This window comes from Acinetobacter sp. BZX-2 (assembly GCF_055179795.1).
In genome coordinates, this window is record NZ_CM143686.1 from 979,219 (window position 1) to 1,036,889 (window position 57,671).

Below are 57,671 nucleotides of genomic sequence, written 5' to 3' on the forward strand. Positions count from 1 at the left end.
AAAATTAATCGACGATCATCGCCAATTTAAGACACTTGCTCGAAGAGAGATTCGTTACCATAGAAGCAGTGCGGTTGAAAAATTTGATACGCTTGTAAGCTGTATTGCGAAACGGAAAATCCAATCTACAGCAATACATTTGCAACGATGGCAAGCAGATTATTTAGAACAAACGGATTGGCCTGGTTCTGTCCTTTCTCATCATAAGCACAGCGCTCACTACGATAATGAACATTTAAGTTTAGAGCAATCTTGGCACCTTTCTCCTGCATGGATGAGTGACCTAAAAGGGGAGGATGGTGCAACTCGGTCCAATGATGGTCAGTTAGAAAAACTCAGTTCAAATTTAGTTAAATATCAAAATGCTCAGGCGAAACAGTTTATTGCTCAAGGAACTATACGAGATGCTCGAGTGGGTTACTGGTTTGAATTTATTGGACATCCTGAAATAGATAAGCATGTCGAAAATGATAGACAGTTTCTGATCTTAAGGCAGCAGAGTTTTCATCAGAATAATTTGCCAAAAGACTTAACAGAAAGCATCTTTAAACTATTAGATATAAACCAATGGAGTGTTGGTGTTAAAGAAGAGAGACAAGGATGTGAACTGACTTTAATCCGCCGTCATATTCCGATTGTTCCAGAATATAACCCTCAGTTGCATAAACCAGTCGCGTATACACAACATGCACGAGTGGTTGGCCCTGCTGGTGAAAGCATTTATGTCGATGAATGGGGAAGAATCAAAGTTCGTTTTCTATTTTCTAGACCTGAAGATAATGTACATGATGGAGGACGTGGCTCTAATGAAAATGATGCTGACTCTGCATTTGTGGATGTACTTACACCTTGGGCAGGAGAAGGATTTGGAGCACGGTTTCTACCACGTATAGGTGAATTGGTTGTTATAGATTTCTTCAATGGAGATGCAGACCGTCCATTTGTATTGGGGAGAATACATGAAGCCAAGAGAGCTCCTACAAAGTTTGATATCAAAGGTAAATTGCCTGATACACGTCGTTTAAGTGGTATTCGTAGTCGTGAAATAGGTGCAACAGGGTTTAACCAATTACGCTTTGATGATACGCAAGGACAGTTGAGTGCCCAGCTCCAAAGTAGTTATGCGACGAGTCAAATTAATTTAGGGCAATTAAGTCATCCAAAAGAAACAGAAACCAGCCATGACCGTGGAACGGGTTTTGAAGTTCGCACAGATGACTATGGGGCGGTACGTGGTGGCAATGGCTTATTGCTGACCAGTTATAAGCAATCCAATGCCAGTGGCGAGCATATGGATGCAGAAGAAGCCAAAGCTCAACTCAAGACCAATCAAGCTTATAGTCAATCTTTGAGTGATATTGCAAAGAAACATGCAACAGATGAAATTGAATCTATAGAACAACTCAAAACATTTGCTGAAAATATTCAAAAAGATATTGCAAAGTTTAATAGCGCATTGTTACTGCTTTCCTCACCACAAGGGATTGGTTTAAGCACAGCAGGAGATATTCATTTATCGGCAGATCAGCATATCAATCAGATTGCAAATGGCAGTGTCAATGTCAGTACGCAAAAGAACTTTATTGCCCATGCGATCGAAAAAGTAAGTTTATTTGCGGTGAAGTTGGGGATGCGTTTGATTGCCGCGTTTGGCAAGATTGAACTGCATGCGCAAACAGGCGACATGGATATTATTGCAGACAAAGTGCTCAAGATTATCAGTAAGAAAAAATCGATTGAAATAAGTGCAGCGGAAGAAATCGTATTCAATGTCAAAGGGAACTATTTCAAGCTGAATACAGAAGGAATTGAACAAGGCACCAATGGTGAGTCAAAAGTATATACCGCAAAACATTCAATATTAGGCCCAAAAACAATAGATTACGCACTTCCGCAAGATCCTTATAACGAGATGTTTGTACTCAAAGACCCGAAAGGAAACCCTGTAGCTGGTTTTGCTTACAAAATTATCAGTGGTGATGGCACTGTTTTTAGAGGGGTGAGCAATGAAAAGGGTGAAACCATACGTTTAAGCTCAGGCTATGCAGCCAGCGATTTAAAAGTATATGCAGACGATAATGAAAATGAATAAAGGATAAAACACGATGGCACTTCCAACACCAAAAAAACAAGACTCAGAAGAGAATAAACCTGGTCGTGGTGTGCTGCTTGCAGTTGCACAGACCAATAAACCTGAGCTTTCGTTTAAAGATATTATTGTTAAACCTGTGGTGGTGAATGTTTTTTTTGATGGCACAAAAAACAACCTGTATAACATAGATGCTAGAGCCAAATATGCCAAGCAGATTGCGGAGGATAAAGGCAAGTATGAAAGTTATACCAATGCTTATTCCAATGTGGCGCATTTATTTTCACAGCGAGCGGGTGAAAGTAAAGACAATCTTTGGGTCTATATTGAAGGTATGGGTTCAACCAAGTATGAAACAGATGATACTAAAGGCTTTGCCTATGGTAGTGGTGAAACAGGGGTAAAAACCCGTGCTGAATCTGCTTTTGCAGAAATCAAAAAGAAATATGATGGCTTAAATGGAAAAGAGAATAAAACTAAACCAAGTAGTATTGTGATCAATGTATTTGGTTTTAGTCGTGGTGCAGCAACTGCACGGCATTTTGTGCATTTGGCCAAGTCTAAACCGAAATTGTTTAAAGGTTGGGGTTTTTCAAGTAAACAAGTACGCTTTCGTTTTGTGGGAATATTTGACACAGTTTCTTCATTTCAAACCATGGATACAACCACAATTGCAAAGATGGCTGTATTTGGGCCGCTTGCAGGTGCGGTTGCAACGGCGGCAAAGCCTAATTTTGATAATGATGTCAAAGAGCTGACGCTCAACTTTGCAGATTTGGATGTGGATGATAAAAAAATCACCAAAGTTTTTCATATTGCCGCAGGGGATGAATATCGTGAGTTTTTCTCCCTAACCAATATTAAGGCTGCCATGCGAGAGGGTTATGGTTATGAAGTGATCATGGATGGTGCTCACTCAGATATTGGAGGGAGTTACCCCAGTGGTTTAAGTAATAGTTACCATATTACCAGTGAGGAATTAAAAGCGTGGTTTTTAGAACAGGGCTTTTTTACACAGAACCAAATACGCAGTGTTGGGAAAAATGAATACCATGCGACCCGACAGAATATCCCCAATGATTATCATAAAATCGCCTTAAAAACCATGCGCTTGATGACCCAACAATATGGGCAGATTACGTTTAAAGATAGTCTTCTTAAGTATGAAAATGAAAATTTAACAGGCATCATTAAAAACTTAATCAATAGCCATCCAAATACGGTACTAAAGAACACAGGGTGGGGCAAGTTCTTGGATTTGCGTTTAAAAGACAAGGCTCAGATTCAAAATTTAAGAAATCAATATTTGCACTGGTCAGCTAAAAAAACTTACCAAGGCGGCATGACTGAGGATTTGGGCTATAGTATTCGTTTAAAAAATCGCTTGCCTTATCGGAAAATCCATAATGGTTAAAACAAAAAAGTTCTATTTGTTACTTCTTCTAATCAGCATATTTTCCATAGGTATGTTGGTATTGGCAACGCATATTTATCGAGTTCAATTTATGAATAAACCACAAAAAATAGAATGGGGTGTTTTAACTTCTTCAGCAGTATTTGGCCGTTATAAGGATTCAAGCAAAGATATTTATGTAGATTCATATATTGTTAAATCGCCAGTCGATGAAAATATGCGTACCGCATTTTATTTAGCAGATGGGACTTGGTTACGGACTCTAGATGGCTCTAGCGGTGCTTGGGGGCGTGGTGGAACACCATTAGGAGGGAATTCTTTTAAACAACCCTTACCTGAAGTATTGCATTTAACCTTTTTTGATAGTTTGGATAATCAGTTTTATCAACTGATTCAACCTTTACCGAAAGAAAAAATCCAACACTTATTTACTACTGTATATAAAGGAATGGGCGACGAAGATGGAGAAGATCCATCACCGAATGTTTATGATACTTTTGATATTGCTTTTGCTCCGCAAGGTTGGGTGATTTTATTTGCAGTTGGACCTGGGATTCGAGAGGAAATTGGTTCATGGCAAGCTAACAGAATTGGGGGTGATTATGCAACAACTATTGGGTTAACTAGAACTTCAGATATGGAGTATCTAAGAACTCATGATATTCGGACTCGTGATGTTAAAGATGCATTTGAAAGTTTTAAACGGCGAAATGCTGAATTGTATAAACGTTGGGCTGAAGGCAGTTTTAAAGTCAGCTCTGACTGGTACAAGATGTTGCAAACCAAATATCCATGGAATTTGGAAGTGACTGCACCTGATGGGGAGTGGTCAGGTGAATACTATGCTGAATATGTCAATACGGAGCGTTTTGATATACTGGATGATCGTTTAGATGCTGATAAAACTCGTTTAAAAGCAGCTCCGATTAAAATTGGAACATGGGTAACCTATAAACCAACAGGGATACGCTATTACATCATCATTCATTTATTTCCGATCCCAAAATGGTTGGTAGATGACTATATTCCATACTACCAAGACCCAAATTTAAATGAATACTTTAAGAACTTTCAGGCACTTTATCCAACTCGTTCATTACGAAGTAATGAAAATCCTGCTTATGAATATGAGTTTTCGAAACTAAAAATAGACCTAGATGCAGACTTTAAAATTAAAGAGATCTATTTACAAAAAGGCAAAGAAAAACGTCCATTGGATGGTGCGTATGAATATTATTTAGCCCCTGTAGATACAAGTCGTGGCAAATATTTTCCTGAACAAGGGCATGAGTACTATCTCACACAACCCAAACTCAAAGATTTAACCGATCCTGTTTTTGCAGATCGGGATGAAGTGATTTGGAAAAAATCGCCGTGACTAAAACAATAGAGAGCAATGCAAAAAGAAATTATATCTTGCTCACTTGCCTTATCGGTTTTGTGTTGCTGATTTTGGCTGTATCTCTCTATCAGGTTAAATTTATGAATAAAACACAGCGAAAAGGAATATTATGGACAATAATCAATTAGATCAAATATATAGTTTACTTAGAAGAAAGCTAGAACCAAGTAATAGGGATATGAATATCCTTTTTTATACTTTAGGTGCAATATTTGCTTCCGTCATTTTTTTTACTGATAAAAGTGATCCTTTGTCATATCAATACATTTTAGTCATGATTGGTATGGTAATTATTTTTATATTATTAGTTTATAACTCAATAAAAGCTATTCCACCATTGGAAATGTTTTTAAAAATCCCAATGACTAAATTTATTCTTACCGTATTTTTATCGGGCTATATTCTTTATTCAGCAGCTGAAGTTTCTATCATTATCAATTCAATTTTTAATGTTTCCAGTAGTAATTTTAAAATAAGCGCATCTTTTGGTACATTTTTTTATTTTTTAAACCATTTGGTTTCAATTTTTTGGTGGTATACCATATGTATCATGGGAGGATTGGTCATATCGTATATTACTGAATTTTGTGTGCGAGAAAATGATCAATTTGGAAATAAAATTAATCGCAAAATTAGCTGGAATCAAAAATGTTGGTATTTTATTGTTTTTTTTGCATTCTTTATAGGTTTATCACATTATAAAAATATCGTGGTTCAAGAAGATTCATTGAAATATAAAATTTTTCGACTTGCTTTACAATACGATTTTGAAAGCCATCATTTATGCTCAAATATCAATAAGAACTATAGTGTTTTATATCTCGGAAGTCAGCAGGACAAAGTTCTAATAAATTTTAACTATCAAGCTGATTTTACGAATTTCGAAGAATTTATGACATCTAAAAATTATGATAATTTTAGTTATAATTTAAAAAATAACCTATTTATTTTTGATGTAGATCAATGTATTTACAGTAAATATGAGAAAAAATTACCTTTGCAATAATATTTTTAGGTTGACACTTTTAAACGGTATAGCGCGAAAATAGTTATTATGTCGCACTATCACATCGCGCATATTAAAAAACTAAAAAGTATTTGATTGCCGGTGGGGTAATGACTGTACTTGGGTTGAAGTTAATTTTTGGGATGAAGTAACAGTTTTACTTCATCCGCTTGTGGAATGATGTTCTTCATCCCAAAGGGAAAAGGTTTATTTAAGGGCTAATCCTTAAAATGCACAGGAATCCACTGATAGCTTTTGCCATCAGTTGAATAAATGTGTCCAATGGCAGGAAATGGTAAATGTGGCGCTGCGATGGTCTGCCCATGCTTTGCATAATCTGCAAATTGTTTTAAGCGTGTTTGAACGGCTGCTTTAGGATCTATATCATAATCAATCGCCGTTTCAGGTCGATCAAACTGAACGGTATGTGAATGCACAATATCTCCAATAAAAATCACATCTTCATCTGAAGTTTTTAGTTTGTAGCTAAAGTGACCTGGGGTATGTCCCGGTGTACTGATGACTTCAAAACCATCAATTGTGTCACCGAGTTTAAATGTTTTAAATTGCTTCTTGGTTTGGTATGGGGCAAGTGCCGCTTTAATTTTAGGAACAGTACCCGTATATTTTGCTTGTTGATCTTTCGGGATTTTTTGTAATTGTTTTGGATCTAACCAATAATCAGCTTCGTTTTCAGAGACATAAATTGTGGCATTTGGATAATTCGAAACACCATTTTTACTCACACCACATGAATGATCAGGGTGTAAGTGCGTCAGTAAAATGGTATCGACTTGTTCAGGTTGATATCCTGCAGCTTTTAAATTCTTCATCACAGAACCTAAATGTGCTCCAAAACAATCCGCAGTTCCACTATCGACTAAAACCAAAGATTGTCCTGTATTCACCAAGAAGGCATTAACCGAGGTTTGTACACCTTTGGCTTGATCTGCATGATACTTTTTAAGGATTTTATGTACCTGATCTTGAGGCGTGTTTTGAAATAAAGTCGGGGACATAAAATTTGTGCCATCAAGCAAAGCGGTGATTTGTGTATTTCCGACTTGATGTTGATAGAACCCTGCGACTTGGGGATGTTGATCAATCGCCGTTTGGCTTGTTGTATTTTCTGCTTGTGCAATGATTGGAGCAAAGCAGAGTAGTGATATGGATAATATTAGAGCTGTAGATTTCATGTTTTTCATTGGAATTCTAATAAATTTGAAAAGAGATGTTTTGTTTTAACATGTTGATGATTTTTTTGCATTGAGTTTTAATTATTGCATTAAAGATAAATAGTTAGGGCAGATTTGTGAGTACACAACAATATATTTCAGAACCCAATAAACACATTGAAGAATATCTTGATTATTACTTTGATGGTAAAAAGAATTTTGAATATGCAGTACTTTTAAATGGCGCATGGGGTAGTGGAAAAACTTGGTTTGTAAAAAAATATTTAGAAAAAAAAGAAGACCAGGGAAAGAAGATTTGTTATGTGAGTTTAAATGGAATTGCTAAAACTTCTATGATTGATGAAGCTATTTTTAAAAGTATTCATCCAATTTTGGGAAGCAAGGGAGCAAAATTAGCAGGTCAAATTTTAAAAGGTACATTAAAAACAACAATAAAAGTTGATTTAGATGGTGATAGTAAATCAGATGGCAGTATCTCAGGCGGTATTCCCAAAATTGAATTGCCAGAATATTTAAAAATTAATGATAATTTCATATTGGTTTTTGATGATTTAGAAAGATGCGAATTGAAAAAAGAAGAGGTGCTTGGTTATATCAATTACTTTGTAGAGCAGGATAATATTAAGACGCTTATCGTATCGAATGAAGATGAAATCAAAGACAATGATGATTATGCTAGAAAAAAAGAGAAATTGATTGGTGCGACTTTTAGTTATACAGAAGACCAAAATTTAGCAATAAAAAGTATTTTTGAAGAAGTTAGTAATGGTGATTTAAAAGAACAATTAGTTGCTAATATTGATCTAATAACTCAAACATTTAATCAAGTAGGCTATAAAAATTTACGATCTTTTAAGCAGGCTGTTTTTGATTTTGAAAGATTTTATAAAAAAGAACTTTTTGAATGGAAAGGAAATTTTAATCAGGAGATTTTTGAGAAGGTCTTAAAAGCTTTTTTTATTTTATCTATGGAAAATAAGAAAGGATATTTTGAAAAAACAATACTAGAATTTAAAAAAGATGAAAAATCAGATGATGACAAAAAGATAGATAGTACATCTAAAATCTTAAAATCATTACGTGGTATTAACAGTACTGATGCTGAAAAATTTATGAATAAATATAATTGCTCATTGAATGATTTTATATTTTCACCAAAACTTTGGGACGAAATATTAAATCAAAATATTTTAGATGAACAAAAAGTAAGAAATGAATTATATGAAGTCTATTTTAGACTTAAGGAAGATCAGCCTATTTGGTATAAGTTATGGTATTACTTGAATTTGAGCGAAACTGAATTTGAAAATTTAGTAACCTATGCCCAAGAAAGTATTGAATGTTCAAAACTGAATAATATAACTGATATTTTACATACAGTTAGTATGTTGGTTTATTTTAAAGAAAAAAATCTAATTTTCTTTTCAGTCGAAAATTTATTAGTACTAGCCGTTGATCAATTTAAAAAAGTTGTAAATTTACAGGAAAATATTAAAAAATTTGATCACTTTGATATTAGTGAGGAGTCTGGTGGCTATGGACTATATGCTCGGAAACTTCCCATTTTTAAAAAGTTTATAGAGGATCTTGCTCAAGCATATGAGGATAAATATGTTGAAAAAAATATAGAAAGAGTACAAGAGTTATTGTTCCTAATGGAAAATGATAGTTATGAGTTTTATCAACAGGTAACTAGTAAATATTATGATTACCCAATCCTGAGCTCATTAGAGACTAGAGAATTTTTAGATCATCTTTTAAAAATTGATTATAGAAATGCAATGAATGCGCTGGATGGCTTAAAATCAAGATATACGGTACATTCCCAAAGTAAAATTTATTTACAGGAAGAAAAATGGTTTGAGAAACTTATTGAACTGGCTAATGAAAAGTTAACGCGGTCTTCAATGTTAGAAAGACATAAAATCCAAGATAGATTTTTACCAAAGTTGCTCGAAATAAAAGAACAGGCATATAAAGGTTAAATCGTTCTTTCATGGACGAAATTGAATGATAAAAAAGCCCCTACATCAGTAGAGGCTTTCATTCAAAAATTAAATCAAGAAACCTTATCGCCTGCTTTAGCGCCAGTTTCAGGTGAAATCACCCAAACACCTTCACCATTGCCCGCTGCAAGTACCATGCCGTTTGAAATACCAAAACGCATTTTACGTGGTGCAAGGTTAGCCACCATCACCACCAATTTGCCTTTTAAATCTTCAGGTGCATAAAACTCACGGATACCACTAAACACATTACGTGGTTCAGCTTCGCCGACATTTAAAGTGAGTTGAAGAAGTTTGTCAGAACCATCTACATGCGCTGCTTCAAGGACTTCTGCAACACGAAGATCAACTTTCATAAAATCTTCAATGCCAATCACTTCTGCTTCACCCACTTTAGGTTCAGCCTTCTTCTCAACCTTACCCTCTGCATTATTGGCTTTCTTCTTCTCAGCCTTTACAGGTTCAGCCGCAGCAGCCAAAGAGTCTTTAGAAGCATCAACCATAGCAGCAACTGCTTTCGGGTCTACACGTTGCATTAACGGTTGGAATTGAGCAATTTCATGATTGATTAAAATCGTTTTCGCTGATGCAAAATCAAAAGATTCTAACTTTAAGAAATCCTGAACTTGAGCCGCTAAAGTCGGAAGTACAGGTGCTAAGTAAACTGCCAATTGACGGAACAAGTTAATACCGACAGAACACACGTCATGTACTTGTTGTTCTTCGCCCTCAATTTTTGCTAAAGCCCAAGGCTTTTTCTCATCAATATATTGGTTGGCTTTATCTGCAAGCGCCATGATTTCACGAATTGCAGCTGAGAATTCACGTGCTTCATAGGCCTGAGCAATAGATTCGCCAGCGTCAATAAAGCTTTGAACTAATTCAGGTTCAGCACAGTTTGCACTTAATTTATTATCAAACTTGGTATTGATAAATTTTGCACAACGACTGGCAATATTCACGACTTTACCTACCAAGTCTGAATTCACTTTTTGTACGAAGTCATCTAAGTTTAAATCTGAATCTTCAACTTTATCAGACAGTTTAGAGGCGAAGTAATAACGTAAATATTCAGGATTCAAGTGCTGTAAATAGGTTTCAGCTTTGATGAACGTACCACGTGACTTCGACATTTTTTGACCATTTACAGTCAAGAAACCATTCACAAACAAGCCTGTAGGAGTGCGGTAGTTTGCACCTTCTAACATTGCAGGCCAGAACAATGCATGGAAATACACGATGTCTTTACCAATGAAGTGATAAACCTCATTTTTAGAATCTTTTTTCCAATAGTCTTCAAAGTTCAGTTCTGGGCGTTTGGCTTTGATGTAATTTTCAAAACTCGACATATAGCCGATTGGCGCATCAACCCAAACGTAGAAATATTTGTTTGGTGCATCTGGAATTTCAAAACCGAAATACGGTGCATCACGAGAAATATCCCAATCGTTTAAACCATTATCAAACCATTCATCTAGTTTGTTGGCGATGGAAACAGGTAGACGACCTTCATCACGTGTCCATTTTTGTAAATATTCTGCGAAATTCGGCAATTTAAAGAAATAGTGATCAGATGATTTTTCGACAGGTGTCGCACCACTTAAAGTAGAACGTGGATTAAGTAATTCTGTTGCATTATAAGTTGTACCGCACACTTCACATGAGTCGCCGTACTGATCTTCAGATTTACATTTTGGGCAAGTGCCTTTAATGAAACGATCTGAAAGGAACATGCTTTTTTCAGGGTCAAACAACTGTGTAACAGGGCGAATTGCAATATTGCCTGTTTCACGGTTTTTGATATAGATTTCAGAAGAACGGTTTTTATTTTCTTCACTATTGGTTGAATCGTAGTGGTCGAAATGTACACCAAAACCATCAAAGTCACGGATATGTTCTTTTTGAACATTGGCGATTTGCGCTTCTGGTGTAATGCCGTTGGCTTCTGCACGGAGCATGATCGCTGTACCGTGTGCATCATCCGCACATACATAAGTCACATCATGTCCCATCGCACGCATGGCACGAACCCAGATATCTGCTTGGATGTAGCCGAGTAAGTGACCCATATGAATTGGACCATTTGCGTATGGAAGGGCATTTGTGACTAAAATATTTCGCACGGATATAACTCTCTTTCTCAAAGTTAATGCAAGGGCAATGATTTTAGCTCAATTGCTATGAAGTTGCACAGAAGAATGAAGTTAAATGTTTTTAAAGAATTATGGTTGTTAAAATTATAGATATTCCAAGTGAGTAGACAAAAGGATTAAAAATTGAATTCTGATACTGTTACGAAAGTTACTGAGATAATTGAAAATTTAGACAAGCTGGTACATGATGAGAAGCTCAATTTTGGTTTAGATTATTTTAATACCCCTGAGCTTTTAAATCTAATTGTTGATATGGGAATTCAGCAGAATTTTGAAAGAGAAACTTTATTATTCAATATTGTTAAACATGTAAAATTTTCAGAAGTAATCGAAACAAAATTTCAAAGTTTAGTATTTGAAAATAATGGAAAAAGATTAAAAATAATAAAGGAAATATTCTTTCTGATTCAGCAAGAGTGTTATGCAGGAGCAATAGCGTTACTTTATGGACAGTTTGAAGGAATATTGACAGATTTCTTAATGAATAAAAAGTTACTAAAATTAAATAAAAATACTGGTAAGTTATTATATCAAGAGGAAAATTTTAACTATTTAGATAATAAGATGAAAATACAATCATTTCTTAAAGGTAATAAAGATAATAAAGTTATAAGTGGACTAAGTGATAAGGTATTGATTGCGCAGAATTATTATTCTAGTTTTTATGTGCTTAAGGCATACCGAATAAATGATGAAAATGATACTATCGCTCAATCTCGCAATAGTATTCTACATGGCTCTGATTTAGATAACTTTAATTTGGAACGTACTTATATTCTAGTCATATGGTTTTATGTTGTTTGTAATTGGATGTCAGATATTAAAAATCAACAAAATCAAAAAATTAGTTTTTAGTATTCTAAGATATTGAAGAGATATACTTAGAAGGCCATAATACAGGAAACAAAAATAGATTGAGATACATTTGTGATTAATGATGATTTCGACCAAGCTGTAACCCGTATTCCACAAAATCAACAGTCTAAAACACAACTTGGGAAAAGTATTCTCAATGAAGCTGAGCGTTATCTTGATGGAATTTCTGAGAGCGAACATCAATATTTAATTGAGACATTACAAACGCTTGCGCAAAATGAGCCTTATTTCAATGTCCTTGCCGATGAATTAGATCAACCTGTAGGTGCAAAAGTTGCCAATGATGCTTTGAATTTATTGTATTTTTGGCAGGAAATTCATAACTTTGACGATGTATCACAGTTTAATTTATTAGACTTGATCAATGCTGAGCATTTTCAAACAAAACTATTTAAAGCTTTTGATGCATTGGAAATAAGTGAATCTAAAATACAGCGCCGTCAAGTGATTGAAGAAGCGTTAAAACTCTATGAATTAAAACTTTTTGCAGGTTGTATCCCACTTTTATATGCGCAATTGGAAGGCTTATTGACCGATGTATTAATTCAAAATGGTTTTTTAAAACAACATGACACCAAGTTTGTAGATGTTTATAAAATCGTACCTGGTTTAAAGGGACATGAAATTAAAAGTTTGTGGCATAAGGCCAAGATTGCCAATGAATTGAATCATTATTTTCTAGAATTAGCAGCCTATAAAATGGACAGCAGTTCTACAGTCACCATGACTCGTCATAACATTTTACATGGCACCGACCTGAATCATTTTAATCAGGGACGTAGTTTTGTGCTGTTCATTTGGTTGTTTGCAGCGGTGAGTTTTATGAGCACAGTGAGATCGTAAAAGATCCATCAATATTTCAAACTTCACCCAAATTTCACATAGACCTCTCTCAAATCACATTTTAGCTTTAGACAATACAACCAAGATCGGAAAAGGAGAATATCATGCGATCTTGGGTTTTATTGCTTTCAGCAATCAGTGCAAGCTTAGCCTCAGTATTTAGTTTGGTTTTACCACTTGGCCTGTTTCTTCGCTTCTACCATGGAAATTTATTTGTTAGTGCATCGGAAAGAATGTCGAGCCGTGCGATTGAAGTGTTGTTGTATCTCACACCTTTTTTCATTTTGTTCGCTTTTTTTGTCTTTTTAATCATTTTGAATGGTTTAAAAGCTCCTAAGAAAGTATTTGAAATAAAACAATTATTCAAAGCCATTGTGATGGTGGGTTTAAGTTGGTTTAGTTTTATATTTTTAATTCAATTTTTAGATGGTGTCGTCCATAACATGGCTGAAACTCTATTTTGGGGAATGATTGCGTTGCTTCTCATGTTGCTGCCTTTGATCGTCGGTATAGTCAGTGGGAATATGGTGTATCTTATTGTCAATAAAAGATTATTTTGTGGTTTGAAATGCAGTGAATGTCGTGAATATAAGTCTTCACCACTTTAATTAAGCATGATTAAATTTAATATGGTTTATTTAGCTATATAACTGTAAATAAAAATGTTGAATCCGTATTTTGAATAAGAAGGTTAAATCGTAATTTTGAGAGAAAATTAAATGTTAAAGCTTATTGCAGAAGATTTTATTCAAGTGGATCAGATTGATCTAGTGTTACCACTGTATAAAGAACTGATTGAAAAGACCAAACTTGAACAAGGTTGTATTGCTTATGATATTTTTCATGATTTAAAAGATGAAGGGCATTTTGTTTTTATTGAAGAATGGGTTGATCGGGCTGCATTAGATGCACATGTTCAATCAGAACATTTTCAGCGACTGGTTCCACTTATTGATCAATATCAACGAAAAGAAGGGAAGTTTACGCATTTACATTGTGTAGAAACACTATTTTCAAAACAAACTTAAAGGCCTTGAAGAATCATTGCCTTAATTTTAGTGGCTTTTTCAAAGTGATTAAGTTGATGGGTTTTAATCCACCATTCTGCTGCTTCCATAAGTTGCACAGGATCATCATTTTTATTGGCAAAAAATGCGTAAAATGAAAGTCCTACAGCATCTCCTTTTTTGGCAATTTTTTCATCACAGATTTGAATGATTTTGGATCTTAAACTTTGACGCATATTTGCCCCATAAAATTAAAAATGTATGAACAGGATGTAAAAATAAACAATCATACAAAAAATTATTACATTATGTCGCTATGTAGCTCGATTGTTTCAAATTGCAGTTTTCTAACTTTAGGCAGACTTCTCTTGCTATAAATAGGTCATGAAAGTGTTGTATCCACCGTATTTAATGTGAGTAACAGGAAGTGCCTATGACAAAATTTGATGACTTAAAAAACAAAGCCTCAGAAGTTGCAGATGATTTGAAGTTGAAAGCACAAGAAGCGAAGTTAAGTGCTGAAAAAGTTGCTGATGATTTAAAGCATAAAGCTCAAGAGGCACTTCTAAAAGGAGAAAAAGCGATTAACGATTTAAAACACAAGAAAGATGATGATCAATCCAACTAAGTTGAATTCACAGCATAAAAGCCTTTCGTGCTCATCACCAAAGGCTTTTATTTTCATAACGATTTAGCTTTGATCATTAAGGATCTTTGCGAACCCATTCAATTTTACGCACCTGATTATTGATCACAGTAAATGTATAAAGAACATTATCAATATCATAGGTGTAGTCAGAGGCTGTCACAGTCAGATCACCTTCTTTCATTTCATAAGAATTCATTGAAACAGGTGATTGAGCTATACGTAGCATCATTTCAGAAGCGGTATCTCCAACATTGACCATTTGCCCAGAAGCAGTTCGAACAGCACTGGTTAATGTTCCAGCAATCGCAAAACTTGAAATGAATAAGGAGAGGAATAAAACTAAAATACGATGCATAGGTTCACCTTTTTATTGTTAGTAGAAAATTTAAATAGGTATCAAAGTAATATAACGAAAAAGTGATCAATGTTATGTAGTGGAAATATTAATAAACACGAGAGGGGAAAAGCAGTCATTTTGAGTAAGTTTATATTTTAAATAGGGGCTTAGTGATAAAAAACCAACTTAATAAGTCGGATTTATAGCAACATTCAAAAAGCTAAATAGAACTAAGCTTAACCTGAACACAAATTACAGTTAAACTATCCGTTTCGTATTGTTGATTTTGCAAATTTGGAGCAAATCTATGTCGTGGCTTTCTTCACTTAAATCGGTTTTTTCTCCTGCACAGGAGGTGAAAGAAGAAGAAATCCAAAAGGTGCTTCAAAATTATATTTTGCCTGATTCAAACAATGGATTAAAAGATCGTATTACTCAAGTGAATGTGGAAGGGCGCGTCTTACAACTGACGATCAATACTTTTCCAGAAGAAGCAGAGCATTTACAAAAAATCCATGATGATCTTGCCGATGCATTAGAAAAATGCGGTATTCAAGAATTGAATATGCATGTGATTCAACAAAAAATTCAACATGATCATAGTTGTTCAAGCGAGCAACATGGTCAATCTGGACATAGTTGTTCATCAAAACCAAAAACAGAAAAACCAAATCTCCCTCCTGTAGTCGATGCCTCATCGCAAGCCGTTCCAACAGAAGAAGATCCGAATAATCCACCGATTCAAAAAGCTGCGCCACAACAACGTGATATTCCTAAACACCCACGAATTAAAAATGTTATTCTGATTTCATCGGGTAAAGGCGGTGTCGGTAAATCGACTACAACGGTCAATATTGCCTTAGCATTGCAAAAATTGGGCTTAAAAGTTGGCGTATTAGATGCGGATATTTACGGACCAAGTATTCCCACGATGCTCGGAAATGAAGGGCAAACCCCGAAAATTGAAGGTGAAAATTTTGTTCCATTAGAAGCGTATAATATGGCGGTGCTTTCAATTGGGCATTTGATTGGTAAACAAAATACACCCGTCGCATGGCGTGGGGCGAAAGCCACAGGTGCATTGATGCAACTGTTTAATCAAGCACTTTGGCCAGACTTAGATGTCTTGGTTATCGATATGCCACCGGGTACAGGTGATATTCAATTGACCCTTGCACAACGTATTCCAGTCACAGGTGCTGTAATTGTAACTACACCGCAAAACGTTGCATTGATGGATGCAGTAAAAGGCATTGAATTGTTTAATAAAGTTCATATTCCAGTGATGGGTGTGATTGAAAATATGTCGACACATATTTGTTCAAATTGCGGTCATGAAGAGCAAATTTTTGGTACAGGGGGTGGAGACCAGCTTTCACAGCAATACGACATTCCATTGCTTGGACGTTTACCGCTGAATGTGCAAATCCGTGAGAATGCAGATGCAGGTAAACCTTCCGTGATTGCCAATGATGATGCCGCTGAAAGTTATATGGCAATTGCAGAAAAAATTGCACAAACTTTACCTAAAGTTGAAAATGATCCGCATCGAATTTTTTAATGCTGGATTGATACAAAAGCGTTTTGAATAAGTCATGCCAGTCAGTTAAGAGTAATTTAGTATTTGCTCATCTAAGAATCTCCCCTAGCCCCTCTTTGAGAAAGAGGGGGAACTATTGAGAATTTAAAGTAATTTTAGATTCTCTTGCGTAGCTGTGCTGTTCATTCCTCCTTTTTCAAAGGTGAGGAGCATGCTCCGCAAGGGGGCGGATTTAAAAAGGCTTAACTGATCAGCATTACTGTAAATAAGGGCTTTAGTTCTTTTGGGAAGAAACAGTTTCTAAATTGAAACCTATTGATGCTGTATTTTTATAAGAATAAATCACTTTTGGAGAGATTTTCCCAAGTTTAAAAAGAATGTTTGATTTTGATTGAAAATCATATTGTTAAACCTAAAAGGCTTATTCACTTAAAACTCTTTTAAAGCCCGTTCACGCCATTTTCTCACCACACTCCAGCGCCAATAAAGACGAGTCGCAATAAAAAGAAGCGATGCAAAGATCATTGCTTCAATGAATAAACCCGTTGCAAGAATTTTGGCTAAACTTAAATCAATATGTCCATGACCAAAGTTTTGAATCCAATGGATAATTTGATGGAATACACCTAAAAGCATGTCTTTATTGATCATATGGACATGATAAATTTTTGAACCAATCCAAAAAGCAAAAAATAAAATAGGAACAATTGTGAGTGGATTCATAATCCACGCTAAAATTAAGCCGATAGGTAAATTTGCTTCAAAGAGAAGAACAGTAAGCACGATCAAAACGGTGTGAAAGGGAATAGGTAATATTCCCCAAAATGCGCCAATAAACATGGCTTTAGAAATGGATTTTCGATTGACATACCAAAGCTGCGGACTTAAGGCCTTATCGCCAAAAATCTTCATAAATTTCAAATTATTGACTTTTTCAGGGGAAGGAAGCCAAGACTGAAAAAAACGCTTTGCCATAAACATAGAAAATACAAGAAAGGTATCTATTGTGCCTCAATAGCGGTTAAAACGACAGCTTTAATCAAGTTGAGCCGATGAGTACATCAGAAAAACTGCTTATAGAATAGGCAATAAAGCTGAAAGTTTTCTTAAAATATGTATGTAAAATTTATGGATATGGCAATTTTCATGGCGTATCAACTTATAAAACGAATCATTACTATTTTTTGATCAACTTTCTAAGCGTAGCTCTGATTTTAAGTCGTTTATTGAGCTATATTTAAACTCATTTTGAATATAAAAAATGCACTCAATTGTAAGGTGACCTTGCAGTTCTATGACATTTAAAATATTTCAAGTAAATGAAATATAAATAGAAAAAATATTTGTGTGACATAATGTAACACGTTCTCTTACAAATAATTTTTTGCCAATTTATGACAACTGATTTAATCTGCAATTAATCCATTGATGAGGTCATTTAATGATTTCATGGTTTTTTATTGGCTTGGTGGTGACTATTCTTTTGACACCAGGACCAACCAATACGCTTTTAGCATCTTCTGGAATACAGGTTGGAATTCGAAAATCTCTCAATCTTATTCCTGCGGAAGCGCTTGGCTACTTTATCTCCATTAGTATTTGGGGATTAATCATTGGCACTGTTGCAAAACAGTTTCCAACAGTACCGACGATTTTGAAACTATTTAGTGCAGGTTATATCCTATTCTTAGCGCTCAAGTTGTGGCGTACAGCCAGTCGTGATGAAAATTTCAATCAACCAAATATTCGTGCGCGAGAGCTTTTTATCGCAACATTATTGAATCCAAAAGCATTATTATTCGCTTCAGCGATTTTCCCGACCTATGTTTGGCAAAATGCATCTGCATATGTGTCACATATGTTGTGCTTCTTATTGCTGATCGTCCCGATTGCTTTCTTCTGGACTTTTATCGGCTCAATTATTTGTAGTAATCAAGTGAGTTGGTTAAATCAACGCAATATGCAAAGAACAGCATCTTTAGTGCTAGTAAGTTTTACAGTTCCACTGAGTTATTCAGCATTACTAAGCCTTTAATTTATCGTTAAATTCTCTATTGAGTACCTTGCCTAAGTTGAGTAAACGCTGAACTTAGGCATTTCTATGTCTGTTTAAACATTCCTTTCAAAAGCATTTTCAGTTAAAGTACAGCGCAGTATTGAAAATAGATTTTGGGATAGAAAAATGGCAATTAAGTCTGATCGTTGGATTCGTGAAATGAGCGAAAAACACGGCATGATTGAACCGTATGCAGAAAACCAAGTCCGTTATGATGCAAATGGTGAAAAACTCATTTCATATGGCGTATCTAGCTATGGGTATGATGTTCGTTGTGCACGTGAGTTCAAGGTATTTACCAATGTTCACTCTGCGATTGTTGATCCTAAAAACTTTGATGATAAAAGCTTTATCGATATTGAATCGGATGTATGTATCATCCCGCCGAACTCATTCGCTTTAGCGCGTACTGTTGAGTACTTCCGTATCCCACGTAATGTTTTAACCGTTTGTTTAGGTAAGTCAACCTATGCACGTTGTGGCATCATTGTGAATGTCACACCACTTGAACCTGAGTGGGAAGGCCACGTGACTTTGGAATTTTCTAATACGACAAACTTGCCTGCTCGTATTTATGCAGGTGAAGGTGTGGCTCAAATGTTGTTTTTTGAGTCTGATGAAGTCTGCGAAACCTCTTATAAAGATCGTGGTGGTAAGTACCAAGGTCAAACAGGTGTGACTTTGCCGAAGGCTTAAAACCTTATAGATTTTTTTAAATTTAAAAAAGAGTAAATGATCATGATCATTTACTCTTTTTTTGTTGCAGTGAAAATGCGATTTAATTTGCATAATTTTATAGTTTTTTTATTGTTTATTAAAATTATAACTATGATTTAGTTGATATTAAAATATTGTTATTCATCCGAAATATTGCTTTTTATTTTATGTATTTTTTATTTGTATGGTAAAAACTATGATTCTATATTCGTTAAAATTTACGTGATAGTTTTCATATTTGTATTATTTAAATACAGATTTTAGCGAAGAAATAAAAATAAAATTTAAGCTTGATAGGGGATAGAAGCATATTATGTTTCAGTTTAAACATTTAAGTTTTGCATTATTTGTATTTAATAGTTTTTTGATGAATTGTGTTCATGCTGTTAGTTTAGAGCCCATGACAGAACAGCAAATGTCTGAGGTCACAGGACAGGCGCTGATGAGTTTGACTTATGTGGCTCCCGCAGATACAGATAACCTTGAAGCAAAACGTGCTGGTGGTAATACAAATATCGGGTTTTATAAATTAGGTTTGGAAGCTGATTTAGAGATTAATGCAAATATCAAAAAACTCCAATTGGGTTGCGGTGGGGCAAATGGCCCAGGAGATTGTGATATTGATATTGATAATTTTAGTTTAAGCGGTGTAGTTGATGCAGTTAGTGATACAAGTGCAAATAGACAAGCACGTGTCGCTTCAGATGCTATTTTAAAAAACCCGTTTATACAGTTTGCAATTCAGAATCCTAATCAAGCCTCTACTCGGGAGATAAAGGGGATAAGATTAAGCGCAGAAAATGCTTTAGGAATGCTGACATTTGGGAAAGAAAATTCTGATACACCAAATGGCATTAATTCGATGAGCGGTTATATGCAAATTGCTGCACAAGGATGTAATGCAAGTATGGCTGCATCAAATCCTAATGGTTGTGCAGGAATTGCAACTGTTAACGGTCGTAATATGACACAAGCGGATACTGGTAAAAGCATGACTGGACGAGTAGATGTTGATTTTCTGTGGATTGGTATCCGTAATTATGTCGCGAGTAATTATAATATTACGTTAAATAGTACGACTGCTCCATTTAGTACAAATGAAACAACAGTTTATGGAAGTCGATTGAAATCGGTACCTGTGACTGGTACAGCATATATTCAACCAATGAGCTTTTTCCAAAAAGGATTGGCTATTAATATTCAGGACGTTATTGGAACCATAGATCTTAATATGACTAAGGATATTGATGGTACGATAACTGGTTTGCAGGCGGCCTTAAGTATGGATGAAAGCTTAGGTTATGTTCATAAAGTTAAAGTAGATAGTCCTTTTTCGTTATCTTTACAAAATCAAACACTTCAATGGCCTGGAATGAAAGCTGCTGCTTTAAAGGGGTGGTGGATGGCTTTTGATAATCCTGTAGAGGTTGGTAAGTTGACACCTGCCAATAATTTAGATATTCCAAACTCTGTCTTAGCAGATGCGATGGGACCTCAAGGCTGTTCGAATGGAAATGCGGCAGGTATCAATTGTGCATTATATAAACATTATAATGAAGGTGGGGCGATGGCTTATTGTTCTGGGTTCAGCTGCTTTGGTGGTAGCTTATCTATAGGTACAGTTAATCTACCAAATACGTCAGTTCCGTTTAAACTCGATCCAATCAAGCTTGCGGGGCAAAGTTTCGTGCCTAACTGTTATGGTTCTTTAAAATTTTGCTAATTTAATATTTATATAAGCAGCTTTGGCTGCTTTTATATTTAATTTTTGAAAAGTTAAGTGTGATTTTATTTTTATTATTCATATAATATTTTATTTAGTTTTTATTTAATTATTATTTAGATTTAATTAATTTTTTGTTTTTTATCGGGAATTGCTTTTTTAATTTCGGTTTTTAAATTTTTTATGGTAAAAATGACCATTATATATACGCTAAAATTTATGTGATAGATTTCATGTTATTTATTCAAATTGTTATATACATGGTTTGAATAAACATTTTTAGCAAAGGAATAAAAATAAAGCCAAAGCTTTACTAAGGATGGAAGCATATTATGTTCCAGTTAAAACATTTAAATATTGCATTGTTAGCATTTGGTAGCTTAGCAATCAATTCTTCTCATGCTGGTAACCTACAACCGATGACAGATCAGCAATTGTCAAATACCACGGGTCAGGCATTGATGAGTTTGTCTTATATTGCGCCTAGTGATACAGCTAATTTAGAAGCAAAACGTAGTGGTGGTGATACTGGTATTGGCTTTTATCGATTAGGCTTGGAAGCTGATTTATCAATTAATGCGAATATTAAAAAAATGCAGTTAGGATGTGGTGGTGTAAATGGTGCAGGGGCTTGTGACATTGATATTGATAATTTCAGTTTAAGTGGAATTGTTAGCGATACTGCAGATACGGCGGCAAATAGGCAAGCAAGGGTAGCATCTGATGCTGTGTTAACAAATCCTTTTATTGAATTTGCAATTAAAAATCCTAACTCTGCTTCTACTCGTTCTGTTGAAGGATTACGGTTAAGTGCGGAAAGTGTTTTAGGAATGTTAACATTTGGTACAGAAAACTCACAAACAGCTCAAAAAGTTGGTATACCAAATGGTATTAACAGCTTAAGTGGTTATATGGAGCTTAATTCAGCAAGTGGTACAGCTGTAACAAATCCAAGAAATATGACACAAACCATTGGAAATATGACTGGGCGTGTGGAAATGTGTATCGGTTTTGTGGCCTTCGGGACATGTGTGGGAGGGTGGGCGCCTGTAGATTATACGGCTTCCACGTATAATATTGAGCTCAGCAGTGCTCAAGCAAACTTTACAACTAATCCAGCATTGGTTAATGGTAAGCGTCAGACGGCAGTGCAGCTTACAGGTATTGCTAATATTGGTAATATTACATTCAAATGCCCAGCAGGGCAGGAAACGAGTTGTGTTACAGCTACTGCTTTGGGCTTACCTTTGAAGGAAGGTGTAAGTGGGACGATTGCTAACCTTAAAGCGAATGTGAATGTTAATCAAAATTTAGGGTTAATTCATAAAATACCAGTGAATGGTAACTCTTTTTCTTTGTCACTGCAGAGTAAAAATATTCAATGGCCTGGTGCAGCAGCTGCGAATATTGCACAACAAGGATGGTGGTTAGCATTTGGTGGTGGTGTTGATATCGGTAATATTAGTCCAAGTAATAATGTGGATATCCCTGATTCTAGTTTGAAACAAGCTTTGGGAAATCCGGGTGATACAGGTAATACAACAATTAATGGTGCATTATATAATTATCCTCCACGGTGTAGTCTTACTGGGTGTTTATTTGGAACAGTTTTAAATATACCAACAGTATATCTAGGTCCAGGAAATGGAGCTCCAGCTGGGACGCCGCAAACTTTTGTAGATTTTCCATTGAATAATCAGGTTTTGAGTGCTCAAAGTTTTGTTCCTAACTGTTATGGATCAATGAAATTCTGCTAACTCAATATTTATTTTATAAGCAGCTTCGGCTGCTTTTTTATTTTTGTGTATCTTATTTGTTTGATATCTAAAACCCAGATTTTTGTCATTTTTTGATTTAACTTTCTTTCAAAATGGAGGGGATAGTATTCCACTTCGATAGTCAATATTCCTTCTTTTAATATCAATTTGAGTATAAAAATTAAGTAAAAAGTTCAGAATTCATTTAGAGCTTACAGTAAAAATTAGTCTAAAAATATAAACACTTGTATTTAATGGTTGTTGTAACTCTATTTAATATAATTTTTTTCACAACAATAATTAAATAATAATAATCAAATATTGTTTTTTTATCTGAAAAAAGTGCAAATAAAATAAAATAGTGTTAATTTTATCACATAATTATTTAGTATTTTTTAATAAAATGGATTTTTGATCTAGTGCTTTGAGTTGATGAAGTTTTCTAAACTTTAGTTTTTGTTGAATGGTGGGACTTGACTCTTTGGTGAGATGATCAAAATAAGGAGATGTTTGTGTTTAGAATAAAATCATTAAATTTAATACTCTCGGCTATAAGTACTTTTGCCATACCTTTAACACATGCGGCATCAACGACTTTAATGAGCTTATCAGATGAACAACTTGCTGAAACGACAGGGCAGGCATTGATGAGCCTGACTTATGTTGCACCGACAGATGCTGCAAATTTGGAAAGGCAGCGTGGTGGCGATCAGAATATTGGCTTTTATAAACTGGGTATGGAAGCCGAAGTAGAACTAAATGCCAATATTAAAAAACTCCAGCTCGGTTGTGGGGGCGCAAATGGAGCAGGGGCTTGTGATATTGATATTGATAATTTAAGTTTAAGTGGTTTAGCTGATACTAATACAGGTCGTGCCTCTTCATCAGCTAAAATGACCAACCCATTCATTGAATTTGCGATTAAAAACCCCAATTCTGCTTCAACACGAGAAATCGTTGGTTTGAGATTAAGTGCTGAAAAATTACAAGGATTATTAACGACTGGGACTGAAAACTCTAGTTCTGCAAATGGAATAAATACTCTTTCTGGATATTTGAAAGTCCAATCTGGCATAGGTTCTACTTTAGCTGAACAAAGTAAAATTAAAGGTTATGCAGATACTTCTGCCCAGTATATGAGTTTAGCTACATATCCAATTTCAGGTAAACTGGTCGCTTTGGGTTTAGCAACGACTACATTTAAAACGAATGGTGGTGGTTTTAATATACCTGAAATGAATAATTTGCCATTTGAAACCTCTCAAATCGTTGTGGTTGGAAATCGTAAAACAAGTGTCAGTCTTCAGGCATCAGTAGATATCCCAACAATATATTTAGGGGATGGGGCTAATTACCCTTCAATGGGTACAGCGACAGTGAATGCAGATGGGACAACAACAGGAGTTTATACAGCAGGTTCTCCAGTCAATGCTGTAATTACGGGATGTCAAAATGTAGTTTTTTTTATTCCAGCTTGTATTGCAGCTCCGACGGGTCGTCAGTTTAGTGGAATTAAAATGTCAGGTTCTGTTGGGGGAGCTAAAGCAAATGTGAGTTTTCAGCAAGCGTTGGGTTTTATACACACTTTGCAGATTAACTCTTCCGCCTCATTGAGCTTACAGAAAGTCGCTTTGAGATGGACTGGTGCTGAAGCGCAAAATATTGCTCAACCTGGTTGGTGGTTGGCAATGCAAGACCCCGTTAATATTGGGCGTATTGAACCTCAAAATCGTTTAAGTATAGAACCGTTATTAGGACAATTTGCAACAAAGGCGGGAGATTACTTGCAAGCGAACCCTGCTACAACAAGCGATTTGGCGGCAGTTATTTCAGGAAGTGGTTTGGATGCCAATATTGGTAATGTTGATTTATCCCAAGCAGCGCCATTGCAAATGAGTCTGTCGAATTTGCAGCTAAAGGGACAGGATTTTGTCCCTAATTGTTATGGATCAATGAAATTCTGCTAACTCAATATTTGTTTTATAAGCGGCTTTGGCTGCTTTATTTCAAGAATAATCATCTTATTGAAATTAAGGTTTAGCAATTGAGATGGTTTATGTGTAGAAAAATCTCTGTGACATATTTAATGATTACTTGTTGTTTTTAATGAGGCTTAATTCGAACTAACCCTCATTTGAGGGTTAGCTAAAAAGATGCGATAAATATATGGTTAAATGACATTTCCACAAATATCTTTTGCACCTAAAGGAAATGGTTCTGTTAAATTATTACGATCAGTAATCAGTTCAAATGAAACATTTTGACCTAAAACTGAAGCATTTGTTGCAAGTGGTTTTATTAGAGCGGTAAAGTCAGCAGCAAAATTTGTTGCTGGGGTAGAGTAGGTTCCGATATAACCTTTATTTATACCATTGACTGTTAAGCCAATTTGTTTAGTATCTTGATTAATATAAAAACCAAATTTTTGGAAACCAGAAGGTGTTGTTACAAGAGGTTCTATAACTGATTGTGCACTACCATAAGCTCCTGCTGCAATATGAAATGCGGTGGAATCATTGTTATTATTTCCTTGCATGATCATGATCATAAAGGCATTTTGATTACCACTTGTTGTTCCACTCACTCCTATTGGAAATAAAATAAGCGTTTCACCTTGAGGTAAAGTGTAATTGGGTACTTTTATTTTAAATTCAAAAGCTAATATTCCTGTTGTTTGAATAAGTTTATCACCAGTTGTTTGCCAAAAGCTTTTTCTAGATTGAGCTAAAGCATTGGTAAATGTACTGTTAAAAGCGGCATAAACTATGTCATTTGTAGAGGGTGTGAAGTTGAAATCTACTTTTGAACTATTCACATTTGGGAATTTTGAGGCTCCATTAAATGCTTGTGTAATCTGTGTTTGATTTGCATCAAAATTATATGTACAAGCACTCCATCCACTCGTGCTAATCAAACCCGTTAATAATGCTATTGTTAATTTTTTCATTTTAATACCCTTATAATCGTGAAATTGGAGTTTAGGTTAAAAATTAAACCATAGCAAAAACTGGTAAATTGAACTATGAGGGTGTCTATAATTCATGATTACAACTTTTCTGCAAAAAATCATGGTAAAAATATACAAATCAAAAGTTGTACTTATAATAATTCTAACTTGAGCGTGCTTTATCTAGTCGTGATTGTAATAATTATTTTGAAGGTATGAAGTATTTTATCTATATGATTTTATTTTGATAATTTATTTTATTAACGGTTGTTTATTTGAATGTTTGATTTGGTGTAAATAATTGCCTGAGTTGTTTATAGTTTGAATTTTAAAGAGATAAATTTATTCTTTTTATTGCATGTGTTTTTGTATCTTACTAAATAGACATTACCTTTTATCTTGTTTAAAGACACTATTTGTATCATTTTTTCTAACTCAAATTTTATGATGGTAATAGCGTAAAAAGATAACAACTTTGAGATTTAAAGTATAAAAAATCATAGAAAAATCTTTAATATATTAATTTAATTCTCGTAGTTTTAGCTCAAATAATAAAATATTTTTAATGTTAATGGTTTAGTTTTTCTAATTTATTTTTTGGTTTTTCATCGGGAAAATATGAATTTAAGAATATATAGTGTTAATTTTGTCACATAATTGTTGATTTTTTCGAATAAAAAGGATTTTGTTGACTGTGATCTTTCTTAAGGTTGTAAAGTTTTTCTAAACCTGTTGTTGCTTAGGGTGGTGTTTAACTTTTATCAGCACAGTGATCAAAATAAGGAGATGTTCATGTTTAGAATAAAACCATTATATTTAACACTCTTGACTCTAAGTGCTTTTGCAATGCCTTTGACGCATGCCACGTCAACGACGTTGATGAGTCTGTCTGATGAACAGCTTTCTGAAACAACAGGTCAGGCACTTATGAGTTTGTCATATATTGCACCTACAGATACAGCAAATTTGGAAAGACAGCGTGCAGGTGGAAGCGCAAACATTGGTTTTTATAAATTAGGCCTCGAAGCTGAACTAGAGCTGAATACTAATATCAAAAAATTGCAATTAGGTTGTGGTGGTTCAAATGGTGCAGATGCTTGCGATTTGGATTTAGATAATATCTCATTCGGTTGTATAACAGGAGCATCCGGTTACTGTATTACAACGACAACGACAAATCCGAAGCAACCTACGGGTCTTGATAGTAATAACTCTATTGGTAATCAGAAAAATATGAAGGATTTTGTTTTAACAAATCCATATTTTCAATTTGCGATTAAAAATCCGAATAGCGCCTCTACTCGAGAGGTGGTTGGTGTTCGTATTGGTGCAGAAAAAGCAGAAGGTCCATTATCTATTGGGAGTTTAAATACTTTTAGTGGTTATTTTACAGGAAAATCAAACTTAACAATGCAAGGGGAGACGAATGTTTCTCCTGTGAGATCAGATACATGGAATCAGAGGGCAATATCTACACCAAGTGCTTTTTTAGGTTTGGATGATGCAACAATTTTAAACCTAGGCTTGGCTTCGGTTAAATATAGTGAAATTACTGCGAATTATTCAACTGTTAGTCGGAATGGTTTGATTGTTTCTGTGGTCGGAAATCGTGTAACTCAGGCAAAAATACAAGGTTTGAATTTGAGTGCTGTTGTGGATGATATTATGTATGGTACTTCAACGTCTCCGGCGCTAGAGCTGAATACGAGTAACTCTTGTGTAAGGATCATTGGTATTTGCTCTGGATCTTTTGGTGCTAACATCGGTAATGCACTATTACCAGTATTAAGAGGAGGGATTTCTGATTATATTAAGCAACAGTTAGCGACAGGTTTAGGAACTACAGTTTCAGGTTTAAGCACCTATCAAATGCCTTATAACTTAAGTAATGTTCATCAAATAGATGTGAATTCAAATACATTTGGTATTGCGCTATCTGCACAAAATATACAATATCCAGATTATGCTGCTGCCGTGAGTAAAGGTTGGAGTATGTATCTTCAAGATGCTTTTACACTGAATATTTCAGACAAAGTAAGTAGTTTAGTGAGTAATATCGCTTCTAGTTCAAATGCAAGAGATGGAAATATTACTTTATTGGAACAACCTTATCGTAATTGTTATGGTAATTTAAAATTTTGTTAATTCATTTAGTGTTCTTCAAAAGCAATAAAAGTTAATCATTATTGCTTTTTTATTGGTTAAAATTCGTTTATCGGAAAGTTATATCTTTTGTCCAAAAAGTTTTGTCATAATACAAAATATTGCATATGATAAAGTGTGATATAGATAACAAAACTGTATAAACAAGGATTGAGGTTTGTACAGGTTAATCTGAAAATATAGAAATAAAATAAAATATGGTGCGGAGCATCGTATAACACAGGAAGGTCACAGATGACTACACTCAATTATACGGTAACATTTCATAAAACCGTTTTGGCGAGTTTTATAGGTTTATGTATAAGCAGTTCTTGCTTCGCACTTGAAGCGATGAGTGATGAAAAACTAAGTGATACCACAGGTGAGGGTATAGCGCTATTGCCTCAGGACGCTTATATGGTATTCCGTGGTGCGGGTCCAAATGAGACCAAAGCTACACTTTTTTCAGACCGTACTAAAGATACAGGTTATATTCATTACATTCCTGTAGGTCCTCTTACACAAACAACGCAAGACACAAACAAAGATAATCTTGTGAATAGTTCAGATCACTCTGTAGGAAAAGCAGATTTATATCTTTATGGTTTGGCGCTTTCAAAATCTGATGGAAATAGCAACTCGAGAATTGCATCGAGTGAAGCTGCTGCAAAAATTTCAAGTTGGGGTACTGCTGCAAACCCGTGGTTGTTAAGAGTGGGTACGCAAAATAATGTTCCTACATTTACACCGGATGGAACAACACCAAATACGGATAAAGGTTCGGTTTCTTTTTTAGCACTTGAAGCGCCATTATATGAATATACTTATAACAGTAGTGGTACGGTAGTGACAAATCCAGATCCTCTTGGAGCAGATGCTTATCGTTTAAAACTTGGGTTATGGGCGGATGCTTTTGTTTTAGATCAAAGCAAAGGGGAAACTGATCCAGCACTATATAATCTAGGTCAAATGTATGGAGGGGCATCAGATGCAACTCGTGCAAATAGATTGCGATTACAAGCTGTTTGGAATGATTTTAGTATCAATGGTAGCCGAATCCAATTGTTTCAAACGCTTAATGGTGCGACCAATAGTAATGGTTTAAGTACGTTCTATAACAATACTTTAGGTTTGGCTGGTGTTATACGATTAAATAGTGGCGATTCTAGAGGGTTGAATATAAGTTCTCCTAATATGTCTAGAGTCTTAAGATTAAGTACGCAAGAGTGTGGTGTTGGGAATGTAAATGGTTGTACTACACCAGTGGCTCAAGGGTTATTAACCACACCTGCTTTGAATGCAACAACTGCTCCAGTCTTTGATGCTACTGAAGGTATATATATTTATAATCTGAATAGCAATTTAGTTTTGGGGTCGCTTTATCAACCACTTATTTTGGGTACCGATGGGACGAACTTTAGTTTAGAGCTTGCTCGAATCCCAAATAAAGCTGATATCTATAATAAAATTTACACGGACTATGATAATCCAACATCAACAACGTATTTAGGTTCAACGTGTAATGTTTTTCAATGTGGGACGAGTGCTTTGGCTGGATATCAAGGGCTGAATGCAACACATAGTAGTATCACCATCGGAAGTACCTTATACGATCCAGTTAAAAATTTAGTCACTGCAGATAAATCAGCATCAGCTGTGGGTGTATCATTTGGTAAAGGTGCATCAGCGGTGAACTTAGGATCAGCTGCTATCGATGGTATGCTGATTCAGCATATGAAAATAACAACCAAAGGTTTATAAATAAGGAAAAGTACAATGAAAAAAAATATGCTTTTTATTTTTATGAGTCTTGTGAGTGTGTCTACATTTGCTTTAGAGCCATTGTCAGATCAAGAGCTACAATCAGTAGAAGGTCAAGCTGGAGCTGATTTATCTTTAAAATTGTCACTTAACCAAAAAGGTGATGGAAGCTTTGATTCTACTTTATGTGCGAATGTTGAATATTGTCGATTGGCTATGTCATTAAATAAGCGTTTTGTGAGTCAAAAAGCAGGTGATGTAAATAATATTTTTTCAGATGCCAATAGTGACTCTGGGCATAAATTGTGGCTTGTATTTAAAGGGATACAAGGAACGATTAATATTCAAAAATTAGGTATAGATGGTGCCGATCTTACGTATAAAAATGATAGTGGCACACAAATTATTAAACCAGCAATTCAATTAAGCACGACAGCATCAATTCCGATCCAAGTAAGAAATTTTGGTTTTAATGCATTATCGATTGAACAGGATAGTTTTAATAGTACTTCGACAACTGAGGGTGTTGGTGCTAATGCTTCAGATTATGGTTACTTAAAAACATCAACCTACTCATCTACAAATGCATCAGTATATGATCGAAATAAAGAAACAGGTTTCACAGGGATGATGATGAATGGAAATATTGCACTGAATGGCAAAGTAATGGTGTTCAGTTGTGATGCGTCACATCCACGTTGTTAATGAAAGCATGTTTCTAAAAGCTGGATATAAGGATAGTAAAATGAATCAGGATATTAGAAAAACAAAAAGATTTCTTCTTTCAACTTTGACGTTGAGTATGTATTTTTGTCTAAATTCAGCACATGCATTACAAGCAATGACAGAGAGTGATATGCGAGCTGTAGATGGGCAGGACGGTATCACAGCGAGTATTAATTATAATAATGTAAATATTGATCAAGTTGCGTGGATCGAGCAATCTGGTTTATCTACTGGAACTGGCGAACAGCAATTAAAGGCTGCGATTAATGGTGTGAAGATTAATAGGGGGGCGTTGGCAGACCCTTCAGTGAAATTAGGTACAACAGCCACTTTGGATGTTTATAGTAATGCATCAGGGAATGTAGGATTAGGGATTTCTACGAGTACGATTTTAGGGAAACTCACCACAGACAGTATAAAAATATGTGCAAACAGTACAAAGTGTGATGGTGCAGATGCTACAGCGGCTTCATTAGGCGCTTTGTCTATAGAGGCTTATGATCCCCTTACATTTGAATTGGTAACATCTAAAGGTTTATTTTCTGGTAATGATTTAGCAAGCTTGGTTTTGGGTATTCAAAACGTCAATATAGGGCTTGCTCAAAAACAACCTTCGGGTGGTTCAGGTTCGACAATCAATACCCTTGCAATGAAAAATTTTAACTTTAATTTTAAAGCAAATGGATATGTGTATGTAGATCCAGTCAAAGGGTTGACGATTGCAACAAACTCGCCATCAGCAACGACGACTACAAAAGGATATGCAGATTTACTTCGTACTGCAAATAATAGACCAGGTTTAAATTTAGAATATGCCATCAATGATCGTGGATTAATTCAAGCGGGTGCAAGTGGGCGAATCCTAAACGGTATTGTGCAAGTGGGTTCAGGTAGCGTAGACCAAGGTCTATTGGGTAATGCAAATAGAAATGGTTCAACTACAGCAAACTCAATTGTTGGTTCAACGGGTATTAAGTTGAAAATTGCAGGTGATTTTACCAATGATCGTGATGTTGCAAATAATTTGATTACTGCAGATCAGGCAACAACTTTGGAGTTAGGTGGAGCTGGTGCTTTTGGTTATGGCTTTAGATTCCAAAATATTACACCATTGGTCACACGTAAAGGTGTCTTAGGAAGCGAAAGTGGAGCCACAAGTATTGCTCTCAATTCAGTTGACCGTGGTGGTTTGAATATGGATGGTATTTATGTCAACCTTGTTGATAGTAATACCATTAAATTACCTGAAAATACCAGTTTAACTGCAGTTAGTTTAGGTGGTACGAATAAGCTCGCAACAGCAAACGATTATATACAAACGATTGCTAGTACAGCTGCAGGCACAGCAAACCCTTATAGTACAGTGATTGCGATCAGAGATATGGATTTCGCTTCACTTTCTCGTCGAGGGCAATTTATAGCATCATCTGATGTAACGGATGCTACTAAGCTACCTTCAACAACCGCCGCAAAATGGGGGCTGGGTTTACCTATTTATAATTTAAATGCCAATTTGGCGATATATGGTAAACAGTCAAATGGATCATCTGATTTTATTATTGGCAGAAATGCAGTAACGGCAAATGGAACAACGACATATTATTCACCTACACTGACTGGGGTAACGGGTTCTGAACGTCTAGGTTTTAGTGCTTCTATTAGTACCAAAGGTGTAAGTGCTGATGGTTCTAAAACAACCTCTATTTTATTAATTGATGGTGGTGATAATAATAACTATACAGGTGGAACGATTACACCTACCGATTATTATTTTGGTTTACGTAATATTGATATGCTTTTGAATGGCTATGGTTCGATTGGCTTGGAAAATGGTCAATTGAATGTCAGTATGCCTGATTTAAAAATGATCATGTCAGCACAATTGGCTGCAGGTTATCTACCTGGTGCAAAATATAAGACTTGTCCTACTGGAACAAGTGTAGGGGGCTGTTTTGCTCCGTCAAATAACTTCTTGACCAATAATGATGTATTGGCAGGTATAAAGGTTCGTTTAAACGGAAGTATTTATTTTGCCTTGATTCCTCGTGCATTATTAACAGACCAAAATCAATTGATTGATGGTGTAAATGCCTTGAATGTCGTTGGTGTAATGAACTTAAATTCAGGTCAGGCAATGAATAATGTTATACAAATTGCTGATCCAGATGGTTCAACATTGGGGTTAGATAATTTGGCAGGTAAAGTTGGTTTTGATAACAGTATTGTTGTGAATAAAGACAATGTTGGATTTAACTATAACTTTATTTTTAACCCAGACCAAAATAAAGATGGTGTGTTTAGAGCAAAAGATGTGAATTTATACCCTGCAACTGGCGGTACGATTGGAAGCCCTCAGCGTTTAGGAGAAATTGCAGTCACAGGTGGGCGTTTAAGTTCAAGTATGGCGATTACACCGCGTGATGGTGCTTTTAATTTTAATTAATACGCGATTACATTAAAAAAAACCCGCATCAAGCGGGTTTTTTATGCCTAAACTTAAAGTTTATTTCACTAATTTAGCCAACAATTCTTCTTTGCTTAGATTCACAGACTCAGCATCTTTGCGGCCTTTATACTCGAAAGTACCTGCATCCAAACCTTTTTCACCAATCACGATACGGTGCGGAATACCTGTAAGTTCAAGATCAGAGAATTTTACGCCCGGACGTTCATTACGATCATCTAAAAGTACGTCATAACCCGCAGCTTGCAATTCAGCATACAAAGCTTCTGCTGCTTCAACAGTACGTGGAGATTTGTGAGCATTCATCGGAACAATCGCAACCTCAAAAGGCGCAATAGCAGCTGGCCAAATGATACCCTTATCATCAAAGTTTTGTTCGATTGCAGATGCAACAACACGAGTTACACCAATACCATAACAACCCATCGTCACAACCAATGGTCTACCATCTTCACCTAAAACTTTACAGTTGAGTGCTTCAGAATATTTTTGCCCCAATTGGAAAATATGACCAACTTCGATACCACGTTTAATTTGAATTGTACCTTTGCCATCTGGAGACGGATCGCCTTCAACCACATTGCGTAGGTCATATACTTCGGTAAACTGAGCATCGCGCTCCCAGTTTACGCCAACAGCGTGTTTATCCACTTCATTTGCACCTGCAACAAAGTCAGATAGAACAGACGCAGCACGATCAATGATCACGGTCAAACCTTTTTCTACGAGACCTTGAGGCCCACAGAAACCTGTGACTAAACCATTTTCTTGAATTTGTTGTTCAGTTGCAAAAATTAATGGGTTTGCAATGAGAGGATGTTTTTCAGCTTTAATTTCATTGAGTTCGTGGTCGCCACGGAGGAATAGGGCAACGACAGGTACTTTGCCATTTTCATCTGCAATACCTTGAACCAATAATGCTTTTACAGAATGCGCAGGATCAGCGTTTAAGAAAGCCGAAACGTCAGCAATGGTTTTTTGATTTGGTGTATCGACAATTTCAAGTGTTTTCGTTGGTGCAAGACGCTCGCCCACTAAAATCGCTTCAGCCATTTCTACATTGGCTGCAAAATCTGACGCTGTAGAGAATGCAATATCATCCTCGCCACTTGATGCAAGCACATGGAATTCATGCGAGCCTGAACCACCGATTGAGCCTGTATCTGCTTGAACAGGACGGAAGTTTAGACCTAAGCGAGAGAAAATACGGCAATACGTGTCATACATTACATCATAAGTTTCTTGCAGTGACGCTTGGTCAACATGAAATGAATATGCATCTTTCATGATAAATTCGCGTGAACGCATTACACCGAAACGTGGACGAATTTCATCACGGAATTTGGTTTGAATTTGATAGAAATTTATTGGAAGTTGTTTGTAACTTTGTAGCTCATTACGCGCTAAGTCGGTAATCACTTCTTCGTGTGTTGGGCCAAGCACGAAATCATTGCTATGACGATCTTTAAAGCGCAATAATTCAGGACCATATTGTACATAACGACCAGATTCTTCCCAAAGAGACGCAGGCTGTGTTACGGGCATTAATGTTTCCAAAGCACCAGCACGGTTCATTTCTTCACGAACAATGGCTTCAACTTTATTTAACACACGTACACCCATCGGCAACCAATTGTATAAACCTGATGCCAATTTACGAATCATCCCAGCACGTAACATTAGCTGATGTGAAATAACTTCAGCATCGTTTGGGGTTTCTCTTAACGTTGCAAATAAAAAGCGACTCGCGCGCATGGAAACTGTCCTAAAATTCTTAGATTTAAAGCAGAGATTATACGATAAAAAAATCAGCTGAACATTTATAATGTTGGCTTGATTTAAAATAACAATCTTAATTATTTTAAATTTACTAGAATTTTATTGTGAAAAATATATTTTTAAGAGCTTCTATTCAAATTGACTGAGCAGTGCTGAGTTTCTAAAAATAAGAAAATTGAACAATTTGAGCCAATAATATTTTCAATCTATTTGTTAGAATACCTTAAAAATATGGTTGATTAATCTTGTAATTTTAAGGTGATATTTTCATTGTTCTAACCTTTTTAAGCGGTTGATAATGTCATCATAATAGCTTTGTGTACTTTGATAATTGCTTTGTAAATTCCCAATATATTCTTTACTTCGTGCAATATTTTCGGAGTTGTATTTGATACGATCTTTTAAAATGACGGGTACAGTATTCCCTTTACGGTAGTATTCCATTTCTTGTCTTTTTAATAGGATTCGATCACTTTGTAATTGTTTAAGATTTTGATTTTGCGAATTTATTTGTTGCTTGATGTTTTGCAAAATTTCATTCTTTTTGTTGGTGGCAACAGTTGAGTTGCCGTAAGCACGTTTTAAACGTGCATCCTGTTCTAATTTACGAACTTCAGAAGCACGTGATGTAGACTGTTGTAAGTCCCGTTCGACACTATAGGCTTTATTGCGTTTAATCACCTGCATGTTACGATCCAAAGCTTCATATCCATATTTGATATGCGCTGGAGTAACCGAGGTACTAATATTTGCAACTCCATTTTTATCGTAATATCTATACCATTCTGCTTTAGGTTGTTGCTCTGCATAGATCGTTGTACATGCGCAAAGCAAAATAGCCGATAAAAATATGTGAGTCATTTTTTTTGTTTTTAAACCTAGATTTTGATAATAGATTTTTTTATCCATTTAACGCCTACCATCCCCCAAAAAACTAAATTGATTTACTTGGTTTTGAAATCAGTCTATGATCATCTTATGTGTTTACAAAAGTTTAATAAACAATAAAGTTATAAAACAAGACAGAATGTTTTTTTTAATGTGAGCTTTACAGTGTTTTGTGCATGTAATGCGATTTATGACAAGAAATGTTTATTGGTAAAGTGCGTTAATATATGTTAAAAAAAGCTGATTAATTGTAAAAATAAATCTGTTCAGCACAATTCAATCCAAGCTAGCGGAAAGGGGCATTAAATGGACGATAAATTTCAAAATCTAAAAGTCATGGTTATCGATGATTCAAAAACTATTCGTCGTACTGCTGAAACATTGTTGCAAAGAGAAGGTTGTGAGGTTGTCACTGCTGTAGATGGTTTTGAAGCACTGTCTAAAATTGCAGAAGCAAATCCTGATATCGTATTTGTAGATATTATGATGCCACGTTTAGATGGCTATCAAACCTGCGCTTTAATTAAAAATTCTCAAAATTATCAAAATATTCCAGTTATCATGCTTTCAAGTAAAGATGGTTTGTTTGATCAAGCAAAGGGACGTGTTGTTGGTTCAGACGAATATTTAACAAAACCATTTAGTAAAGACGAATTATTAAATGCTATTCGTAATCATGTAAGTGCTTAAAGTTTAATTTTGGGGAAAGTAATGGCGAGAATCTTAATTGTTGATGATTCACCAACTGAAATGTTTAGATTTAAAGAAATTCTAACAAAACATGGATTCGAGGTTATTGAAGCAACAAATGGTGCAGATGGAGTAACTTTGGCTCAAGCTGAATTACCTGATCTTGTGCTGATGGATGTTGTTATGCCTGGTGTAAATGGATTTCAAGCGACACGACAAATTGCACGCAGTGCAACTACAAAGCATATTCCAATCGTGATTGTCAGTACAAAAGACCAAGAAACTGATCGTGTATGGGGCAAACGCCAAGGTGCTTGCGATTATCTAACAAAACCTATAGATGAGAATCAGCTGATCAATACGATTAAGCAATATCTCCAAGCAGGATAATATATGGCAGCGAATGGATTTATCGAATTACTTCGATTGTCTAAGCGGGGCAATAAAAATTACGCAGACAGCGATAGTGAAGTAAATCGATGGTCAGGCATTGCGTTTGAAATGATGGGGCAATATTTTGTTGCTCCATTAGGGGAAGTTTCGGAAGTGATCTATCCGCCGAAATATACACCAGTTCCAAATGTTCAGGGCTGGGTAAAAGGTTTAGCGAATATTCGCGGACGGTTATTGTCAGTTTCCGATTTGGCTTTTTATTTATCAGGGCAAAGAAGCCAATTTTTACCTACTCAAAAAGTCTTATGTATTAGCCATAATGACCATTATGTCGGTTTGGTCGTAGATCAAGTCTTGGGGATTCAGCATTTTAATAAAAAAGGTTTTTTCTCTAAAAATAATCATTTAGAAGAAAACCTACAATCGTATTGTCAAGGGTATTTCCAACAGCACAATCAAGCATGGAATGTATTCTTATTTAGTCGTTTGTTGAATGATCCTCAATACATGAATGCATCAGAAAAATTTATAAACTAGCTTTGACGCCTAAATGAAGAGTTAAGCGAATCGGGAGAAGCTGAATGGGCTTTAAACTAAAAAAGAAAAATACAGGGGATACTGCTCAAAAAAGTAGTCCGGGCGTATTAACGAAGACGAAATCAAAAATTGATGAGTTTGCTAAGTTATTTGGAGAAAGCGATAAGTCTAAGCCTTTCATTCAAATGGCGATTGTCAGTATTGTCATTGCACTGATTGTACTCTTAATTTTGTTCTATACGGTTCCTCGAAATAACGATTTAACGCGTAGTTTGGGTGAATTAAAACTTTTATCTCAAACTTTATCGCGTCAAGCTAAAGATGCTACGGATTCTGGTTCTAAAGAATCGATTCAAGCACTTGTGGCTTCTCAGAAAAAATTCCAAGAGAATTTAGATGTTGTTAAAGACATTCATGTTTCTTCTAAAGAACTTGCGAATGCTGAAAAAATTTGGGCAAAAGTTTCTAGTGATATCGATCAGATTTCATCACAACAAAAAGTCATTAACCAACTATATGACACCAACATTGCTGTTGCAGATGCGATTCCTGGAATGCAGGCTGAGTACAACTTAATGGTTGACCAGATGGCACGTGATAACATGCCAAGTACACAGGTGGTTATTGCGAAAAACCAAGTATTTATTGCGGAACGTATTTTACGTTCGATCGGTTCAGTACTCGGTGGTTCTGATAATACGCGTGCATCAGCAGAAGACTTCAATGCCGATACGGAAACATTTGGTACTTATTTGAATGCTCAATTGAATGGTAATCCAGATTTGGGTGTAACACGTATTGATAAGCCTGAATTGCGTGAATCATTAGAAAGTATTAAGTCTGACTATAATGAAATTGTTCAGTTGGCTTCTACTTCGGTATTGAAAAACTCAGATCAAATTTTCAAAGTACGTCAAGCTGCTTCAAGTATCTTTGCTGAATCAGATAACATGCTGAACAGCTTAAACCGTCTTTCAATTAATACGGGTGTAGGTACTGTTTTACCTGCGTTGGTTTTATTGTTGGCTTTAGGTGCGTTCTTATTTGCCGTATTTAAACTCCTTGCTTTACGTAGTGTGTCAGATAAAGTTCGTGTAACGCGTTTACAGGATGAATATGACCGTAACCAGAATGCGATTTTACGTTTACTGGATGAGATTGCCGACTTAGCAGATGGTGACTTACGTTCTTATGCGACAGTATCGGAAGATTTTACGGGTGCGATTGCCGACTCGATTAACTTTGCGATTGACCAATTACGTGACCTTGTTTCTCGAATCAACGAAACTTCTCAAGAAGTTGCGCAATATACGCAAAACACGCAAGAGATTACCAACCAGCTTGCTGAAGCATCTGAGCATCAGGCGCAAGAGATTGCCGGCGCATCTACTGCGATTAACGAGATTGCACAGTCAATCGATGACGTATCTGCAAACGCTGCTGAATCAGCAGAAGTAGCACAGCGTTCGGTACAAATTGCATCAAATGGTGCGAATGTTGTAAACCGTTCGATTGAAGGTATGGATACGATTCGTGAGCAGATCCAAGAAACTTCTAAGCGTATTAAGCGTTTGGGTGAGTCTTCTCAAGAAATTGGTAACATTGTCTCGTTGATTAACGATATTGCCGACCAAACGAACATCTTGGCATTAAATGCTGCAATTCAAGCATCTATGGCAGGGGAAGCAGGTCGTGGTTTCGCCGTGGTAGCGGATGAAGTACAGCGTCTTGCGGAACGTTCTGCTTCTGCAACTAAGCAGATCGAAACACTGGTTAAGACGATTCAGACGGATACCAACGAAGCTGTAATTTCGATGGAACAAACCACTTCAGAGGTTGTACGCGGTGCGAATCTTGCAAAAGATGCGGGTGTTGCACTGGATGAGATTCAAACAGTATCAAGTAACTTGGCGAAATTGATTGAGAGTATTTCTGAGTCTGCGAAACTGCAATCTGCATCTGCAGGTCATATCGCAAATACGATGAATGTCGTACAAGAAATTACTTCGCAAACAACAGGTGCTACGTTTGATACTGCACGTTCGGTTTCTGAATTGGCGAACATGGCGGATTCATTACGTCAATCTGTTTCAGACTTTAAATTACCTGAATAAAACGATTGGTACTCTATATACGCAATATCTACTGCAAAGTAGATATTGCATAGAGGAATGATAGCCTTCTAAAGTTATTCAGTCTGACTGAAATTTTAAAGGTTTTAGTCCCAGAGAAGGGAACTAACATAGAAGCCTAAGCTATGAAAGAAATATTAAAAAATTTAGTGGAACATGTCACTTTACCTGAAGATGCTTATCTTGATCAGGATGATGAAATTTTAGGAATTTTTGTAGAAGAGCTCGAAGAAATTTTTGAAATGTTAGAGACCTCGCTTAAGCAGTGGAAAACTGGGGATGCGCAGGACGAAGAATTGGTGAACGTTCGCCGTTATTTCCATACGCTCAAAGGGTCTGGTCGTATGGTAGGGGCAAAGCAATCCGGTGAACTCGCTTGGACTGTTGAAGACACTTTAAACCGTATTATTGCAAAAAATTTAGAACTGACTACGACGATTCAGCAGTATGTCGATGCTGTATTTAATGTTTATAAATTTAAACTTTATCCAGAGTTTTTAAATAAAAAGCCACACCATCTGAGTTTGGCACCATTGGTTTATTTGGGACAGCAATTACAACAAAAACAAAGTTTAGAACCAGCGCTTGAAGATTTATTGACGTTGTCTAAAACATTAAACAATGCCGATGTGATTACGGGTCTTGAGTTAGATGACGCACTTGAAACATCTTCAGTTGCAGAAGTTGCAGTTGAACATGCTACACCAATCGACGTTGTATCAAGTTCTGATGATGGCTTAGTTTCTGAAACCTTGGCGATTTTTGTTGAAGAATCTGAGGATCATTTGGCTGTTATTAATGAGTTTTTACACTTAGAACAGCATACACCTGAACAATATAATCGATTGATTCGTGCTTTACATACCCTGCGTGGCAGTTCGTCAATGGCGCATGTCAATCATGTATTTGAAGCCAGTAGTAAAGTAGAACAATTATTTAAAGTATTGGTACAGGAAGATACTGAATCTTCGAAAAATGAAAATACTTTACTAACGCATTATGCAGAGTTTGTCAGCGATTATTTACATGTTCTTAAACAAAAAGGCCATGATGATTTAGAGCTGCAAGGTATTTATCAAAAATTCAATGAAGCTTGGGATCGTTACGACTTCCAAAATGAATATCAGCATGAAAATGAACAACAAATTGGTCTAGTGACGCAACTGGTCGATTTGGAAATTGATTTACTGCTTGATGCTGAATTTGAGTTCGAGAAACGTGCACAAGTTGAATATCCTGAATATTTTCAACAGCTCAGCCAGCAAGCTCAATTACTTGTCGAGCATACGGATAACCGTGCAGCACAAGGAATTCATGAGTTTAGCTTAGCGTTGAAGGACAGTTATGATCAAGTATTGAAGCAACATGCTTTGTTAAATACAGATTATGCATTTGAGATTTTCTCAAAAGTTCATCAAGAATTTATTCATTTATTTGATACTTTGGCTTCTGGGCAACGTGTTATTTTGGATGAAAATATTCAAGCGATTTTGGTTGAATTGCATGACTATTTACATCAAGAAATTGATGCAAGTACATTTGCTCAAACTGAAGAGCAGCAAGCTACAGCTGTTTCTGCGCTTGAAGCAAGTCCAGTTGAATCTGTTGGTAATTTTGTTTCGACACAAATCAGTAAAGATAAACAAAATATTGATTCAGAACAGAGTCAAAAATCCTTTGATGCAGATGTTCTCGATATCTTTATTGAAGAAGCCGATGAGCTATTGGTTGAGATGGATCAAGACCTCAATACTTGGTCTAGCGATCCTAAAGATACAACTGCATTGAATAATTTAATGCGCTATTTGCATACCTTAAAAGGTGGTGCGAATATGGTGCAAGCAACATATATTGGTTTGATCGCACATGAATTAGAAACGATTTATGAACGTGTGATTAAAGGTCAATTGAATGCGACTCCACAAATTGTTCAATCTATTCGTTTAATTCAAGATGATGTTGCTGACCGTATTCAGCTCATTCGTGAGAAATCTATAGATTATCCAGCGGATAATGTGCTTTCAATTTTACAGAATATTGATCAAAAAATTGACACATCTGAAGCTAAAAATACGGCAATACAAGCAGAGCATCAATTACAGACCACAACAGCTGGTGATGAGTTGGTTGAAGTTGCGCATATCAAAGATGATATTGTTTTAGCCATTGATAAAAAACCAATAGATGTAGATTTAGATCCAGCTGAGCTGATTGCACAAGAAACCTTTATTGAAGAAGCACGTGAACTGATTGATGATGGTTTACGTATTTTATCTCAATGGTTTGATCAACGTAGTAACCGTAGTTTACTACTTCAATTGCAACGTATCGCACACAGCCTAAAAGGTGGTGCGAAAATGGTGAAATTGGATCAAGTTGCGGATATTGCATATGAGTTAGAGAATGCTTTCGAACAATTCGGTTTGCATAATTTTAACTCCAATGTTTATGATGGATTGCTTGAAAAAACGTTTAATTGGTTAGATTCAGCCATCTTTGATCATCATTATGATAATTTTGATGGCTTAAAAGCAAAACTACATAACATTGAATACGTTGATGTTTCTGCACAGCTTCCAGACAAGTTAGCACGTACCAATTTGATCTTTGACACTTCTGAAAATGAATTTGTTCATGGTGATGGTACTGAGCCACCTTCAATGCTGGGTGAATGGGATCATTCAGAGAAAACGGAAACCAGTAATGAGATGATTCGTATCTCTGCTGATTTAGTTGAGAAAATGATTGACCTTTCAGGTGAAAATGCAATCAACCGTTCGCGTATTGAAATGGACTTAGGTCAGTTGGGGAATACGCTCACTGATATGGAATTGGCCATTCAGCGTTTGGCCGATCAGTTACGCCGAATGGAAGGCGAACTTGAATCTCAAATTATTGCAAAACATGGTGATTTAGGTTCACGTTATGCAGATTTTGACCCATTAGAAATGGATCAATATTCATCATTGAATCAATTGTCAAAATCATTGGCAGAATCAGCATCTGACTTGGTCGACTTTAAGACAACTTTGGCTGAAAAGATTCGTGATACAGAAGGTTTATTACTTCAACAGTCACGTATTCAAGCGGAAATCCAAGAAAGTTTAATGCGTACTCGTCTTGTACCATTCTCACGCTTATTGCCACGTTTACAACGTTTAGTGCGTCAAACGTCTTCAACTTTGAATAAACCAACTGAACTTTTAGTGAATAATACTGAAGGTGAGTTGGATCGTAATATTCTAGAAAAATTGGTTTCTCCGTTGGAGCATATGCTGCGTAATGCGATTGACCATGGTATTGAAGAGACAGAGCTTCGTCAAAAACTAGGCAAATCACTTACGGGGCAAATCGATTTAAATATTACCCGTCAAGGAACGGATGTTCTGGTTTCGTTTAGCGATGATGGTAAAGGTATTGACCCTGAAATCATTCGTACTAAAGCCGTTGAGAAAGGCTTGATTGATGCTGATCAGCAACTTGAACCTGAAGAAATTTTGCAGTTCATTTTCCATCCTGGATTTAGTACAGCGCAACAAGTGACACAAATCTCAGGTCGTGGTGTAGGCTTGGATGTGGTTCAGAGTGAAATCAAACTCTTGGGTGGACAGGTGACTGTTCGCTCAGAATTAGGTAAAGGCTCAACATTTACCATCCGTGTACCAACGACTGTGGCGGTGAGTGATGCCTTGATGGTGAAAGTGGGTGATCAACAATTTGCTGTACCATTATCGCAAATTGATCGTATTGTTCGTATTTCACCAGCTGCATTGGAAGAATTCTTTGAAAGTCATAATGACCACTTCGATATCGATTTCCAACCTTATAAGTTGCGTTATTTAGGTGAATATACAGCCAATCAAATTGCACCTCGTTTACACGGTGTTGGACATTCATTACCAGTACTATTGATTAAAGGAAGCATGGGGCAGTCGATTGCGATTCTCGTCGATCAATTAATTGGTTCTCGTTCACAAATTGTCGTGAAACCAATTGGATCACAATTTGCAGCGATCAATGTGATTGCTGGGGCGACAATCCTCGGTGATGGTCAAGTTTGCTTGATTTTGGATGGTCAGAATATTGCACGACAAGTTCAAGCTTCAACACGTGGTCATGCATTGAATGCACATCAAGATAAGCAGCGTCATCGTGATCAACGTCGTTTAATTATGATTGTGGATGACTCGGTGACAGTACGTAAGGTCACATCACGTCTATTAGAGCGACAAGGTTTTGATGTGATCACTGCAAAAGATGGTGTCGATGCAATTGAGCAGCTTGAGAATGTTAAACCTGATCTCATGTTATTAGACATTGAAATGCCACGTATGGATGGTTTCGAAGTAACGAACTTAGTCCGTCATCATGAAGTACATCGTGATTTACCGATCATTATGATTACTTCACGAACAGGTGAGAAACACCGTGAACGTGCATTCAGTTTAGGTGTGACAAACTATATGGGTAAACCATTCCAAGAAGCTGATTTATTGGAAAATATTGATGCTTTATTAGCAGTTAAATAGGAGGGCTCATGGCTAAAGATATTAAAAAGTCTGCTATTGATAAAATTAGTGCTCAGGAATTACAACACCTGATTACTGTTTCTACTGGTTTTATCGATGCCTATATTATTGACTGCTATAAGAAAGCACCAATGTTATTGCCACAAAACATTGTTCTTTCTGCGCAGGATAGTCCGACGCATGTAAAAGCGGTTGAGTGGCATGAAAAGAAATTACCTGCATTCAGTGTCAGTGACCCTCGAAAAACTTTAGGTGTGGCTTTAGTCATTGAAGGTGAGGAAGCTGATGAACATTTTGCTTTGATGTGTAATGAAATGCCGACTTCAATTCGTTTGCGTATTTCTGAAGTGGTTGATGCTGAGAATAATTCAACGGATAAAACGATTTTGCAACACGTCAAAATCGGCGAGAAAATTTATCATGTACCGAATTTAGATCAAATTCAGCAACAGATTGGGCGATAAGCCACTATTTTTAATCAGTAGACAGATTTATTCATAAATATACAAAAGGACGCTTGAAGCGTCCTTTTGTATATTTACAAGGTCATTTAAAAACCAAACGATTAAAATAAAACTATGCGAGTAATTCTACTAAGATTTGTTCATAAATTTCAGCCAAAGGCTCTAATTCATCGATATTGACATGTTCATTGATCTGATGGATTGTGGCATTCAATACACCTAATTCAAGCACTTGAGCGCCTGTAGGGGCGATAAAACGACCGTCAGATGTGCCACCACTGGTTGAAAGCTCAGTTTCAGTTCCTGTCACATTTTTAATTGCTGTTTTAGCTGCATTCACCAATTCACCAACAGGTGTTAAAAATGGCAAACCTGATAGTGTCCATTTGATGTCGTATTCAAGATTGTTTCGATCTAAAATTTCCAAAACACGTGCTTTTAATTGCTCAGCAGTAACTTCTGTCGAATAACGGAAGTTGAAAGTAACCGCCATTGTACCAGGGACAACATTGGTTGCACCTGTACCTGCATGGATGTTTGAAATCTGAAAAGATGTGGCAGGGAAGTATTCATTGCCATTGTCCCATACCGTATCGCATAGCTCAGTGATGGCTTTAGATGCAATGTGAATTGGATTCACTGCCAAATGAGGGTAAGCAACATGACCTTGTTTGCCTTTCACAGTTAAAACAGCATTCAAAGAGCCACGACGCCCATTTTTGACAACATCACCAAGGGTATGGGTACTTGATGGCTCGCCAACTAAGCACCATTTCATTTTTTCATGACGTGCTTCTAAAGTCTCGATTACTTTGACAGTACCGTTAATCGAAGGACCTTCTTCATCAGAAGTGATGAGAAAAGCAATGGAGCCTTTATGGTTTGGGTGCTTTTTGACAAAGCGCTCAGAAGCAACCACCATGGCTGCCAAAGCAGTTTTCATATCGGCACTGCCACGTCCATAAAGTTTACCATCACGTATTTCAGGTAAAAATGGATCTGAATGCCATGCATCTAAATGACCTGTAGGAACAACATCGGTATGACCCGCAAAACAAAAGACAGGTTCTTGAGTACCACGTCTTGCCCAAAGATTATCAACATCCTCAAAACGCATATTTTCAATGTTGAAACCAACAGCAGCTAAACGCTCAGCCATGATGGGTTGGCAGGTGTGATCAACAGGAGTCACTGAAGGTTGGCGAAGAAGTTGTAAACTCAGGTCTAGGGTATCCGACTGATTCATGGATTTCGGTCAAGTAAGTAAATTGAGCAATATAATAGAGGAAGATAAAACTGAAAGAAAATCAAAAAATTCGAGAAGGTTTAAAACTATTATAAATGTAAATAAAAAAGCCCAATCTTTTGATCGGACTTATTGTGTAACTACAGAATGTTAAAGTACAGCATTTACAGCTTATCTTGAGTCTTTTCAGCTGTGTTCGTTACAACATCACCAACTTTAGATACGTCTTGCCCCACACCTTTAACAGTGTTACAACCTGTTAAAATAAATCCAACAACCATAGAAGCAACTAAAATTTTTTTCATTTACATCTCCAATTGTAATCTATTTACATATTTCCCAAGTTTAAATAATGCAAAGCTTTAGAAATATGATTCATTATAAGGTGATTGGTTAAAAAGTGTATGCAATCACATGAAAAATTACATATTATTTACAGAATAGGTGATTTTGAAGTAGGTGCTTTTGAAGCAAGCAATGCTGCTTGACGAAACATGTAGAACTCTTGGGTTTGGATATTGTGATATAGACCATTACACCACCATTGAGCAAGTGTTGAAGATTGTACTAAATCTGGGCAAATCCATTCCTGACGTTGTAAACGGTATAAGCTGTGATCAATTTGATGCCCCCATGTTCCTACTCTTCTTGCAGGATTGAGCCAAGCAGGAAGGGCAGTACTGTCTGTAGAATTCGTGTCAGAAAATAAGGACGTAGAACGTGGAATAAAAAGTTGTCCTTTCATCACTGCAAATTTCTTTTCAATATTCAAATCTAAAGCTTGGCTAAATTGAAATTGTTTACTTGAAAAGTGGTTGAGTTTACGGAATAAAGTATCGCTACGATTTAAGCCATACCAATGTTCTAAGTTTAAATTCGCTTCACCTAGATAATATTTTAAAGCGACTTCCCATTGTTCAATCTGTTGCGTTGCAAGATTCGAAACTAAAAAATCAATTTCACCTAGGGTATTTTTGCCTTCAATAATTTGAATACTGTGTTGAATCAGTTTGAAGTTTGTTTGAGCGTCATCTTGTAGCCAAAACCAAAATAAATATTCAAAGCGCAGTCCTAATCGTGTGCTTTTTAACTGCTGTAGAAACGAGATTAACGGTTCGGGGTTTGTGTCTAGTTCGGCTAATCGATATTGATAAAGATGATATTGTTGCTGCCAAAATTGGGCAGAATGTAATTCAAAATGATTTTTAACGTCTAATTGTTGCGGAATAGTTTGGATGATATTTGGACTGGCAATACAGAATGCAAGTTGCCGAACGATTGGATGTTTGTAATTTAACCAAGGTTCAAAATAAGTATCCATGTGGTTGTTCGTTTTCCTTTTGCAAATCAAAATTTGCTTGCATCGTGTAAATAGGGGAATAGAAACGCCACAGCAAAATTGCATTATCTTATGATTCAACTGAGCATAACACTTAATAGACTGGGTCATGTACGATTTAGAACTGATCAGGTTTTCTTTTATCCATAGATCATTCAAAACAATACTAATGCTGTTCTCTTGGATATTCTAAAATACGTGGAAAATGAAAATCATAGCTGTCTAAAGCATATTTATACAATTGTGCAGGGCGTTTACCTGCAATTTTAGATTGATCGGTTTCTTCTACGGCACCTGCTTCAATCATACGACGCCGGAACGATTTTTTTTCCAAACTTTGCCCTAAAATGATTTCGTAAATCTGCTGTAACTCAGTCAGGGTAAATAATTTTGGCATCAAACTTACAGGTAAAGCGGTATAACGTGTTTTATTGCTAAGACGTTCAATCGCCATATTCAGTAGTTGCGCATGGTCAAAAGCCAAATTGAGTTTTTGTGCATCAACAATTGAAACCCATTCACTATATTCAGTTTGTGCAGTTGCAATTTTTTGAAATTCTTTAAAATCAATCAAAGCAAAATATAAAGCGGTGACTGACCAACCGCGTGGGTCACGGGTGGCATTGCCGATACTTGCGACTTGTTCTAAATAGGGGGACTGAATTCCTGTTTTTTCAACAAGCTTACGATGTGCTGAAGCCATCAAGTCAGGATCTTGAGCCAAATCGACAAAGCCACCGGGTAGCGCCCATTTATCTTTTTGAGGAAAATTAGAGCGTTTAATCAGTAAAACTTGTAGTTGTCCTGCATCTACAGAAAATATAGCCATATCCACAGTGAATAGTGGAGATTCATAATCCTTTTTATTGTAATTCGAGAGAAAGTCCTTTTCAGAATTAAACATTACAGTTAGGCTCACTTGATTTCTTAAATGAAATGGGTCATCAGATTATTACAGGCTCATAGAATTCCGCCAAGTATAAATTTAAAATCTGCTTTTAAATGATGATATTCATTGCAAATATGAGCGATCTCTTTTTTTCAGCATATCTTCATCCAGATTTATGTGTAGTCGTGTAGTCATTTTCATTTATCGTAAAGATAAATAGTCCTACTTGAGTTTAAAAAGCAGGACTATTTTGGTTGTGATGGTAAGTTTAGTCTTTTAAATAAGCATCTATTTTTGCTCGAATTTCATTTAAAGTGCATTTGGTCGTCAAGTGACTATTTTTAAAGACAAGCTTTAATTCGCCTAGCTGTTCTTGCTCAGGGCTTTGTTGGTCAAATAAAACAAAACCCTCTTCAGACTGTTCAACACGCAGTAAACCTTTAGCAGATTTTTTCACACCTGAGTCAGTAATAGGGTCTTTGAACAGTTCACGCGGAACGCCGTTGACTTGCCCCCAAGTGGCTTTGACTGCAAAACCAAAAGTATCACGAGTCAAATAGTTATAGGTATAACTGCCAATCCCAAACACGATATTATTTGATGCAAAACCTTTGGCTTCAAGCCCTTGCAATATTCTCAATGCACGATCTAATGTGATTGAATCACCATAAATTAACCCAACTCGCTCATTGAGAACTTTATAGCCTTTTTCTGTATGTATTCCACCAAAAACCTCCCATAAACATTGCACTGCACCTTTGTAAGCTGGGCTATCTATTTCGGCATCAGGGTCACCACAAATGATTTTAACTGGGTCACCTGAATCTGGACGAAACACCAATTTCGCTAAACCTAAAGCATTCGGTTGGCGTGCTAAGATTTCATCTTTAAGTTCTACAGTAAACTCAGTGATGACTCTCCAAAAGTCCCACGTATCTGACACGATACTCACCACGCCAGAAGGGTATAATTCACAAATTAAGCGTCTAAAAGTATCTATTTCTTTATCTTCACTGCCCATGCACATCACACTGTGCTCAGTCGCTGGGACAGAGACCCCAACTACACCCTCTGCACTGTAGTATTCTTCTGCATAGTCGATAGCAGATACAGCATCTGTACCGATAAAACTGGTTAAGTGACCGACACCATTTTGTGTTGCATCATAAATACCGCTCATGCCACGGCTACTGAAATCATGGCCTTGTATTGCCACAAAATCGAGGGGCGCACCAGTTTTTAAAGCATATTTAGTCAGTAGGCGTTTGTATTCATAAGCAATTGTTGCAGTTGTACAACTTTTCCACAGTTCAGCACTGAGTACGGTTTCTAAATAATTGGTCAGCCAAAAAAACTCGGGTAATGTATTGATAATCGTTAATACGGGTACACGGACATTGACTCGACTACCTTCTGCTAAAGCTTTGATACGGATTGGTAAATAACCTAAATCATGTAAAGCTGCGATGTGTTCAACTGGAACAGCGCCTTCGCCTAGAGCATTATCCATACGGCGTTTATACGCTGTAATAACTTTGTTTTTGTCTTGTTGGAAAAAACCTTCGTTCCAAGTTTCAATGAGAAAGTGCTGAATGAAACCTTGTAGGCCAAAGAAAACGATTTTATCGTCAAAATCAGACAACATATTGGCCAAACGGGATGAGCGAGGTGTGAAATTCGCATAAACATATTCAGTTCCAACAGGGTATTGACGTCTGTGGTCTGCTTTATAAAAGTCGATTGCATTTAAAGGGTTTATGTTAAAGCTCATTGTTATTCTCCAAGTTTCAATATTTCATTCATTTTTATCGGTTGATGTGATCATTTACGATTGAAGTAAATGATATTTAAGTTTTTATACTGCTGTTGAGTTAGGCTGTTGGTGGTAAAAATTTGATCGACAAGTCCATCAAATACCTGCATGCCTTTGCTAAAAATGCCGTGAGTTACATATAAGACCACATGCTCACAATTGAGCTTTTTCAACTCTTCGGCAATACCAATAAAGGTTGCACCGCCATCACAAATGTCATCACAAATCACGGCTGTTTTTCCCGTCAAATCGGTCGCATTTACTTGAGAATTCATCAACTTCCCAGTGAGTGGGTTACGTTTCTTTTCACATTGAATTATGTCAATATTTTGCTTACGCATAGGATTGATCGCTGCTGCAAGATTTGCGGTTCTCAGCTTTGCACCTGCATCAGGGCAGATTAAAACGCTATTTTCAGCAGTTAAAATGCTCATCAGTTTTGAGTCTTGCACAATAATTTCACTGGGTTGCACATTTTCAATTTTTAAAAATTGAGTATTTTCCTTTAATAATTTTTCAGTGGTTGTACTGTGCGCATCCCAAACAGTAATAGATTTTCTTTGTTGTGGAAATCTTTCTGTATTGATATTCAGTAGCTTGGTCATGATGTCCAAAGAAAAAGCTTGTCCTGTTGCACAAATGCGGTCTTGTCGTGCATAAGGAAAATAGGGCATTTCAACATGAAGTTCTAAACCTTGATTTAATAAAACATTTTCAATCAGCACATAATCCATTAAATCTTGGCTGTTATTGATTTGTGCATGAATAAATATTTGTCCTGTCAGTTGATTCAATCTTGTGGCATCAACTTGGACATGTCTTTCGCCACCTGCAAATTGCATGACTTTGATTTCAACTTTTTCTTTATTTGTATCTTTTACTTGAATAGACATTGTTATATCTCTATAAGGTGGCTTATTGCCAATACATATATCGTGTCATAAAGCCTATTTATTTAGCAAGTACTTATTTACATAAAATTACATAAAGAATAAAAGGTTTAAGCGGGCAATATTGCTTAGCAGTGGGGTATTCACTTTTATTTTTAGTTAAAATCATGATGAAAAAAGCAGATATAACAAAATTATATCTGCTCAAATCACTATTCGTTATAAATGCATGATCTGCTTGAATTTGTCTAATTTCAGCATAGTTAGGAGATTAGTCCAAAAATACTGTGAAGTTTTCAGCAGGTTCTCGTGGGGTAATAAAACGATTTACGATGTGATTTGGATCTGCATAGCCCAATGCAACGGTGCAGACCAGTTCTTCATCATCTGGTGCATCGAGAATGTTCAAAACGATAGTGTGGAAATGATTCCAAGCAGCTTGCGGGCAAGTATCTAAGCCACGTGCTTTGGCTGCGATCATGACATTTTGAATCATCATGGAAATATCCATTTTTGAACCAATACCCATGGCTTTATTCACCGTAAAATACAAAGCCACAGGTGCATCAAAAAGTTGATAATTACGCAATTGTTGCGCTGCCATTTTTTCTTTTTCACCCTTTTGAATCCCGAGTAGCCCATAAAGTCCCCAGCCATTTTCACGACGACGATCAATAAAAGGTGAAATCCAAGTTTCTGGATAATAAGGGAAAGTTTCTTGATATTGTTTAGCGAGTTCAGGTTGAGTAAATAATTCAATTTGCGCAGCACATACTCGTTCAACCATTTCTTGGCGTTTTTTTCCAGTCACGACATAAACTTTCCAAGGCTGGGTATTGGTACCCGATGGTGCGCGACAAGCGACATTTAAAATATCTTTTATTGTTTGCTTATCGACTGCTTTATCAAGGAAAGCACGTACTGAATGGCGACTGCGAATTGCATCGTCAACTGCTTGAGTTTGCTCAGAACGCATAAAAACTCCGATTTATATGGTTATTTGTATTGTTTAAACTATAATACGATAGTCGTATAAGTGAATTCTAAATGTTTAATAAGATTCGCTAAACTACAGATTATATAACGATTATAGAAATGCTAATCTAAAAAAAGAATTGAAAACTATATTTTATTCGGTAAAACTGATTTTAATAAAGGGGTTGAGTTACGCTAGATTACAACAGTGTAAGAATTATACACAAATTGTTACTTTTGGGTTTTAACTTAGTTTCAACGCTTTCAAAATTTAATAGCAGGCATATTAGTGCAATGTTTTTGAATGTGGTGTTTGAATAACTACTGAAGAAAACAATAAAAATTTAATTTTTTAGCAAATTATTGGGGTTAAAAAATTAAATTGTACGGATGCACAACATAAATAAGACTAGGAGTATTTCATGAGTCTATTCACAAACAGTAAGTCATTTGTCATTAAAAGCTTAGCATTAACCGTAACAGCTTTAATGGTAAGTACTACTCAAGCTGCTACAGACAGCGCAGAAATTCAGCAACTTCGTGCGGAAGTACAAGAGCTTAAATCTTTACTTCAACAGCAACAACAAGTTCAACAACAGCAACAAGTTCGTCTTGCTGAAGTTGCTGCACAGCCTCAAGCATCGTCTCCATTGGCTGGTTTAAAATCTAAATCTGGTGCTGACATCAATATTTACGGTTTCGTACGTGGTGATGCAAACTACATCATCGAAGGTGCGGATGATGACTTCAACAAAGTAGCTGCTACAAATGGCGAAGCGGAAGATAAATTACGTGCAACGGCTAAAACGACTCGTATTGGTTTAGATTTCTCTACTCCAGCAGGCGATTCAAAAGTTGGCGGTAAAGTTGAGGTTGATTTTGCAGGAAATGGCGCAAGCGAAAACCTTCGTATCCGTCATGCATATTTGACTTATAACAACTGGTTATTTGGTCAAACAACGTCTAACTTCCTTTCTAGCCATGCGCCAGAAATGATTGACTTCTCTACAAACGCCGGTGGCGGTACGACACGTATTCCACAAGTACGTTATGCATATAACTTAGCGCCAAGTACTAAACTTTTAGTTGCTGCTGAAGAAGGTAATAGCGCTGGTACTTCAATTAAATATAGCCTGCCTGTATTAACTGCGAAAGTTGCGCATACCTATGCAAACTCAAAAGGTACTGTTTCAGGTCGTGCTTTAGTTGAAAACTATAAGTCTAGTGCTGCAGATAACGATAAAACAGGTTGGGGTGTTGCTTTAGGTACAGACTTTAAAGTAATTGATCCATTAAAAGTTTTTGCTGATGCTTCTTATGTGGTAGGTAACAGTAACTATTTGTATGCAAGTAACAATGCATTCTCTGTTGTAGATGGTGACATTGAACAGAATGAATTTACTGCAATTCAAGTGGGTGCGACATACAAAATCTTACCGAACCTACGTTCTACTTTAGCTTATGGTACAGTATTGGCTGACGACGGTACTGATTTTGCTAAAGCAAACCAAACTGCAAATGAAAAAATTAAACAAGCTTGGTTCAACGTGATTTATTCACCTGTTAAACCAATCGATCTAGGTATTGAGTATATCAACGGTAAACGCGAAACCTTTGCTGGGCAATCTTATAAAGATAACCGTGTAGGTCTAATGGCAAAATACAACTTCTAATTTTAGAAAGTATTAAGCTCAAAGAACCGAGGAATATTCCTCGGTTTTTTATGCAAGAGAACGTCAAAAATTAAGTTTTTTTACTATAAAAATAGAAAAAATTGTAAAAAATAAAGACTTTTATCAAAAAAAATGGATAATGAGCGCTCTTTTTAGAAATGGTTTATTTCTAAAATATCTTCAATTGATATTTTTGATTGCGTGATGAAAAGTTACCCTTTTTAATCATTGCTTGATTTCACAATATTCTGTTATCTCATTATCTGATGGAATGATCTTTTATCTATAATTGGAGCAACGCCATGACTCAACACTTCTTTAAGTGGCTTGAATATAGTATTTCGGTTCATATTTAAGTTGCGCACTTTCATTATTTTTTATTTCCCATCTTTTAAGATATATCTTTCTCTTTCATACCTTTAAGTCAATATTTAATCGTTATAGTTTATAAATTGGATCTTTTTTAATATCGCAAATTGGATCTTTTTTGGATTACATATTATTTGTAGATTTAATGATCTATTTAGGTTATTTAAATATAAAACTTAAGGTATTTTATAGCATGGATCAGTTCAATGGAATTTACTTTTAATGCTTTTTATACGCTGATTGCAGCGGTTATTGTGCTTTTACTAGGACGATTTCTAGTTAATAAAATAGATTTTCTCCGTAAATATAATATTCCAGAACCTGTAGCAGGTGGTTTAGTTGCAGCGATTATTTCTCTATTGGTACATAACCTTTGGGGTTATAGCATAACAACCAGTAGCGAATTACAAACCAGTTTTATGTTGGTATTTTTTGCCTCAATTGGTTTAAGTGCGAACTTTGCAAAACTCAAAGAGGGTGGTGTTGGTCTCGTTGTATTCTTGGTTTGTGTTGCGTCATTCATTGTCGTACAAAACTTTGTGGGTATGGGCTTAGCAACAGTACTTGGTTTAGACCCATTGATTGGTTTAATCGCGGGTTCGATTACACTAACAGGTGGTCATGGTACAGCGGGTGCTTGGGGAGAAATTCTTGAAACCCAACATGGTATCCAAGGTGCTTTAGCATTAGGTATGGCGAGTGCAACTTTCGGTTTAATTATCGGAGGAATCATTGGTGGGCCTTTAGCGAAGTTACTGATTAATCGCTACCAATTGTCTAGCCCTAAAACAAAAAAAGAAGTGAAGGAAACCAATCAGCAGGTTGTAACAGAATTGGGTGAATACGTTCCTTTTGAGTATCCACATCAAGTTCGATTGATTACTGCTGATAATGCCATTACAACTTTAGGTTTATTTGCAGCTTGTTTGGCTTTTGCTGACTTTATGACAGGTTATAGCAAAGGGCAGTGGTTTGAATTACCGACTTTTGTATGGGCACTTGCAGGCGGTGTGATTCTTAGAAATGTTCTAGAAGGTATCCTTCGTGTAAAAATGTTTGATCGTGCGATTGATGTATTTGGTAATGCAGCACTTTCACTTTATCTTGCTATGGCATTGTTATCGCTTAAATTATGGCAATTGGCAGATCTTGCAGGTCCATTGGTGATCATTCTTACAGCGCAAACATTAACAATGGCTTTATATGCAGCTTTTGTGACTTTCCGTGTCATGGGCAAAAACTACGATGCTGCGGTTTTAGCTGCTGGTCATTGCGGTTTTGGTATGGGCGCAACGCCAACAGCTGTGGCAAATATGCAGGCGATTACCAATATGTATGGTCCTTCGCATAAAGCATTTTTAATTGTGCCACTTTGCGGTGCTTTCTTTGTTGATATTATCAATGCGACCGTGATTCAGCTCATTTTAAAATTTGTTGCTTAAAGCAATTGGATATCACACAATCAAGCCAGTCATTGGACTGGCTTTTTATTTATTATATTCTTATATAACAAGGCTTAAGCTTGTTACTTAGAAATCTAAAATACTCAATAATTATCAAACCAAGTATGTGATAAAAGTATTTGAAAAGATGATTTGGTATTGTTGTTATTCGCATCGTTATAAACCTTGTTGATGAATGAAAAGTAACTCCTTAATAATGGAAAGCATTTTTTAAAATACGATGCTGTCATAGCCGCATTCAAAACGATGATTTAAAGCATAAGTAATTTATTTTTATACATATAATGTATAGCCTATCGTAAAATGATGACAGTTTAAATAAAAATAACAGCAAGCTATTGCAAATTATGTTTATATACCGAATCGCTTTGATTCATCCTAAATTTGAGTTTATGTCTTTGCTAAACAAACTTTCTATCGCTTTATTATGTAGTTCAACTTTGGTTGCTTGTGCACATTCACCTGTAAAAGATTTACAGGGTGAGGGAATACATGCGCAAAAAGTATCTGAAGCGACATCAAAGTTAGATCAAGGTTTTTATCAGTTTAAGCAACAGAACAATAAAAAACCTGTAATTGCTTTAGTCTTAGGTAGTGGTGGCGCACGTGGTTATGCGCACATTGGCGTAATTGAAGCCTTAGAACAACATGGTATTCAACCTGATTTTATTGTGGGTACCAGTGCAGGGAGTATTGTAGGTTCGATCTATGCCAGCGGTAAATCCGCAGTGCAATTACGTCAGATTGCCTTAGACATGAAAGTTGGCGATGTTCGTGATTTCAAAATAGGAATGAAAGGCTTTTTTGATGGGCAAAAAGTTCAGGATTATGTGAATAAACAAGTCAGTGAAGTACCTTTGGAAAAGATGAAAATCCCGATGTATGTGGTTGCAACAGAATTGCAAAATGGTCAACGTACTGTGTTTAATCATGGAAATACAGGGCAGGCGGTTCGTGCTTCGGTGTCTATTCCAAGTATGTTTATTCCGACCATGATTCAAGGCAAAGAATATGTCGATGGTGGTTTGGTCAGCCCTGTACCTGTGGATATTGCAAAAGAATTAGGTGCTGATGTTGTCATCGCCGTCGATATTTTGGCACAACCTGAAAATACCGAAACGACCAATGTTTGGGGTTTATTTAACCAAAATATTAATATCATGCAGAACAAACTGGCTGCTGATGAATTAAAAAATGCAGATATTGTGATTCAACCTGATTTACATGAAAAAGCGCATATTTTTGATGTTAAAGGGCGTCAAGACACGATGCAGGCGGGTGTTGATGCGGCCAATTTACGTATGCATGATTTAGATGTCGTAATCCAAACGAAGACAAAAACGAAGTATGAAAATGCACAGCTTGGTGTCCTCAACTAAATAAGTTCAAACAATATTTTCATTATAGATTTAAGTATATTTTTTCATAAAATATACTTAAGCCAATTTGAACTAAATCGATAAAAAACGCTATATCAATGTATTCAATAATGATGCGTCTAGATCATTTTGAACTGATGAATAGATGATTGGTGTTGATTGTGAGGTCATTGAATCGCATATTTTAATGCTTAAACTGTGTAGAGCATGTATTTAGATTAAAATGGGTTGAAGTTTAAAAAATAGACTATAAATCAATGGAATATATTTAAAATAAATGAAGTACTTTGTTGTTATAAATGTAGAGAATGATCAATTGCCGAATTAAACATGTTTTTTGCATGAAAAGATATATAATAATAACTGTAAATCTCCTGTCCCAAGTAGAGTCTAGTATACGATGTCTCCATTAGATCAAATGATCCGAGCTACAGATGATCAGTCAGAATTAACCATGTCTTTTTTAATGACGCCTGACATGGCAAATTTTTCAGGTAATGTGCATGGTGGAACCATCCTCAAGTTTCTTGACCAAGTGGCTTATGCATGTGCAAGCCGTTATTCTGGAAGCTATGTTGTTACTCTTTCTGTTGATAAAGTGAATTTTAAAGAACCGATCCATGTGGGTGAGCTTGTGACTTTTTTAGCAAGTGTTAACCATGTTGGTCGTACGTCTATGGAAATTGGTATTCGTGTTGAAGCACAGAATATTCAAAAGCGTACAGTTCGTCATACCAACAGTTGCTATTTCACCATGGTTGCTGTGGATGCAAATGGTAAGCCACAACAAATTCCTTCTTTAAATCTAGATAACGATTGGAAACGTTGTCGTTTTGAAGCTGCTGAACAACGTAAAGTTGCTCGTTTACAAGAAAATCATCATCCTTCTTGTAGTATTTATAAAAAAGCGTCTCATAGCTAAGTATTGTTGAGTTAAAACCTCCTTTAAGGAGGTTTTTTTATTTGTTCAGAATATTAGGATTAGGGTGGTTGTTTTAATTAAGTCTTTTTAATTGATGTCCATCGACGGTCATTGTCCATGTTCCATCCATTGTTTGTTGCGGTGCTTGACTAACTTTAAATTCAGTTGAGAGTGAGCCAAGTCCTGCGCTAAAACTAGAACCCTTAAATTCGGTAATTGGTGCGGAAACAGAGGTGCTTGAATGGGGTTGTTTATTTTTATATTCCAATCGACCTTCTTCGCTAATCATTAAACTAACTCGACCATCAGTACTTTGCCATGTGCCTATATAGTCTTTTTTATCTACAGGCAAAGGCTTAGAACAGGCTATAAGTAATATTGATAATAATCCAATGGTTATGATTTTTTTAAGCATTGATATTTTCTCCTTGAATTGTATTTTATTCATTTCAAATATATCACTTATATCATTCTTGAAAAGTTTCATCAT

General features: G+C 36.1%; 45 protein-coding genes and 1 pseudogene (1 of these 46 running past the window's edge). 30 read left to right on the top strand and 16 right to left on the bottom strand.

Annotation, left to right across the window (positions count from 1 at the left end):
- From ACY45D_RS04555 to ACY45D_RS04570, 4 genes are all read left to right on the top strand, one after another.
- A protein-coding gene (locus ACY45D_RS04555; protein WP_463108633.1) for a type VI secretion system Vgr family protein crosses the window boundary here: on the top strand, nt 1-2,092 show its 3' portion. The gene continues 617 nt to the left of window position 1, outside the view; the window shows 2,092 of its 2,709 coding nt (coding positions 618-2,709); its start codon lies off the left edge, out of view; the stop codon is at nt 2,090-2,092.
- A 13-nt stretch (nt 2,093-2,105) separates the two neighbouring features.
- Nucleotides 2,106-3,503 (top strand): phospholipase effector Tle1 domain-containing protein, encoded by a 1,398-nt coding sequence (locus ACY45D_RS04560; RefSeq protein WP_463108634.1) that lies wholly within the window; start codon nt 2,106-2,108, stop codon nt 3,501-3,503.
- 52 nt (nt 3,504-3,555) lie between these two features.
- Complete coding sequence (locus ACY45D_RS04565; protein ID WP_463109427.1) at nt 3,556-4,881, top strand: DUF2931 family protein; 1,326 nt, start codon at nt 3,556-3,558, stop codon at nt 4,879-4,881.
- A 133-nt stretch (nt 4,882-5,014) separates the two neighbouring features.
- A complete protein-coding gene (locus ACY45D_RS04570; protein ID WP_463108635.1) occupies nt 5,015-5,911 on the top strand; it encodes a hypothetical protein in 897 nt (298 codons plus the stop codon).
- A 218-nt stretch (nt 5,912-6,129) separates the two neighbouring features.
- Here ACY45D_RS04570 and ACY45D_RS04575 read toward each other — a convergent pair whose 3' ends face one another.
- Nucleotides 6,130-7,107: an MBL fold metallo-hydrolase gene (locus tag ACY45D_RS04575; protein WP_463108636.1), complete on the bottom strand. Its 978-nt coding sequence runs from the start codon at nt 7,105-7,107 to the stop codon at nt 6,130-6,132.
- Nucleotides 7,108-7,223: 116 nt separating this feature from the next.
- On the opposite strand from ACY45D_RS04575, the gene ACY45D_RS04580 reads away from it, so the two are divergent.
- On the top strand, nt 7,224-9,092 hold the full coding sequence (locus tag ACY45D_RS04580) for a P-loop NTPase fold protein (RefSeq protein WP_463108637.1): 1,869 nt from the start codon (nt 7,224-7,226) through the stop codon (nt 9,090-9,092).
- 74 nt (nt 9,093-9,166) lie between these two features.
- Here ACY45D_RS04580 and metG read toward each other — a convergent pair whose 3' ends face one another.
- A complete protein-coding gene (metG, locus tag ACY45D_RS04585) occupies nt 9,167-11,236 on the bottom strand; it encodes a methionine--tRNA ligase (RefSeq protein ID WP_463108638.1) in 2,070 nt (689 codons plus the stop codon).
- Between the two features lie 153 nt (nt 11,237-11,389).
- Between metG and ACY45D_RS04590 the strand changes: the two genes are divergently transcribed.
- The 4 genes from ACY45D_RS04590 to ACY45D_RS04605 all read left to right on the top strand — a co-directional run bounded on the left by ACY45D_RS04590 (nt 11,390) and on the right by ACY45D_RS04605 (nt 14,013).
- Nucleotides 11,390-12,121 (top strand): hypothetical protein, encoded by a 732-nt coding sequence (locus ACY45D_RS04590; RefSeq protein ID WP_463108639.1) that lies wholly within the window; start codon nt 11,390-11,392, stop codon nt 12,119-12,121.
- A gap of 72 nt (nt 12,122-12,193) precedes the next feature.
- Nucleotides 12,194-12,985, top strand: a complete 792-nt coding sequence (locus tag ACY45D_RS04595; RefSeq protein WP_463108640.1) for a hypothetical protein — start codon at nt 12,194-12,196, stop codon at nt 12,983-12,985.
- A gap of 104 nt (nt 12,986-13,089) precedes the next feature.
- Nucleotides 13,090-13,593: a hypothetical protein gene (locus ACY45D_RS04600; RefSeq protein ID WP_463108641.1), complete on the top strand. Its 504-nt coding sequence runs from the start codon at nt 13,090-13,092 to the stop codon at nt 13,591-13,593.
- Between the two features lie 111 nt (nt 13,594-13,704).
- Nucleotides 13,705-14,013 (top strand): putative quinol monooxygenase, encoded by a 309-nt coding sequence (locus tag ACY45D_RS04605; protein WP_463108642.1) that lies wholly within the window; start codon nt 13,705-13,707, stop codon nt 14,011-14,013.
- Here the strand turns inward: ACY45D_RS04605 and ACY45D_RS04610 are convergent.
- Nucleotides 14,010-14,228: a DUF6500 family protein gene (locus ACY45D_RS04610; protein WP_089603719.1), complete on the bottom strand. Its 219-nt coding sequence runs from the start codon at nt 14,226-14,228 to the stop codon at nt 14,010-14,012. The two genes, ACY45D_RS04605 and ACY45D_RS04610, sit on opposite strands and share 4 nt — an antisense overlap.
- A gap of 197 nt (nt 14,229-14,425) precedes the next feature.
- On the opposite strand from ACY45D_RS04610, the gene ACY45D_RS04615 reads away from it, so the two are divergent.
- Complete coding sequence (locus tag ACY45D_RS04615) at nt 14,426-14,620, top strand: hypothetical protein (RefSeq protein ID WP_463108643.1); 195 nt, start codon at nt 14,426-14,428, stop codon at nt 14,618-14,620.
- 76 nt (nt 14,621-14,696) lie between these two features.
- On the opposite strand, the gene ACY45D_RS04620 is transcribed toward ACY45D_RS04615, so the two are convergent.
- Entirely contained in the window at nt 14,697-14,996 is a 300-nt protein-coding gene (locus ACY45D_RS04620) for a hypothetical protein (protein WP_463108644.1), read from the bottom strand.
- Nucleotides 14,997-15,285: 289 nt separating this feature from the next.
- On the opposite strand from ACY45D_RS04620, the gene apbC reads away from it, so the two are divergent.
- Nucleotides 15,286-16,539 (top strand): iron-sulfur cluster carrier protein ApbC, encoded by a 1,254-nt coding sequence (apbC, locus tag ACY45D_RS04625; RefSeq protein ID WP_463108645.1) that lies wholly within the window; start codon nt 15,286-15,288, stop codon nt 16,537-16,539.
- A 408-nt stretch (nt 16,540-16,947) separates the two neighbouring features.
- Here apbC and ACY45D_RS04630 read toward each other — a convergent pair whose 3' ends face one another.
- Nucleotides 16,948-17,499, bottom strand: coding sequence for a DUF2062 domain-containing protein (locus ACY45D_RS04630; RefSeq protein ID WP_463108646.1), 552 nt, complete (start codon nt 17,497-17,499; stop codon nt 16,948-16,950).
- 460 nt (nt 17,500-17,959) lie between these two features.
- On the opposite strand from ACY45D_RS04630, the gene ACY45D_RS04635 reads away from it, so the two are divergent.
- From ACY45D_RS04635 to ACY45D_RS04655, 5 genes are all read left to right on the top strand, one after another.
- Complete coding sequence (locus tag ACY45D_RS04635; protein ID WP_463108647.1) at nt 17,960-18,553, top strand: LysE family translocator; 594 nt, start codon at nt 17,960-17,962, stop codon at nt 18,551-18,553.
- Between the two features lie 147 nt (nt 18,554-18,700).
- On the top strand, nt 18,701-19,270 hold the full coding sequence (dcd, locus tag ACY45D_RS04640) for a dCTP deaminase (protein WP_010114202.1): 570 nt from the start codon (nt 18,701-18,703) through the stop codon (nt 19,268-19,270).
- A gap of 334 nt (nt 19,271-19,604) precedes the next feature.
- Complete coding sequence (locus ACY45D_RS04645) at nt 19,605-21,014, top strand: hypothetical protein (RefSeq protein WP_463108648.1); 1,410 nt, start codon at nt 19,605-19,607, stop codon at nt 21,012-21,014.
- Nucleotides 21,015-21,346: 332 nt separating this feature from the next.
- The gene (locus ACY45D_RS04650; RefSeq protein ID WP_463108649.1) at nt 21,347-22,771 is read left to right on the top strand and encodes a hypothetical protein; all 1,425 of its coding nucleotides are present in this window, start codon (nt 21,347-21,349) and stop codon (nt 22,769-22,771) included.
- A gap of 512 nt (nt 22,772-23,283) precedes the next feature.
- Nucleotides 23,284-24,738 carry a hypothetical protein gene (locus ACY45D_RS04655; protein ID WP_463108650.1) on the top strand — a complete coding sequence of 485 codons (1,455 nt, stop codon included), beginning with the start codon at nt 23,284-23,286 and terminating at the stop codon, nt 24,736-24,738.
- A gap of 203 nt (nt 24,739-24,941) precedes the next feature.
- Here ACY45D_RS04655 and ACY45D_RS04660 read toward each other — a convergent pair whose 3' ends face one another.
- On the bottom strand, nt 24,942-25,718 hold the full coding sequence (locus tag ACY45D_RS04660; protein WP_463108651.1) for a DUF4882 family protein: 777 nt from the start codon (nt 25,716-25,718) through the stop codon (nt 24,942-24,944).
- Between the two features lie 792 nt (nt 25,719-26,510).
- On the opposite strand from ACY45D_RS04660, the gene ACY45D_RS04665 reads away from it, so the two are divergent.
- The 4 genes from ACY45D_RS04665 (at nt 26,511) to ACY45D_RS04680 (ending at nt 32,790) form a co-directional block, all read left to right on the top strand.
- Nucleotides 26,511-27,863, top strand: coding sequence for a hypothetical protein (locus tag ACY45D_RS04665; protein WP_010114196.1), 1,353 nt, complete (start codon nt 26,511-26,513; stop codon nt 27,861-27,863).
- Between the two features lie 252 nt (nt 27,864-28,115).
- Nucleotides 28,116-29,621, top strand: coding sequence for a hypothetical protein (locus ACY45D_RS04670; RefSeq protein ID WP_010114195.1), 1,506 nt, complete (start codon nt 28,116-28,118; stop codon nt 29,619-29,621).
- Nucleotides 29,622-29,636: 15 nt separating this feature from the next.
- Nucleotides 29,637-30,326, top strand: coding sequence for a hypothetical protein (locus ACY45D_RS04675; RefSeq protein WP_010114194.1), 690 nt, complete (start codon nt 29,637-29,639; stop codon nt 30,324-30,326).
- A 40-nt stretch (nt 30,327-30,366) separates the two neighbouring features.
- On the top strand, nt 30,367-32,790 hold the full coding sequence (locus tag ACY45D_RS04680; RefSeq protein WP_463108652.1) for a DUF6160 family protein: 2,424 nt from the start codon (nt 30,367-30,369) through the stop codon (nt 32,788-32,790).
- A gap of 60 nt (nt 32,791-32,850) precedes the next feature.
- Here ACY45D_RS04680 and ACY45D_RS04685 read toward each other — a convergent pair whose 3' ends face one another.
- Nucleotides 32,851-34,566, bottom strand: coding sequence for a proline--tRNA ligase (locus ACY45D_RS04685; RefSeq protein WP_463108653.1), 1,716 nt, complete (start codon nt 34,564-34,566; stop codon nt 32,851-32,853).
- 291 nt (nt 34,567-34,857) lie between these two features.
- Nucleotides 34,858-35,499: a hypothetical protein gene (locus ACY45D_RS04690; RefSeq protein WP_463108654.1), complete on the bottom strand. Its 642-nt coding sequence runs from the start codon at nt 35,497-35,499 to the stop codon at nt 34,858-34,860.
- Between the two features lie 285 nt (nt 35,500-35,784).
- Here ACY45D_RS04690 and pilG point away from each other — a divergent pair, with 285 nt between their 5' ends.
- The 6 genes from pilG (at nt 35,785) to ACY45D_RS04720 (ending at nt 44,223) form a co-directional block, all read left to right on the top strand.
- Complete coding sequence (gene pilG / locus ACY45D_RS04695; protein ID WP_004827613.1) at nt 35,785-36,168, top strand: twitching motility response regulator PilG; 384 nt, start codon at nt 35,785-35,787, stop codon at nt 36,166-36,168.
- Between the two features lie 21 nt (nt 36,169-36,189).
- Nucleotides 36,190-36,558, top strand: coding sequence for a response regulator (locus ACY45D_RS04700; protein ID WP_463108655.1), 369 nt, complete (start codon nt 36,190-36,192; stop codon nt 36,556-36,558).
- 3 nt (nt 36,559-36,561) lie between these two features.
- Nucleotides 36,562-37,098, top strand: coding sequence for a chemotaxis protein CheW (locus ACY45D_RS04705; RefSeq protein WP_463108656.1), 537 nt, complete (start codon nt 36,562-36,564; stop codon nt 37,096-37,098).
- Between the two features lie 44 nt (nt 37,099-37,142).
- The gene (locus ACY45D_RS04710; RefSeq protein ID WP_463108657.1) at nt 37,143-39,212 is read left to right on the top strand and encodes a methyl-accepting chemotaxis protein; all 2,070 of its coding nucleotides are present in this window, start codon (nt 37,143-37,145) and stop codon (nt 39,210-39,212) included.
- A gap of 143 nt (nt 39,213-39,355) precedes the next feature.
- Nucleotides 39,356-43,759, top strand: a complete 4,404-nt coding sequence (locus ACY45D_RS04715; protein WP_463108658.1) for a hybrid sensor histidine kinase/response regulator — start codon at nt 39,356-39,358, stop codon at nt 43,757-43,759.
- Nucleotides 43,760-43,767: 8 nt separating this feature from the next.
- Entirely contained in the window at nt 43,768-44,223 is a 456-nt protein-coding gene (locus ACY45D_RS04720; protein ID WP_463108659.1) for a hypothetical protein, read from the top strand.
- Nucleotides 44,224-44,335: 112 nt separating this feature from the next.
- On the opposite strand, the gene dapE is transcribed toward ACY45D_RS04720, so the two are convergent.
- The 7 genes from dapE to ACY45D_RS04755 all read right to left on the bottom strand — a co-directional run bounded on the left by dapE (nt 44,336) and on the right by ACY45D_RS04755 (nt 51,376).
- Nucleotides 44,336-45,469, bottom strand: a complete 1,134-nt coding sequence (gene dapE / locus ACY45D_RS04725) for a succinyl-diaminopimelate desuccinylase (protein WP_463108660.1) — start codon at nt 45,467-45,469, stop codon at nt 44,336-44,338.
- Between the two features lie 164 nt (nt 45,470-45,633).
- On the bottom strand, nt 45,634-45,774 hold the full coding sequence (locus ACY45D_RS04730) for an entericidin A/B family lipoprotein (RefSeq protein WP_089603697.1): 141 nt from the start codon (nt 45,772-45,774) through the stop codon (nt 45,634-45,636).
- A gap of 128 nt (nt 45,775-45,902) precedes the next feature.
- Nucleotides 45,903-46,790 carry a DUF1853 family protein gene (locus tag ACY45D_RS04735; RefSeq protein ID WP_463108661.1) on the bottom strand — a complete coding sequence of 296 codons (888 nt, stop codon included), beginning with the start codon at nt 46,788-46,790 and terminating at the stop codon, nt 45,903-45,905.
- Nucleotides 46,791-46,974: 184 nt separating this feature from the next.
- The gene (gene ntrR, locus ACY45D_RS04740) at nt 46,975-47,712 is read right to left on the bottom strand and encodes an ADPR responsive transcriptional repressor NtrR (protein WP_463108662.1); all 738 of its coding nucleotides are present in this window, start codon (nt 47,710-47,712) and stop codon (nt 46,975-46,977) included.
- A 253-nt stretch (nt 47,713-47,965) separates the two neighbouring features.
- Nucleotides 47,966-49,468 carry a nicotinate phosphoribosyltransferase gene (locus ACY45D_RS04745; RefSeq protein WP_463108663.1) on the bottom strand — a complete coding sequence of 501 codons (1,503 nt, stop codon included), beginning with the start codon at nt 49,466-49,468 and terminating at the stop codon, nt 47,966-47,968.
- Between the two features lie 50 nt (nt 49,469-49,518).
- Nucleotides 49,519-50,403, bottom strand: coding sequence for a phosphoribosyltransferase family protein (locus tag ACY45D_RS04750; RefSeq protein WP_463108664.1), 885 nt, complete (start codon nt 50,401-50,403; stop codon nt 49,519-49,521).
- Between the two features lie 268 nt (nt 50,404-50,671).
- Nucleotides 50,672-51,376, bottom strand: coding sequence for a nitroreductase (locus ACY45D_RS04755; RefSeq protein ID WP_463108665.1), 705 nt, complete (start codon nt 51,374-51,376; stop codon nt 50,672-50,674).
- A gap of 421 nt (nt 51,377-51,797) precedes the next feature.
- Between ACY45D_RS04755 and ACY45D_RS04760 the strand changes: the two genes are divergently transcribed.
- The 4 genes and pseudogenes from ACY45D_RS04760 to ACY45D_RS04775 all read left to right on the top strand — a co-directional run bounded on the left by ACY45D_RS04760 (nt 51,798) and on the right by ACY45D_RS04775 (nt 57,181).
- Nucleotides 51,798-53,048 (top strand): DcaP family trimeric outer membrane transporter, encoded by a 1,251-nt coding sequence (locus ACY45D_RS04760; protein ID WP_463108666.1) that lies wholly within the window; start codon nt 51,798-51,800, stop codon nt 53,046-53,048.
- Nucleotides 53,049-53,623: 575 nt separating this feature from the next.
- The gene (gltS, locus tag ACY45D_RS04765; RefSeq protein WP_463108667.1) at nt 53,624-54,859 is read left to right on the top strand and encodes a sodium/glutamate symporter; all 1,236 of its coding nucleotides are present in this window, start codon (nt 53,624-53,626) and stop codon (nt 54,857-54,859) included.
- 521 nt (nt 54,860-55,380) lie between these two features.
- Nucleotides 55,381-56,259 (top strand): annotated as a pseudogene (locus ACY45D_RS04770) (patatin-like phospholipase family protein); the annotation flags it as partial.
- A gap of 400 nt (nt 56,260-56,659) precedes the next feature.
- Nucleotides 56,660-57,181: an acyl-CoA thioesterase gene (locus ACY45D_RS04775; protein WP_463108668.1), complete on the top strand. Its 522-nt coding sequence runs from the start codon at nt 56,660-56,662 to the stop codon at nt 57,179-57,181.
- A gap of 73 nt (nt 57,182-57,254) precedes the next feature.
- On the opposite strand, the gene ACY45D_RS04780 is transcribed toward ACY45D_RS04775, so the two are convergent.
- Complete coding sequence (locus ACY45D_RS04780; RefSeq protein WP_463108669.1) at nt 57,255-57,671, bottom strand: hypothetical protein; 417 nt, start codon at nt 57,669-57,671, stop codon at nt 57,255-57,257.

Excerpts from the sequence above, each read along its gene's own strand:
- ACY45D_RS04680 (WP_463108652.1), top strand. The coding sequence starts at position 30,367 with ATGAATCAGGATATTAGAAAAACAAAAAGATTTCTTCTTTCAACTTTG.
- apbC (WP_463108645.1), top strand. The coding sequence starts at position 15,286 with ATGTCGTGGCTTTCTTCACTTAAATCGGTTTTTTCTCCTGCACAGGAG.
- ACY45D_RS04775 (WP_463108668.1), top strand. The coding sequence starts at position 56,660 with ATGTCTCCATTAGATCAAATGATCCGAGCTACAGATGATCAGTCAGAA.
- ACY45D_RS04735 (WP_463108661.1), bottom strand. The coding sequence starts at position 46,790 with ATGGATACTTATTTTGAACCTTGGTTAAATTACAAACATCCAATCGTT.
- ACY45D_RS04620 (WP_463108644.1), bottom strand. The coding sequence starts at position 14,996 with ATGCATCGTATTTTAGTTTTATTCCTCTCCTTATTCATTTCAAGTTTT.
- ACY45D_RS04570 (WP_463108635.1), top strand. The coding sequence starts at position 5,015 with ATGGACAATAATCAATTAGATCAAATATATAGTTTACTTAGAAGAAAG.
- ACY45D_RS04645 (WP_463108648.1), top strand. The coding sequence starts at position 19,605 with ATGTTTCAGTTTAAACATTTAAGTTTTGCATTATTTGTATTTAATAGT.
- ACY45D_RS04780 (WP_463108669.1), bottom strand. The coding sequence starts at position 57,671 with ATGATGAAACTTTTCAAGAATGATATAAGTGATATATTTGAAATGAAT.
- ACY45D_RS04600 (WP_463108641.1), top strand. The coding sequence starts at position 13,090 with ATGCGATCTTGGGTTTTATTGCTTTCAGCAATCAGTGCAAGCTTAGCC.
- ACY45D_RS04605 (WP_463108642.1), top strand. The coding sequence starts at position 13,705 with ATGTTAAAGCTTATTGCAGAAGATTTTATTCAAGTGGATCAGATTGAT.
- gltS (WP_463108667.1), top strand. The coding sequence starts at position 53,624 with ATGGAATTTACTTTTAATGCTTTTTATACGCTGATTGCAGCGGTTATT.
- ACY45D_RS04665 (WP_010114196.1), top strand. The coding sequence starts at position 26,511 with ATGTTTAGAATAAAACCATTATATTTAACACTCTTGACTCTAAGTGCT.
- ACY45D_RS04710 (WP_463108657.1), top strand. The coding sequence starts at position 37,143 with ATGGGCTTTAAACTAAAAAAGAAAAATACAGGGGATACTGCTCAAAAA.
- ACY45D_RS04675 (WP_010114194.1), top strand. The coding sequence starts at position 29,637 with ATGAAAAAAAATATGCTTTTTATTTTTATGAGTCTTGTGAGTGTGTCT.
- ACY45D_RS04705 (WP_463108656.1), top strand. The coding sequence starts at position 36,562 with ATGGCAGCGAATGGATTTATCGAATTACTTCGATTGTCTAAGCGGGGC.
- ACY45D_RS04660 (WP_463108651.1), bottom strand. The coding sequence starts at position 25,718 with ATGAAAAAATTAACAATAGCATTATTAACGGGTTTGATTAGCACGAGT.
- ACY45D_RS04615 (WP_463108643.1), top strand. The coding sequence starts at position 14,426 with ATGACAAAATTTGATGACTTAAAAAACAAAGCCTCAGAAGTTGCAGAT.
- ACY45D_RS04650 (WP_463108649.1), top strand. The coding sequence starts at position 21,347 with ATGTTCCAGTTAAAACATTTAAATATTGCATTGTTAGCATTTGGTAGC.
- ntrR (WP_463108662.1), bottom strand. The coding sequence starts at position 47,712 with ATGTTTAATTCTGAAAAGGACTTTCTCTCGAATTACAATAAAAAGGAT.
- ACY45D_RS04730 (WP_089603697.1), bottom strand. The coding sequence starts at position 45,774 with ATGAAAAAAATTTTAGTTGCTTCTATGGTTGTTGGATTTATTTTAACA.
- ACY45D_RS04690 (WP_463108654.1), bottom strand. The coding sequence starts at position 35,499 with ATGGATAAAAAAATCTATTATCAAAATCTAGGTTTAAAAACAAAAAAA.
- ACY45D_RS04575 (WP_463108636.1), bottom strand. The coding sequence starts at position 7,107 with ATGAAATCTACAGCTCTAATATTATCCATATCACTACTCTGCTTTGCT.
- ACY45D_RS04685 (WP_463108653.1), bottom strand. The coding sequence starts at position 34,566 with ATGCGCGCGAGTCGCTTTTTATTTGCAACGTTAAGAGAAACCCCAAAC.
- ACY45D_RS04755 (WP_463108665.1), bottom strand. The coding sequence starts at position 51,376 with ATGCGTTCTGAGCAAACTCAAGCAGTTGACGATGCAATTCGCAGTCGC.
- ACY45D_RS04700 (WP_463108655.1), top strand. The coding sequence starts at position 36,190 with ATGGCGAGAATCTTAATTGTTGATGATTCACCAACTGAAATGTTTAGA.
- ACY45D_RS04720 (WP_463108659.1), top strand. The coding sequence starts at position 43,768 with ATGGCTAAAGATATTAAAAAGTCTGCTATTGATAAAATTAGTGCTCAG.
- ACY45D_RS04565 (WP_463109427.1), top strand. The coding sequence starts at position 3,556 with ATGTTGGTATTGGCAACGCATATTTATCGAGTTCAATTTATGAATAAA.
- ACY45D_RS04760 (WP_463108666.1), top strand. The coding sequence starts at position 51,798 with ATGAGTCTATTCACAAACAGTAAGTCATTTGTCATTAAAAGCTTAGCA.
- dapE (WP_463108660.1), bottom strand. The coding sequence starts at position 45,469 with ATGAATCAGTCGGATACCCTAGACCTGAGTTTACAACTTCTTCGCCAA.
- ACY45D_RS04715 (WP_463108658.1), top strand. The coding sequence starts at position 39,356 with ATGAAAGAAATATTAAAAAATTTAGTGGAACATGTCACTTTACCTGAA.
- ACY45D_RS04635 (WP_463108647.1), top strand. The coding sequence starts at position 17,960 with ATGATTTCATGGTTTTTTATTGGCTTGGTGGTGACTATTCTTTTGACA.
- ACY45D_RS04560 (WP_463108634.1), top strand. The coding sequence starts at position 2,106 with ATGGCACTTCCAACACCAAAAAAACAAGACTCAGAAGAGAATAAACCT.
- ACY45D_RS04745 (WP_463108663.1), bottom strand. The coding sequence starts at position 49,468 with ATGAGCTTTAACATAAACCCTTTAAATGCAATCGACTTTTATAAAGCA.
- dcd (WP_010114202.1), top strand. The coding sequence starts at position 18,701 with ATGGCAATTAAGTCTGATCGTTGGATTCGTGAAATGAGCGAAAAACAC.
- ACY45D_RS04750 (WP_463108664.1), bottom strand. The coding sequence starts at position 50,403 with ATGTCTATTCAAGTAAAAGATACAAATAAAGAAAAAGTTGAAATCAAA.
- ACY45D_RS04610 (WP_089603719.1), bottom strand. The coding sequence starts at position 14,228 with ATGCGTCAAAGTTTAAGATCCAAAATCATTCAAATCTGTGATGAAAAA.
- ACY45D_RS04670 (WP_010114195.1), top strand. The coding sequence starts at position 28,116 with ATGACTACACTCAATTATACGGTAACATTTCATAAAACCGTTTTGGCG.
- ACY45D_RS04630 (WP_463108646.1), bottom strand. The coding sequence starts at position 17,499 with ATGTTTATGGCAAAGCGTTTTTTTCAGTCTTGGCTTCCTTCCCCTGAA.
- pilG (WP_004827613.1), top strand. The coding sequence starts at position 35,785 with ATGGACGATAAATTTCAAAATCTAAAAGTCATGGTTATCGATGATTCA.